Below are 57,671 nucleotides of genomic sequence, written 5' to 3' on the forward strand. Positions count from 1 at the left end.
GGGCGTATATATCTGCGGGTACATAAACGCCGGCCAAATGACCAATATGTATTGGACCATTTGTGTATGGCAACGCTGCAGTAATCGTATATCTAGAGGGTGTTTTAATATCGGACATCAAAATAAATTAAGCTACAAAAATACTGAATTTGAAGGGAGAATTACTAATTACTTAAGATAGTAGTAAGCTACTAGATGAAAATTTTAACCGATTCTAACTATGTCGTTCATGGATATTTTATACTAAAAACATTTAGAATCTGTTATAATGTAAGAAAATACCTATTTATTAACTAAAACATAGATGTTATGGCTGTTGGTAATTCAAGAAAGTTAAAGCTTGATGAAAGCTTAGAACAATTTAATACAGGAATAAAAGATGCACAAACAAGTAAAGATGATGTTGTGCGGCTTTATAAAGACAAAAACCATAGAGTTAAAAAAGAACTAAGATTTGAGTCCAAAATGAACAACTCGAAATTGACATAAATAAAAAGCCCTATTCAAGTATTTTGAATAGGGCTTTTTACATTTGGGAAACAGATTAAGCTACCATCACTGATTTACTCATTTTTTTGTTTTGTACACTTATACGATAAATGTACTTACCTGTTGATAGCTGTTCGGGCATGCGCTCTCGTATATTTATTTCGGCAGAACCTTCGAACATCATTTCGTTAAAAACGGTGCCGACTTTCTGACCAAGAATATTAAAAAGTTCAATATCTACATGTGCCGAAAATGGCATTTCTAAATAGATATGTGGTGTACTATCCGTTGGATAAAAAGGTTTGTGTACAACGGCATTTATTAAGTCTGGGTTAAACGGAGTCTCTGCTTGTTCATCAGGGTAAACAGGTGGTGTAACTTCACCATCGCTATACGCAATATCAGGAAAAACTTCTCCGCTACAGCTAAAGCCTAAGTCTACTGGTACATATGGTTTGTAGTTCAATAAATGTGCTTCTACCAATGGTACGTCTACACAAAGCCATTCTGCAAGAACTGTGGCGTAAAGATCTCTAAAATCCATCGTATATTCCAGGTTTCCTCGTCCATCTGGATCGTCTAGAGTTGGGTGGTCGCCAACAAATGCACTACCATTTAAACCTGATCCAAAAAATAAGGTCGGTGTTGCTTTACCGTGATCGGTACCATTAGAACCATTTTCAAAAATTCGTCGTCCAAATTCAGAGAAGGTCATGCTTAATACTTTATCGTCTTGCTGGGTAAAAGCTATGTCTTCATAGAAGTTGTTTACCGCAACAGATAAATTAGTCATTAAATTGGCATGTGCCTGTGGTTGATTACCATGGGTGTCAAAACCGCCCATTGAAATCATATACACCTTTGTGCCAAGGTTACCTTTTATTAATCTTGCTATAAGTGCCAATTGGCGTGCAAAACTATTGTCTTGATATTCTACTTGATTTTGCCCACGTGTGTAAGCATCATGTATAATACCAGAATATTCATAAGTTGTATTGGCTACTCCTCTCAAAAATTTCAACTGATCACCGTACATACAGTCATTGAATAAGGTATCATCTAAACCATAGACAACGCCAGATTCTGCAATTTCCTCTAGTTGATCAACATTAGAAGTTACAAATGCATAATTGGTTTCATCTCCTTGAAATACCAAACTACCAAACTGTCCAATTTGTATGGCAGCTGGTGCCGCTGGGGGATTAACTAAATAATCTGGGTACATGTTTTCAAAATGCCTACCCATCCATCCGGTATTTAAACCACTGAACCCTGTAGTTTCTATGTCTGTATTCGCAAAAATATCTGAACCTGTAAAGTGAGATAAACTTTGTCCTTCATAACCTACACCATGCACTGCTTTAAACTGACCTTCTTCCCACATTGGAGCCAAAGAACTCATGTACGATGGTACACCAAATTCATCGGTCAATTTTAAAACCTTACTTTCTGGTATATAGATATTAGGTCTTGCATTGGCATAACTATCGTATTGTTCTATAGGTATGACCGTGCTTAATCCATCATTACCACCAGACAGGCGAATAAGTATTAAGATATTATCTGTTTCTGCAGCTGATATGCCCGCCGATAATGGCGATGGGGCAGATGCCGATAACATATTTGCACCTAGCATCATTGAGCCTGAGCCCGCAATGCCCATTGCTTGTAAAAAAGAGCGTCTGCTCCATGTTTTATGTTCTTCATCATGACCTTCGTGTTGAAGACCTTTAAATGGGGAGTGGTGTGTGTTGCACATAAGAGTAGGTGTTATTTTAATTGAAACTCAGGTTGTCTAGCTAAATACTGAAAAAGGAGGTATACTTGAAACGGACCTTGTTGCCAAGTAGCCAGCGTCCATGATTCTTGATTACCACCATTGTAGTAAACATCTTCTACATCACTTCTGAATATGGCAAATGCTTTGGCATATTCTTCTTCGTTTAGAAGTCCCTTAGTTAAAACGAAATCTATAATTAGTCTAGCAACCTCGTCGGGGTTTGAGCTTGTTAAACCTGTATTTCCTGATATTTCGAGTCCAAATGTTCTAAATTGCTCATTGTCGGCCATATAGAATTCTTCTAATATGCTTTCAATGGTAAGCCAACGCCCAATCATAAAATTGGTGTTGATCCAAGACCTGTCTCTTTGCCAACCGGCAACATCAAAAGGTTCAAATATTTTTTGACTTAATAAGGCACTGTAATTGACCATTTCGGCAACATTCGTGTCTGTATAACTAAAGCCCGATTCGTTTAGGGCGTTAAAATAAAAATCTACCGGACTCTTTATAATTACTCCAATAGCTTCATCGTCGAAAAAGTGCTGACTTTTAAATAATAGTCTTAACACCGGTGCCAATTCAAAGTCATTGGTTACAAATGTGGCAGCCATGCCGTCAATAATCATTTGTGCGTTGTTGGCATCATCTTTAGAATCTGGGTGTACAAAAAATTCATATAATTTACGGCAGATGAATTCAGCTATTTCGGGAGCTCTTTGTTCAAAGAGGATGTTGATAACATCATCATATCCCCAATTACCAGTTTGTCCTAATATGGTTTTGGAATTTTCATCATGCTTAGTAGCATCAAAGGCTACAGCTGAGCAACCAACTTCGCCGCGTTCTACATAACCACTTAAGGCTTTTGCTGTTTCAATAATATCTTCTTCAGTATACCCGTTGCCTTCACCCAAAGTAAATAGCTCATATAATTCACGAGCATAATTTTCATTTGGGTTGTTACCATTATTATACACGCCGTCTAAGTAGTATAACATGGCATTGGTTAACCCAATTTCGCTAGTAAAAGTTTTAAAATTACCTAAAGAGTTGCGTTGAAGACAGTCTATATATTGATATAAAAAAGAATTACAGTTGTAAACATCTAATTCAGTAACAAAATGATTGCTCCAGAAAAAGCTTAACCGATCTCTTAAATTGTTGTTCAAAAGACCATTGGCATAAGCCAATTGAAATTCAGATTTTTGATCTCTCTTTAGTTGATTACTTGCATCACTATCTGCAGGGTAGTTGTCGTTGTTCCAATTTGCCCAAGTAGGTGTCGCTATTTGAGTCATATTCAAAGCTTCATCTACTAAACTATCTACCAATGCACCGGCAGATTGACCCGTTGCTTGGTTAATAGTTGCCACAGAGGCACTAAAACCTAATCGGCGGTATAAATGAGCTGCTCTTAGCTGATCTAAATTAGCTGTATACGGAGCAAGAGTAGAAGTATTACAATTAATGAAATATTCCATATTCTTAAATTGGCATTTGTATTACGTTCGTAGAGTTGGGGCTTCTATGCTAAACGTTTCGAAATTTGGTATAGTATTTAAAACCATCTATTTTCGATAATAAGATTTCAAATAACGAGATTTATTGACAAAAAGGCGATGAAATTCCTGTTTTTTCGATGAATTACACAATTTACGAACTACACCATGGGAAAACACAATGAATTTGGTAAAGAAGGAGAGCAGATAGCGGTAGATTATCTTAAAAAAAATGGGTATGCCATTAAGTATAAAAATTATAGATACCTAAAAGCTGAGATTGATATTATAGCTAAAAAAGGAGATGTTTTGGCAATTGTAGAAGTGCGTTCAAGAAGTTCAGATTTTATTCAAAATATTGCTGAGACGGTTACACCTAAAAAAATTAAGCTATTAGTTATGGCGACCGACCATTATGTTACCGATAATAACTTAGACGTTGAGGTACGTTTTGATATCATAACCATTCTTAAAAATAAGAGCCAATTTGAGCTAGAACATTTAGAATCTGCCTTTTACCATTTCTGAGTAATCTACTAAAATAGTAGATTTATTAAAAAACATTTTGTTTTATTTATAACAAGTTGTTATATTTGCACAACAACCATACAGTAAAATGAAAACAATATCATCAGTCGTTGAAGAGTACATTAAGAAAAAGCCATTTTTACAAAGTGCTCTAGCACAGGGCATCATCAATCTTACATCGCTATCTAGAATAGTGAAACCAGAGATTGAGCATGAATTAGGTAAAGACATTCGTAATGGCGCAATTGTAATGGCATTGAAACGCCTGTCTGATGATTTGGAATTTAGGGCAACCCATAAAATTCTAAAAGTATTGAAGAATATTGGTGAAATCACCGTAAGATCTTCGCTTACCGATTATACTTTTTTAGCTTCAGATAAAATATTGGTACATCAAGCTAAGTTGCTTGAAGAGATCAACAATAATCAAGATGTTTTCTATACCTCTAGCCGTGGTGTAAACGAAATCAACATAGTAATTAGCAATGTAATGGATAAAACAGTTGAGAAACTGTTTAAAGATGAAAAGTGTACTCAAAAAGCGGAGGAACTTTCATCGATTACGGTAAAATTACCTGCTGAGAATGTTTCGGTACCTGGTATTTACTACTTTATTTTTCAGAGGTTAGCTTGGGAAGGCATTGTCCTTTACGAAGTAATCTCAACAACCAATGAATTTACGATTCTAGTAAACGATGATCAAGTAGATATTGCCTTTAAAACAATAAAGGATTTAAAAGCGCTTTAGTTTTCTAAAAACTCTACAACTTCTTTGTCAGACTCTGGTTTTGCCAAAAATCGTTTTTCACTATCCAATATAAAATAGGTAGGTGTGCTTTGTATACCAAAAGTATGTGCATAGTCGCTTTCCCATCGACCTAATGCTATAGCATGATTAAAATTTGGTAATGTTGCAGAAACCTCTTTCCAGTTTACATCATCATCTTCTAAACCGATAGCAACAATTTTAAGGTTATCGAAATCTTTTAATTCTTTATGTAAAGCCGGTAGTTCTTTTAAACAGTGAGAACATGTGCTGCTCCAAAAAACAAGCAAGTAATTCTCGGCTTTTTCCATGGTTAATAGCGAGTGTTTTTTGCCTTTCGCTACCCAAGTAATATCAGGGGAAATTGCTCCGATTCTTAGGCGAGATGCCATTTCAATTTCATCGACCAATTTTTGATTGTTATTAGTCTGTGCCAATTTTTTTAAATAATTTTTAAATATGTAATCTTGTACCGTGCCCATTTCATTGGCATCTGCAATTTTCCATAATTGGTGCAGTGCCTTTTCTTGAAAGCCAATTGGTGTTTTAGCAATATATTCAGCAGTAGTCTTAACGTTTTTAGTTACTTCACTTTCTAATATGTCTTTAGTAGAAATATCAGCAGGAAGTGCTGAGAAAACATAAGAAGCGAATTTGTCAGTCAAAAAATTAGAGCCTTGTAAAATAGGATCAGTACTATTTAAGTTGTCGAAATGATGCTGCTTTTTATGCTTTAAGAAAGTTTCTAGGTTTTCGAATTCAGCAGGAATATAGCTTCTGTTCGCTTTAATGAATCTATGGGCAATAGTAGTCGCATGTTTTTCTTCAAAAGATGCTTGTATGGTATTTATCTCTTTAATAATACCAGTGTATTCTTTGTTTGGTTCATTTTGGGTTTCATAAAATTCTATCAGCTTGTCCTGCGCAGCAGTAACTTTAGAAAAATATTCATGGTACCATTTATTTTCCTCAGAATTGGTAATTGTTAATCCGTTTTCAAGATCAAAATTAAATTTTACATCCTCTTTTTTATCATAAATAACATCGATATAAAATTCATCTTGCGGTACTGCATAAACTAAGCGGTAAATACCTGCTTGGGCAGTAGCTGGCATTTCTAATGTAAAAGAACCATCTTTTACAGCGGTATCGACACTATAACGTTCACCATTTGGTGTCAATTCGTAGGCGATTAACCATTTGAAATCTTTTGGAGGTGAAAAATTACCAGAAATAGAACCTTGTGCCTGTATACTTAGGCAAATAAAAAGAAGAAAAAAACTAATGAGAACTTTCATGATTTTATAAAGACAATTATCGGACCACTATGTATAGCAACATACTAAAAATGTAATTATTCTATTTATGATAATCCTTTATTGATTATTTAATAAGCGAAGAATACCTTGTTTAAAGAATAAAAGTAATAATCAATCGGCAATTGTGAGGTGTAATTTTAAAAAGCTTATGAAAATTCCCTTTCAATTTTCATGTGACCAAGGGCTTCAGCTATTTTTTGTAGTTCCTTTTCATGAACAAATCCATCAGAAATTGCCACTTCTTCTAAAAGATTAGATAATACTTTCTTTTTGTCTAAAGACATCAGGTTTAGAATTTTGTAGGCTTTTGCTTTGTCTAGATTTCGAGCTTGCCCAACAAAGAAACTATCAAAAGAAAAGCGTTCCATTAATTCTGTTAGGTATCGCATTTCGGCAGGGTCAACTTTACTATCAGCTAGAATAACATAGTCTACCATTTTTACAACGGCTAATTTTTCTTCTTGTGTAAATTCTATTATACTAGCCATTACTCTGTTTCCTCTCCTAATCCAATATTAATAAAAGTGTCAATAATAAGGTCCATTTCTTTTTTATGAATGGCACCATCGGCAATGGCAACTTCTTCAAGAATGTCGGCAAGTGCTTTCTTTTGATCGTGTGGTAAATTATAAAGTGTAACTATTGCATTGTCATAATCTAACAAATTTGCACGCTCTAAAAATGCGTCGTTAAAACCAATGACGCTTTTTAGTTTGTTCAAAGTTTCTAGTTCGGCCGGGTGTATTTTACCATCTGCCTCTATTACTTCATAAATCATTTTTACAAAGGCTGCTTTTACAAACTCTTCAAACTCCATTATCTTTATTTTGGAGTTGAAAGATAAGGAAAACGGTGATACTTTTTAATATAGTTGTGCAAGTAGTTTTACAACCTTATTAAAAGTTACTAGTAGTAGCTGATAACATGTGCGAGGCGAAGATAATTGCCCTTGTTAATTTGATACTTACTATGCTTTTTTAGAGAGCCCTATTTCAGAGAAGACATGTCGTATAACATCACTTTCTTTTTCATGAATATATCCGTCAGATATAGCTACTTCTTTTAATATTTGGGCCAGTTTACTTTTCTTATCCTCAGGCATTTGTTTTAAGATATGTACACTTTGCTCTAAATCGATGTTACGTGCCTGAATTAAAAAATTACTATCAAAATCGATGATGGACATTAATTTCGCCAAAGCATTGATTTCGCCATTATGCACTTCACCATCGGCTACAATAACCGAATCGATTAAATGTACCATAGCCAACTTTTCTGAAATATCAAACTCCATATTATGCAATTGTTTTTTCTTTTATTTCAAATGGCTTTAATGCCAAATAGGCCCTGTCGGTAGATCTTATGTTTTCGAAAACTAGTAATAATCGTAATCCGTTTCGGGTCTTTTTTTCTTTTATTTTACACTGTTGGGCGTGAGATTGTACATATTGTAAAACTCTTGTAAATGTCGAAGTTTGATAAAATTCAGATTGTTGATCACTTATAAAGTATCCGATCATTTTACCTTGCTTCATTACAATTTTCTCTAAACCGATGCTATTTGCAATCCATTTTATACGGACCGAGTTAAGTAAATCTGCAGCCTGATCTGGCAATTCACCGAAACGATCTACTAATTGTGCTTCAAATTTTTGAAGCGCAGCTTCGTCTTTTACCTGGTTCAGGTCTGTATATAACGTTAACCTTTCGGTAATATTATTAATATAATCGTCAGGAAAAAGTAATTCAAAGTCAGAATCTATCTGTGTTTCTTTAACGAACACCTTCTCATGTTTGCCTTCAACCTCTTCATAAAGGTCTTTAAATTCGTTTTCTTTTAATTCATCTATCGCTTCAGCTAATATTTTCTGATATGTTTCAAAACCGATTTCATTAATGAATCCGCTTTGTTCACCACCTAGCAAATCGCCAGCACCACGAATCTCTAAATCTTTCATGGCAATATTAAAGCCGCTGCCTAATTCGGTAAACTGCGCCAAAGCTTCAATACGTTTACGTGCGTCATTGGTCATTGATTCGTAAGGCGGAGTAATGAAATAACAGAATGCCTTTTTATTACCACGACCTACACGACCACGCATTTGATGCAAATCGCTCAAGCCAAAATTATTGGCGTTATTAATAAAAATTGTATTGGCATTTGTAACATCTAGACCACTTTCTACAATAGTGGTCGATACCAAAACATCGAACTCACTATTCATGAAACCAAGCATTAAAGCTTCTAGTTTTTTACCCTCCATTTGACCGTGACCAACTGCTACTTTAGCATCGGGCACTAATCTCTGGATCATACCGGCAACTTCTTTTATATTTTCAATACGATTGTGAATAAAGAATACCTGACCGCCACGTTCAATTTCATAACTAACGGCATCTCGTATAATTTCTTCATTGAAACGTACAACCTGACTTTCAATAGGGTATCTGTTTGGTGGTGCCGTTGTAATCGTAGAAAGATCACGAGCAGCCATCAAACTAAATTGAAGTGTTCTTGGTATCGGTGTTGCTGTTAATGTAAGAACATCTACATTTTCTTTGATGGACTTTAATTTGTCTTTTACGGCAACCCCAAATTTTTGTTCCTCATCAACAATTAATAACCCGAGATCTTTAAACTGAACATTTTTATTCACCAGTTGATGGGTGCCAATAATGATATCGACCTTGCCTTCGCCCAATCGCTGTATCGTATCTTTTTTCTCTTTTGCTGTTCTAAATCTGTTCAGATAATCTACTGTAACAGGCATATCTTTTAACCGTTCAGAAAAGGTTCGGTGGTGCTGAAATGCCAATATGGTGGTTGGTACTAAAACGGCTACTTGCTTACCATTATCTACTGCTTTGAATGCAGCACGAATTGCAATCTCTGTTTTACCAAAACCTACATCGCCACATATTAAGCGATCCATAGGGCGCTCACTTTCCATGTCTCTCTTTACATCTTCGGTAGCGGTACTTTGATCGGGAGTATCTTCATAAATAAACGAAGCCTCTAGTTCATTCTGCAAATAACTATCTGGGTTATATTGAAATCCCTTTTCTAGCCTTCGCTTCGCATATATTTTAATAAGGTTAAACGCAATTTTCTTAACACGCGATTTGGTCTTTTCCTTGATTTTTTTCCACGCACCAGAACCTAATTTGTAAATTTTTGGTGGTGCACCATCCTTACCATTGAACTTTGAAATTTTGTGGAGAGAATGTATGCTAACGTATAAAATATCACGTTCACCATACATCAATTTTATGGCTTCTTGCTTTTTGCCTTCAACATCAATTTTTTGTAATCCGCCGAACTTACCTATACCGTGGTCAATATGGGTAACGTAATCACCGATTTCAAGTTTGTTCAGTTCTTTTAAAGTAATTGCCTGCTTTTTCGCATAACCGTTCTTTAAATGGAATTTGTGGTAACGTTCAAAAATCTGATGATCGGTATAACAAACCAATTTTTGATCATCATCTATAAAACCTTGAAATAACGGAGATACAATTATTTGATAATGAACATGTTCGTTGACTTCTTCAAAAATGTCATGAAAACGTTTGGCTTGTTGCTCACTGGCACAAAAGATGTAGTTGGTATAGCCTTGGTCTTTGTATCCATTTAAATTCTCAATTAATAAATCGAACTTTTTATTAAATGAAGGTTGTGGTTTTGAGTGGAATTCAACAACCTCAACGGCATCTCTTTTTGCATCTTGCGTTAAAAGTGTAAAGCCAGAAAGTTGTTCTCTAAATTCAGCACCGCCCATAAATAACTCTTCGGGTTCGGCATGCTTAATGTCTTTTGATAATTTTGTAAACGCTTCTTTTGCCTTTTCGAAAAAATCATCTAAACGGTCATAAAGAAAATCGGTATTCTTGGCAAATAGTAAGGTTTTGGATGATACATAGGTCAAAAAACTCTGCCTTTTCTCTATCAAAAACTTGTCGGCCATGTTGGGCACAATCGTAATTGATTTTACCTTTTCTTTCGAAAGTTGTGTTTCTACATCGAATGTTCTAATACTATCAATTTCATCGCCAAAAAACTCAATTCTGTAGGGTTCGTCATGCGAGAATGAAAAAACATCTACAATACCACCACGAACCGAAAATTCGCCAGGTTCAGTAATAAAATCTACCCGCTTAAATTTATATTCGAATAAAATTTCGTTTAAAAAATCTAGCGAAAGTGTATCGCCCAATTTCATCTTCAGGGTATTCTTGTCTAGCTCTTTTCTGGTAACTACTTTTTCGAAAAGTGCATCGGGATAGGTAACTATTACCGCTGGCTTTTTTCTAGAATTAATTCTATTTAAAACCTCTGCACGTAAAAGCACATTGGCATTATCCGTTTCTTCGATTTGATAAGGTCTTCGGTAACTACCTGGGTAAAAAAGCACATTATCTTCGCCAATAAGGCTTTCTAGATCATTTAAATAATAGGCAGCTTCTTCTTTATCATTGAAAATCGCCAAGAACGGACGGTCTTCTGTTTTGAAGATGGAAGAAAGTACGAAAGAAAGTGATGATCCTACGAGACCTTTTAATTGAATGTTTTTGGTTCCTGAATTTTCAGAAACGGCAATAGTATTTTGCAGTTTCCCTATCTGGGGAGACTGATTATACCGTTGTTGGATAGAAGAATGACTCAACAGTTTATAATTTTTACAAATATAAGCATACCTAAGAAATGGATACGATTCATTATTATCGAATATGGGTTACAGATTGACCCTAAAAAGTTGCAATTTCGAGTATCGCAGAAAAAGTAAAGAGATATGGAAGATAATGAGTTTGATGTTTTTGTAATAGGAAGTGGAATTGCCGGACAAACAGTTGCTAAAGCTTGTATTGGTAAGGGATTAAAAGTTGCCATTACCGATAATCGTGAATTTGGCGGTACATGTGCAAATAGAGGTTGTGATCCTAAAAAAATATTACTCAGTGCCATAGAAGCTTTTGAGTTAAGCGAAAATTTGAAGGGTAAAGGTATAAGCAAAGCGGCAAAAATTGATTGGAAGCAATTGCAAAAGTTCAAACGAAATTTCACCGCTAATATCCCTGCATCTACAGAACATAATTTGGTAGAACTGGGTATTACTTTGTTCCATCAATCTCCCGCGTTTTTAGACGAGAATACCTTATTGGTTGAAGGAAAGAAAGTCGTTGCCAAGAAAATTGTCATTGCAACGGGCTTGGTGCCTAGAACTTTAACCATGCCTGGTGCAAAATACTTTAAGGAGAGCGATGATTTTTTAAATTTAAAAAAGCTACCAAGGAAAATAGTTTTTGTTGGTGGAGGATATATTGGGATGGAGTTTGCTCATATGGCAGTAAGAGCTGGTGCCGAGGTTACAGTAATCGATACAGGTAATAGACCTTTGCATGCTTTTGATGCAGATTTGGTTGATGAGCTTAGAAAGTACTCTGAATCTTTAGGGATAAATTTCATTTTTGAGGCTACACCTAGGCAATTGAAAAAGAAACGAAAAAAACTCATTCTAACTTATGAGTTAGAAGGGAAGGTGCACACTATTGAAGCAGAAGCATTTTTTAATACCGCAGGTCGTGTACCCGCATTGGTAGGTTTAGATTTAGAAAAGGGAAAAGTTCAATTTGGAGATAAAGGTGTAGAAACAAATACATATTTGCAGAGTACTAGTAACCCAGATATTTATGCTTGCGGAGATGTGTCTGATAAGAGTTTACCGTTGACTCCCTTGTAGGGTAGACAAGGTTATGTGGTTGCCGAGAACATTATAAATGGAAATGATAAAGTGTTAGAGGTTCCTGTAATTCCATCTGTGGTATTCACTTCTCCGAACTTGGCAACAGTAGGGTATTCTGAAGAAGAAGCGCGTAGTCGTTATAAAAATATAAGAGTGAATTTTGAGGTTGCGACCGACTGGTTCAATGCAAAACGAATAAATGCACCATTGTACGCGTACAAAGTGATTATAAATGATCGAACCGGAGAGATTGTGGGTGCGCACCTATTAGGGCCTGATGCTGGTGAAACCATTAATATATTTACAATGGCAATCACTAATAAAATGACTGATCGCGATATAAAATCTTCTATATTTTCTTATCCGTCTTGGGGTAATGATATAAAAAGTATGGTTTAAGATCGTTCTTGTAGTTTTTTAACCGGACTAGTTTCTCGGTTTTTGAATGCATGAATAGCAATGGCAATAAAGAGAATCAGAGTTCCTGTCATTGCTGAGTAAGCAATGTAAATATTTGATTCATTATGTCGTACATAGATGGCGAACAATGCCCAAACACCAACAAGGGCAAATTCGCGCATATTTCTTTTCCATATCATTAGCAAATTAATTACGGTGGCTGCTACAATCATATTTATCGTCCATGCTTGTTCAGATAGTACTCCGCCGTTCCAATCCAGTTTGCTTAAATATGCAGAAATATTTGCGATGGTAGCAACAGATATCCATCCGCTGTAAAAGCAAATGGGCCACCAAACAAATGCGATGACCGATATTGGGGCATCCCAACGCTCCATATTGGTATTTAGAATAATCTTAATCAATGAAAGCAATATTCCAAACATAATAATCACTGAGAGTCCGGTGTAATTGTACATAAAAGCAATAACCCAACAACAGTTTAAAATATTCGCTAAAGCAAACCAATAACCAGTTTGTTCAATAAATTCGCTTGGTTTATCACTGAAAAATGCTCTTTTCACTTGAAAAATACCATAAGCCAACAATCCTAAAAAGATTACGCCCCAAATGGCAAAAGCGTATGCCGCAGGGGTAAATAAGTTTGCATACTGTGCGCTCATTTCGCCAATGGTAGTGTCGTTTAGCGAAAATGCTTGCGAAATGTAATTGACTACAATGACTAAAATTACAGAAGCTAAATTGAGTACTGCTAGTTTCTTTTTCATACGTGTAAAACTATAATGGATATCTTATAAAGTTATGCTCTTTAGAACATTAAACGAACTATTTTCGGTAATTACGTTTCTTTTTAACCTCTTTTATAGGAACGGGCAGCACGGCATCGCCTAAAAGGGCATATACTTCACAACCATCGCAAGGTTCTAAGGTATATGTTCCTGTAAATTCACCAAATGCCGGTACTATCATTTGATGTTCTGTTTTGTAAAAACAAGGTAGCCGTACAGATTGTCTTCCTAATCCGCTAAGTTTAATTGCAGGATGTATATGTCCTGAAAAGTTGAATAAACCACCTCGTTCTTCTGGGTGATGGGTGAGTAGAAAAGAATCTACTATCATTTCGGGAATCACTTTTATATGTAATTCTTCATATTTCAGCGGAGAAATAATATCATGATTACCGCTTACTAAAATTATTTCTTGTGGAGTAGCCTGCACCCATTGTTCAAAAAGAAGCCATTCTGTGTTTAAGGCGGAGTGAAATAAATCTCCTAAAAAAATTATCGATTCTGGTTTAAAATGAGTCACTACCGAGCTTAATGCATCGAAATTTTGCTGCACTGCCTGTTGCGGAACTGCTGCACCGTATTTTCTAAAATGCGATACTTTACCCAAATGAACATCACTGATTAATAGCATTGATTTCTCTACCCAAAAAAGAGCGCCAGAAAAGTGCATTTCAAAAGTTTGTTCGTGAAGGGTAATCGAATGGGTCATCGATGCAAAATTACCTATTTCTTCATCAATAGTGCAGCCATTTTTTTAATTCGGTCAGCCAATTTTTCGCTTGATAATTTTTCGCGCCCCACACGTTCCGTAATCAAAGGGAAAGAAAATGGTGTGGGTTGCTCACACGCTTTCCAAACAATTTCTTGTGTGGCAATTCGCTCTAATGAAAGTCGCAAACGCCCCTCTTCCAATTGGTGTTCAAAAGTCTCGGTAAAGGCTTGTTGAAATAATAGATTGTCTGGTTCGTAATCTCTAAAAACATCGAATAGCAATTGAGAACTGCTTTGTAGATGCTTCATTTTAATCCCTTTTTTTGGGTATCCGGTAAATACCATTCCGCTAATAATAGCCACATCTCTAAATCTACGTCGCGCCATTTCGGTAGCATTTAAACTCTTTTGCAAATCATCCAGCATAAAATCTGTGGTGAACAAATCGTTATCCAGCACTTGTTGAATATCTATGGGTTGATCTGATAGTAGCTCAAAACCGTAATCGTTAAATGCCAATGAAAATGTAATAGGGGAGAGCAAGCTAATGCGATACCCTAGCAAGCTGCCCATTGCCTCATGTACAAAACGACCTTCAAAAGGGTAAAAAAGATGATGAAAGCCATCGCGTGTTTTAAAGGTTTCAATTAGAAATTCTGATGGTTTGGGTACAATACTATCTCGTCGTTGTCTGTCAAAAAGAGGTTTCAATGCCCGTATTTCTGCAGATTGATTTTTAATTGGCTCGCTAGAACTATACAGTTCATTTCTTAATAATTCAGACATTTGAGCAGATAGGGTAAGGCGGCTTCCCATCCAACTAGAAATTTTATTGGTTTTTTTGTTCGAGTTTTTCACCTGAACCGTCATTTCTTTTATCCGAATGAATTCTAAATTTCTACCAGCAAATGTAAATACGTCGCCTCTATTCAATTTCGATATAAAAAACTCTTCAATAGAACCTATATACCCGCCTTTTTGGTATTTAACGGCTAAATTAACATCGCCTACTATGGTGCCAATTTGAAAACGGTGGCGCATTGCCACACCACGATTGTTCACTTTAAATTTACCGTCTTCTTCAACTTCTACTTTTTTATATTCGTCATAACTTTGTAAGCTTTGACTACCCATAACCAAAAAGTTCAATAACCATTGCCATTTATCTTCGGTAAGGGCTTGATAACAAAAAGTCTGTTTTACTTCTTGGTAAATTTCATTAGGGTAGAATCCGTCAGAGATTGCCAAGGTGGTTAAGTATTGTAAAAGCACATCATAACTATTTAGATATGGCATACGATCTTCGACCGCATTCGTTTTTACCGCTTTTTGTAACGCCGAAGCTTCAATAAGTTCAATAGCATGGGTCGGTAGAAAATAGATTACACTTTCTTCGCCTGGTCGGTGACCGCTACGCCCTGCGCGTTGTAAAAACCGGGCAACACCTTTTGGTCCGCCAATTTGAATAACGGTTTCCACTGGGGCAAAATCAACCCCCAAATCTAAACTTGAGGTACAAACAACTGCTTTTAATTGTTCATTGCGAATGGCATTTTCTACCCAAACTCGTGTTTCTTTATTTATACTACCATGGTGCATTGCCATTTCACCGGCATACTCAGGGTGTTTTTCAAGAATTTTCTGAAACCAAATTTCGCATTGACTACGGGTATTGGTGAACAGTAATGTGGTTTTACTGTTGTTGATAATAGGTACAACTTCTTCTAATAAATGAAGCCCTAAATGACCGCGCCAGGGGAAGGTTTCCATCTTTTTTGGGATAATACTCTTTACGGTAATCTTCTTATTGATATTGGCTTTGATGAGAACGGAGTTTTCTAGAGCTTTAGACTCAATACCCAATAACACATCTCTGGCTTGTTCTAAGTTACCTATGGTTGCAGATATGCCCCAAATTCTTAATTGCGGCGATACATTTTTTAAGCGAGATAATGCAAGTTCCATTTGCACGCCTCGTTTGGTGCCCAAAATTTCATGCCATTCATCAACAATTATAGCTGAACAATCTTTGAAAATTTTTTCGTACCCTTTTGTAGCCAATAATAATTGTAGACTTTCTGGAGTGGTAATTAGCAAATCGGGCATTTGCTTTTTTTGTTGCGCGCGCTCTTTGGTAGTGGTGTCTCCAGAGCGAATACCAACGGTCATTTGTGTGCCTAAATCTAAAGTAATACGTTCGGCAGATTGTTTTATTTCTTGGGATAATGCACGTAGCGGAGTAATCCAAATTGCCTTTAATCCTTTTTTATGCTTGGCTTTATAATCAGGATTGTTTTTTATGTAATTCAACACAATAGGAAACCACAATGCATAGGTTTTGCCACTACCGGTAGGAGCGTTTAAGAGTCCGTTTTTACCCTGTAGAAAAGCCTTCCAAGTATCCTTTTGGAATTTAAATGGTTTCCAATCTTGTTCTTGAAACCAATTTTCGGCGATATCGTAAAGTTCTTGTCTTTTTACCATTGCGAGCAAAGCGAAGCAATCTGTTTAATTTCTTGAATTTTATTTTTTGTTCCGAAGTTGAAAATTATCGTCTAACCAATTAATGGATAGATTGCCTCATTCAGGATTTATTGAGTTTATTAATTCTTCCTTTTTTTTCCGATTGCCAGCTTTTAATTTCAATTCTCCTTTAGATGCATCTTCCACATTTTCAAATTTCTTAAAATAAACTAGAATATCGCAATTGTATTTCTTGGTGAAAGCATTTGGATATATTCAGTTTTTATGTTCATTCATTCTTCTTTTAATGTCACCTGTAGCTCCAACATAAATAACTGTTTTATTTTTATTGGTTGTTATGTAGACATATCCTTTCATTTTATTTAGGCTAGTGAAATCAACAGATGTAAATTAACTATTAGTTTTTTATTCAACATGTTCCTTCGCTTCGCTCGGAATTAAGTTCTTCAAATCCTCAAGCGTATTCGCTTCATGAATATTCTTGTCTTTTCGCCATCGTAACATTCTTGGAAAACGAGTGGCAATTCCACTTTTATGACGCTTTGATAATGCTATACCTTCAAAAGCGATTTCGAAAACGTGATGAGGTGTAACACTTCGTACGGGTCCGAACCTCTCCAAGGTATTTTTCTTTATCCATGCATCAAGCTTTCTGAATTCTGCATCTGTTAATCCGGAATAAGCTTTAGCGAACGTAACCAGTTCCTTTTCTCCTTCTTCATTATCCTTCCAAAGGGCAAATGTATAATCTGTAAAAAGATTGCTTCGTCTTCCATGTCCGCGCATAGCATAAGTAAGAACCGCATCTATAGTTAATGGGTCTACTTTCCATTTCCACCAATCGCCCTTTTTTCTTCCAACTAAATAAGGAGAATCCTTTCTTTTAAGCATGAGTCCCTCACTATGCATTTCGCGAGAACGGTCTCTTTCTTGAGCCAATTCATTCCAAGAATTAAAGTGCATTGTTTCAGAAAGGTAAAGAGGGATATCACTTTGGCTAAGCTCATTGACCTCACTTCGGCTCCGCTCAGTGACCTTACCCAATTCTTGGTTAGTAGATACATCTTGAAACATGTTTTCTAATATACGTCTACGCTCAATAAAAGGTGTTTGGCGAATATCTTTTCCTTCCCACTCTAGAATATCATAAGCTTTTAATATAACCGGGACTTTTTTTAATAATGCTGCGGATATATTTTTGCGACCAATTCGAGTCTGTAAATCATTGAAAGTACCAATAGTTCCATTAGGATAGGGTAGAATTTCTCCGTCTATAACTGTGCCGTTTGGTATAACGCCAACGAACTTTTTAAATTCGGGATATTTATCGGTCACTAATTCTTCACCACGACTCCACACAAATAGTTCATCATTTCTTAGAATAACCTGCGAACGAATACCATCCCATTTATGTTCTGCTGACCATTCATTAATATCGCCTAAATCTGAAACCTCACCTTCTAAAGCATAGGCTAAATAGAACGGATATGGTTTCGATAAATAATCGCTTTCATTTTCTTCAAGTATTAGTTGCTGAAAAGAAATATTGTTCGGGTCCCAATTACCCATTAATTTATAGGCTAAAATGTCTTCATCTATTTCAGTTGCTTTTGCCAATGCACGAGTCATTAGTTTTTGACTAACGCCGATTCTGAATCCGCCAGTAATGAGTTTTGTAAAAACAAAGCGTTCATAATAGTTAAGCACTTTCCAGTTTTCATATAGATATGCCTTTTTATCATCATCTGTCTTCTTTTTTAGGGCTATCATTTCCTCAAGAAAAACAGTCAAACTCTTTTCTGATGATTGATTTGCTGCTGGTATCACCAAAGCGATAGTTTCGGCTAAATCACCAACGATATGGTAACTCTCTTCAAATAACCAAAGTGGAATATTAGCTAATTCTGATGCCCAGGTTCTAAGCAAGGTAGTGTTCACCGGCCTTGGTGGTCTACGATGCGAGAGTATGGCAATGGTCCATACTTTGTCCTCGTCACTGGCTTTTAGAAAGTAGTCTGTTAAAGCCTGTACTTTTATAGTTGTCTTATTGGTACTATCTAGTGTTTTTATAAGGAGTGCGAAGTTTTTCATGCTGATATAGATGATTTTGAAGCTACGGCAGCTTCTATATCTTCCTCTCCATATTGTGTTGCTTCGGTGCAGGCATCATAGCCTTGTTCACGAAGGTATTTTGAAAATATATCTGTATATCCGTGCGTGCAAATGATTTTTTCTGCACCGGTAGCTTCGATGCTTTCTAGAAGTCCCGACCAATCGCAATGGTCACTTAATACAAAACCTTTATCAATTGCCCTGCGTCTTCGGGCTCCTCTAAAGGTCATCCATCCGCTGGCAGATGCAGTTACGTAAGGCACCATTTTTCTTATCCATGTACTGCCATGTGCACTTGGTGGTGCTAATACAATATTACCCAACAATTGCTCTTTCTTCGTTTCTCTAGTAATAAGAGTTGTTTTTGGAAAATCTACTAAAGGTCGCAGCACCTCTGTCATATTTTCAATGGCGCCATGGGTGTATATTTCACCAATGTCTGTATTCAGATATTTTAGCAATCGCTGAGCCTTGCCTAAACTATACCCAAAAAGAATTGATGTTTTGCCTTCGGCTCTATTCTCTGCCCACCAGTTATTTATGTTTTCGAAAACCTCTACTTGTGGCGTCCATTTAAATGCAGGTAGCCCAAAAGTACATTCGGTTATAAAGGTGTTACATTTTATTGGTTCGTACGGAGTGGAAATACCATCGTTTTCAGTTTTATAATCTCCCGTAAATACCCAAACCTCCCCTTTATGCTCAACTCGTATTTGTGATGAGCCAATAATATGACCTGCTGGGTGAAGACTAAATTTTACATTATTGATAACAAAAGACTCTCCCCATTCTTTTCCTTCAACATTAATTTCGCCTAATCGATGCAGAATAATTGGAACGTTTCTATGATGGGTAATATATTTTTTATGACCGTATCTACTATGGTCGGCATGTCCATGTGATATGATGGCATGGTCTACAGGTTTCCATGGGTCAAGGTAAACTTTAGCCTTTTCGCAATAAATGCCATTGTTTGTAAATTGTAATAGAGGTGTTTTCATAGCGACATCAAGTTACAAATTTTGCATGCAAACAAAGTTGCTGACAAACTAAACTATGACCTCTAAAAAATTTATATTTGCTCAATAATTAAAATTTAAGATATGTCTTTTGCAGATTTATATAGTAGTGGTGAGCATAGAAGAAACTTAGCTCACTTTGCAGCTTTGGCCACTTTGGCGTCTATTGATGGTGAAATTAGCGTTGAAGAAAAAAAATTGTTAGATCGTTTCGCTAGTAAATTAGATATCACCGAGTCTGAATATCAAGAGGTATTAAAGAAAGAGAATAAATACCCAATCGATTCTACGCCAGATTCTGAGAGGAGATTAGAGCGTTTATACGATTTGTTCAAGATTGTATACTCTGATCATGAAATTGATGATGAAGAAAGAGTGCTGATTAAAAAGTATGCAATCGGTCTTGGCTTTACTGATGAAAAAGCAGATAAAGTTATTGAACGTTCAATTGCTATTTTTGGTGGTAAAATAGATTTTGATGATTATTTATACTTAGTAAAACACTAAGCTTTAAAAAATTGGAATAAAAAAGGGAGCAATTTGCTCCCTTTTTTATTAATGATATTTATCTAAGAATTCTTGCAGTTTTTCTACCATTTTTCTGCTGCCACAAAAGAACGGAACACGTTGATGTAGTTCAGTTGGCACAATGTCCATAATACGCGTTCTACCGCCTACTGCTAGACCGTTTGCTTGTTCGGCTAAAAATGCCATTGGGTTACATTCGTATAATAATCGCAGTTTACCGCTTTCGGTAACACTACTTTTCGGGTACATATATATACCACCTTTAATCATATTTCTATGAAAGTCAGAAACTAAAGATCCAATGTACCTTGAGGTATATGGTCTATCATCTTCTTCCATTTGGCAATATTTAATATAATCTTTTACCCCTTGGTGAAAATGAACATAATTACCTTCATTTACAGAATAGATTCTGCCGTTTTCAGGAAATTTCATATTCGGGTGAGATAGATAAAAAGTCCCCAAGGCAGGGTTTAATGTAAAACCGTTTACACCATCACCAGTAGTATATACTAACATGGTAGATGTACCGTAAACTACATAACCTGCTGCAACCTGTTGATTACCTGGCTGTAAAAAATCTTCCATAGTAACTGGTGTCCCTACAGGCGTTATACGTCTATAAATAGAGAATATGGTACCTACCGAAACATTGACATCAATGTTAGATGACCCGTCTAGGGGATCAATTAAAACAACATATTTGTTCTGATGGTTATCATCATTACTGTTAATGCTTATGTAGCTATCTTCTTCTTCTGAAGCGATACCGCAAACAATTTCTCTATTTTTTAAAGTTTGAATGAATTTTTCATTAGCGAATAAATCTAATTTCTGTTGATCTTCACCTTGTATGTTGGTTTCACCAACACCGCCTAAAATATCGATTAGACCAGCTTTGCTCACTTCGTGGTTAACAACTTTTGCGGCTAATCTAATGGCATTGATAAGCTTTGATAATTCACCTGAGGAATATTGAAATGAATCTTGATTTTCAATAATAAACTCCCCTAAGGTCTGATTTCTTTTTGGAGACATCTTTTAGTTTATGGTTTATACAAATATCGTGTATTTTGTTAAACGTTCAATTTTCGTTTTAATTACATTTTTTAAATTTATAACTTTGTGTTTTATTTGTAACAATTATGAAGTATACAATCAGGGTTGCCAAAAGAGAAGATATGAAGCAAGTGCTTCACTTAATTCAAGAATTAGCCACTTTTGAGAAAGAAGATGATGCTGTTGAAGTAAGCGTGCAGAATTTAGAAGAAGATGGTTTTGGGGCACAGCAATTATTTCACTGTTTTGTTGCAGAAAAGAACAATAAAATTGTAGGTATGGCACTTGTTTATCCTCGATATTCTACATGGAAAGGACCAGTTATTCATTTAGAAGATTTAATAGTCACAAAAGAGATGCGTGGTAGCGGTTTAGGTACGGCACTATTAAATGAGGTTGTAAAATATGGTGATCAATTAGGGGTAAAAAGAATAAGCTGGGAAGTTATCGATTGGAACGAACCTGCAATAGGTTTTTACGAGAGTAAGGGGGCCAAAGTAATGAGAGATTGGGATGTAGTGCAATTAGATGAAACAGGAATAAAAGAGTATTTAAGCGCAATAGCTTAATTGAAAAGAAAGATAAAATTTAGAGAGCAATAGCATATGAGAGTTTTTAAATTTGGAGGAGCATCGGTTAAAGATGCAAATGCGGTTAAAAATGTAGTAAAGGTTTTGAAAGAAGTAGGGTATGAGAATACACTACTGGTAGTTTCGGCAATGGGCAAAACCACCAATGCCATGGAAGATATTATTAATGCTTATTTCGATGATAAAAAAGAGATACCTTCTAAGGTAGCCGAAATGGTTGATTATCATTTAGATATCGTATCTGAATTATTTCCGAATGCACAACATGCCATTTATAAAGAGATTAAAGTGCTTGTCGATGAAATTAACGGCTTTTTGGTATGGAATAAATCGCCCAACTATAACTTTGTTTATGATCAAATAGTCGGTTACGGAGAATTAATTTCTACCACTATCATAAGTGCATATTTTAAAGAAATAGGTATCGCCAATAACTGGTTAGATGTTAGAAATTTCATTAAAACAGATAGTAATTACAGAGACACTACAGTAGACTGGGAACGTACCCAAAAGAACGTAACCACAATAGATAAAAAGGTACTGAATATTACACAGGGTTTTTTAGGTAGCGATGATAATAACTTTACCACTACTTTGGGAAGAGAGGGATCCGATTATTCTGCGGCAATTTTAGCATATTGTTTAAATGCTGATTCTGTGACTATCTGGAAAGATGTACCGGGAGTGCTAAACGCAGATCCTAGATATTTTAAAGAAACACAATTGCTGAATAACATATCATATAGAGAGGCTATTGAGTTAGCATTTTATGGCGCTTCTGTAATTCACCCAAAAACATTACAACCTTTGCAGCGTAAAGAAATTCCGTTGCACGTAAAATCATTCATAAACCCATTAGGTAAGGGTACCACTGTAGGTAAGGGTGTTGGTATAGAACCAAAAGTACCTTGCTTTATAGTCAAGAAGAATCAGGTTTTAATGAAGTTGTCTTCGCTTGACTTTTCTTTCATCGTTGAAGATAGTATTAGCGAACTTTTTAAACTGTTTCATCTGCATAAAATAAAGGTAGATTTAATTCAAAACTCTGCCATTAGTTTCTCGGTTTGTATCGATAATAAGTTTGGCGGACTAGAAGCGCTTCTGCAACAATTAAAGAGCAAGTTTAAAGTGGTACATCATGAGAATGTATCGTTATATACTATTAGACATTTTAATGCTAAAGCTTTAGAATCATTGCAGAACGGTCATGAGCTATTGTTAGAACAACGTGGTGCCGAAACTGTACAGCTAGTGGTGAAGTAATTTCTTTATATTTCATGTTTTGTAAAAGCAACTCTACTAGTGCTATTTTCCTATATTTACAGTCTAATCGATGAGGACATATGGGTTTAGTTACCGCTAAAGAAATTGCCACGGCTACCAAGCTATCTAAATACGGAGTGTTTGGTACTTTTATTGGTTGGATGCTGTTGAAGGTTACTAGATTGTCTCGTATAAATAGAGATTACGACAGCATTGCCCATTTAGAAGGAGAAGATTATGCTAATGCCATTCTAGAGCTATACGAAATTGACTATGAAATTCCAGAAGAAGACTTTAGACGTTTACCGAAAGAAGGTCCGTATGTAACCATCAGTAATCATCCATTGGGTGCTATTGACGGTATTTTGTTGTTTAAATTAATGATTAAGCAACGACCAGATTATAAGATAATGGCTAATTTTTTATTGCAAAGAATGGTTCCATTAGAACCTTATGTTTTGCCTGTAAATCCGTTTACCGAACATAAAGATGCCAGAAGTAATTTAGCCGGATTCAAAAAAACTTTAGAACATTTAAAAGACGGTCATGTGTTAGGGGTTTTTCCTGCAGGTGAAGTTTCTACACATAAAGATGGTAAGTTATTGGTTGATAAACCTTGGGAAGAGGCTGCCATAAAATTAATCAGAAAAGCAGGTGTACCTGTAGTTCCTATTTACTTTCATGCCAAAAATAGTTCGTTGTTTTATAGAATTTCTAAACTTGGCGACTCGTTAAGAACAGCAATGATTCCCTCTCAAGTTTTTTCGCAAAGAAACAGGCCTATTAAAGTTAGAATTGGGCAACCTATTTCTGTAGCTACACAAAATGAACAAGGTAGTTTAGAAGAATATACAGACCTTCTACGCCGTAAAACATATATGCTGTCTAACGCTTATGAAAAAGAGCGTTTAATAGATCAAATACCAACAAGCCTTAAAATACCTAAGCAACCCAAAAAAATTGCAGATGCAGTTCGTAAAGAGGTTATGGAGGGTGAAATTGAAAAACTTAGAGAGAAAGATTGTCGTTTACTGCAAAGTAAAAATTATGAAGTCTTTTTGGCCAAGGAAAAAGACATGCCTTTTATTTTAAAGGAAATAGGAAGACAACGAGAAGTTACATTTAGAGCCATTGGTGAGGGTACTAATAAAGCCATTGATTTAGATAATTTCGATAGCTACTATCACCATCTTTTTCTATGGGACGATGAGGCAAAATGCATTGTTGGTGCTTATAGAATGGGTATGGGTTCTGAAATTTTTCCTGAGCATGGCATTGATGGTTTTTATTTGCAAGATCTTTTTAGGGTTGAACCAGAATTATATGATATGATGGAGCACTCAATTGAAATGGGTCGTGCCTATATCATTAAAGAATACCAACAAAAACCAATGCCCTTATTTTTACTTTGGAAGGGAATTGTGCATACTACATTGCGGTTTCCAGAGCACAAATACTTAATAGGTGGGGTAAGTATCAGTAACCAATTTTCAAACTTCTCTAAATCGTTGATGATCGAATTTATGAAGTCGAATTATTGGGATCCATATGTAGCACAATACATACGACCTAAGAAGGAGTTCAAGGTTAAACTAAAAGATGCCGACAAGGAATTTGTTTTTGATGAAACCCAAGCCGACTTGAATAAGTTTGATCGTTTAATAGATGAGGTTGAGCCAGGTAACTTACGTTTGCCGGTTTTGATAAAGAAGTATATTAAACAAAATGCAAAAGTGGTGGCGTTTAATGTAGATCCCCTTTTTAATAATTCTGTGGATGGATTGATGTACATTAAAATTGCAGATTTACCGGAGAGCACCGTGAAACCTGTTATGGAAGAATTTCAAGCAGAACTGGAGCGTAAGTTTGTGGATTCTACTCAGAGTATTTCGTAAGAAATTACTACATTTATATCAAACACCTTTCAATGAAACATTCACTTATTATTGTTGTATTCTTATGTTTTCAGTCGTTGTTTTCTCAAGCAATTTCAGGAAAGGTTTATGATGTAAAAACAGGAAATGTTATTGAGGGAGCCTCCGTTTATTTTGATAGAAGCTCAATAGGTAAGATAACTGATGAACAAGGATATTTCTCTATCGCACCACAGTTGAATTCCAACACACCTTTGGTCATTAGCCATATTGGTTATGAAACTTTGGTGATCGAGTATCCAAAACTCGGTGAAAACCTTGAGATAGGAATGACAGAAGAATTCTTTAAATTATCTGAAGTGGTCTTGTTGTCAGACCCATTTACTAGAAAACAAAAATTAGAAGTCTTTAGAAAAGAATTTTTGGGAGAGTCTGTAGGGGGTGAAAATAGTGCTATTTTGAATGAAGATGCTCTGACGCTATCTTTCAATTCTTCAACTAATACGCTTAGTGCCTATACCAGTGAACCTTTGGTAATAATAAATGATTATCTGGGCTATAATATCAGGTTTGATTTATTGGACTTTAATATTAATTTTAAAACAAAAAGCCTTAAACGTATTGATAATATTAGATTAACCTATATATATGGTCATACTTTTTTTACTGATTTGTCCATAAAAGAGGAAAGGTTTACAAGCAGAAGAAACAGGGTATTTAAGGGTTCGGTACAACACTTTATGCAGACCATTTGGAACCAATCTTGGCTAGAAGAATCATTTGAATTACGTAGTTATGACCTAAAGCAAATTGAAATTTCCGATGCATTCGAAGTATCCGTGGGTTCTAATTTTTTTTCTAAAAAAGTGAACTTTAAATTGAATAAATTTAAGATTACGTATAAAAGAGGAATTTTTAAAAACTGGTCTTCATTAACTTTAATTTCAGGTAATTCTATTATTATCGATAAATATGGAAGTTATAGTCCTTATCAACTATTAGAATTTGGGGGAGAAATGGCAGACCATAGAATAGGCGATGTGTTACCTTTAGATTTTGAGGTAAATCAAATATTCAATTGAGTTAAAGCGTACTGTTTTTAAATTCCAACTATCGTGCTCCTTCGTTCAAAAAGCACATTATCTACCCATTTGCCATGTAATTTTCCAATGCGTTCGCGTTTGCCAATCATTCTAAACCCTGTTGCTTCATGGACTTTTATACTGCTATGGTTTGTGGGGAATATACCTGATTGTAGCGTCCAAACACCTTCTTTTTCGCTTGCTGTAATTACATGTTCTAATAATAATTTACCCAAGCCTTTTCCTCTATTATTTTTAGAGATATAAACACTTATTTCTGCGACGCCACCATATACACATCTACTTGAAACAGGGGAGAGCGCAACCCACCCCATAATTTCAGTGGTGCTTTCAACAACAAAACGACAGGTGCTCATATGTGCTTTGTCCCAAGCTTCATAGGTGGGTGCATTGGTTTCAAAAGTAGCAATCCCTGTAGCAATGCCTTCTTTGTAAATATTAGCAACGAATTCCCAATCGGTCGCCAGCATTGTTCTAATTTTAATATCATTCATATTGAAGCTTATTAACAACAGTTGTTTTTAGTAGTGTCAAAGAAAGAATTCAGTAAAGTTTGTATCTCGGTCCATTTTGGTAGATTTATGCAATAGCATACTTTTTTACCTTCTATTTCACCTCTAATTAAATCTATACTTTTTAGTTCTTTTAGGTGCTGCGAAATAGTTGGCTGAGCTAAACCAATTTCATCAACGATGTTATTACATATACATGCATCTTGGCGACTTATATATTGTAGAATGGCAATACGTGCAGGGTTGGACAATACCTTAAATATAATCGCCAACTGATTCTGCTCTACATTAAATATTTGTGTTTTAGTAACGCCCATTTCATATTTATATATTGCTATATTACGATAATAAAAATAATAAAAAAAAGCCAGATGATATTTAACCTGGCTTAAGGCAATTTATTTAGAACCAAGGTTTTCTGCCTACTTGGTAGGTGTTGTAAAACTCTTCGTCTGATTTTGTTAGGTAGATGATACCTTCGATTAACCCTATTACTCCAGGAATCCATACTATTAATAACCCAAGTCCAAATGCACACATTAGTACATAAGATGCTATGGTTATTCCTAATAGTATTATACCTTCTTTTTGATATCCTAATATGAATTTATGAACTCCTAAAGAGCCAAAAATAATTGCTAGGATTCCAGCCAATACTTTTTTGTTTTCACCGCCTGCACTACTAAAAGCTTCTCTGGCTCCAGCACTAAATTCATCGGCTGTTTTTTTAGCATTATCACTAAATTCTTTTGCAGATTCTTTTGCATCCTCTGAAAATTCTTTAGCAGATTCTTTTGCTTTGTCAAAGGCGTCTTCGGCCTTGTCTCCAAAATCTTTATTCTCGTCTGACATTTTATTTGTTGTTTGGTGGTTATTATAAGTGATAAATGTAGTAATTATTTCAACATCATAGAAATGCTTTATCAATTGGTTCCCAAAGCTCTAGCTTATTTCCGTCGGGGTCTAAAATCCAACCAAATTTTCCATATTCAAATTCTTGAATTTCACCAACTATGGTAACCCCTTCTTCCTTTAAAACTTCTAATAATTCTACAAGATTTTCAACCCTAAAATTCATCATAAAGCTAGATTGGCTGGGGTTGAAATAATCGGTATCGGCATTCATAGGGCTCCATTGTGTTGAGCAATCATTACCTTCTTTATCTTTCCACCAAAATGTACAACCATATTGGTCAGTGTTAAGTCCCAAATGTTTGTTATACCAATTTTTAGATTGATCAGGATCTTTCGTTTTGAAAAAGAATCCGCCTAAACCTGTTACTCTTTTTTTCATATCGATTTATTTTTTAATATTCTTCTCGTATAAATTAATCCATTCTTGGGGCGTCATTTTGGTACATAGTTCTGCAATGAGCTCGTAAGGAATATCATCCATACTTTTAAAACGAATACAACTCTTGCCCATATCTAACTTAAGTTTACAATGGTTTGGAAATTCATTAGTAAACCAATTCAATAAAGTATTATCTGCATATATACCAGAGTGGTACAACGCAATAAAATTTTTTTGAGAAGCCAAATTAATAAAGGGTAACGGTAGTTCTGGTTTCACGTGATAACCTGCTGGATATAAAGAATGTGGTACAACATAACCTAACATACCATAGCTTAGTTGCTCTTGAAAACCTGCAGGTAAATTTTGTAAAATAATACCTCTAAGTTTTTCAATTACCTTTTTATCTTCTGTGGGTAATTGAGCAATATATTCATCTGGTGTGCTGGCTTTATACTTCATATTAACTCTCGAATTTAGCTTTGATCTTATCTACTATAGTCTGTGCTAATTTTATTTTACTCTCTACCGTCCAGCCAGCTACATGCGGTGTTAGTATTACTTGGTCAGAGCTAATTAGATATTGAAATGCCTCTGGTAAATTACCATCGGTGAACATATTTTCGAAAGATGTCTTTTCATACTCTAAAACATCTAAACCGGCACCAAGTACTTTACCCGATTTTAAAGCGTCTACTAAATCTGTGGTAATAACACATTTGCCTCTGGCAGTATTAATAATCCAAATAGGGTTTTCAAATTTCTCTAGAAACTCTTTGTTGACCATACCTATTGTCAATTCTGTTTGAGGTACATGCAAGCTAATAACATCGACCCTATTTTGAAATTCCATAATACCTACTTGACGGGCATTATCGTCTTCAACGCCACCTTGAATGTCATAGCAGATAACTTCTTCTACGTCGAAACCTTTTAATTTTTTAGCAAAGGCTTTTCCCATATTGCCATAACCAATAATACCTACCACTTTGCCTTCTAATTCTACGCCTCTGTTACCTTCGCGATCCCATTTGCCGCTTCTAACTTCTTTATCTGCTGAGTTCAGTTTATTAAAAAGGGATAGAAGCATACCTAGTGCATGTTCGCCAACAGCATTGCGATTACCTTCTGGTGCTGCAGCAAGAAAAATACCTAGCGACTTGGCATATCTGGTGTCAATATTTTCTAATCCGGCACCTAATCTGCCGATGAATTTTAAGTTTTTTGCCTTATCTAAAAAATCAGCGTCAATTGAAAATCTACTGCGAATTATGAGTCCGTCATAATCTGCGATTTTGGCTTCAATCTGTTTTTTGGTAGAGGTGTAGTCTTCATCGTTCTGAAAACCTAATTCAGAAAATTGCTCGATTATTAAAGGGTGATTGATGTCTACGTGTAATACTTTCATGTAATCTAAATTATATTTTGGGGTACTCTGTTTGTGTCTTTTCGTCTTGGATTGTACCTGTATGAGCAGTACTTAATTTTTCAAACAACAAAATGTGCACTTCTTCATCATTTTTTGTCATTGGGCAGTGTTCAATACCTTTAGGCACAATGATAATCTCGCCTTGCTCTACGACCTCGGTACGATCTCTATATTGCATATAAAGGGTGCCTTTTATAACTTGAAAAAGTTCATCTTCTTTGTCATGCGAATGCCATACAAATTCACCTTTTATTTTCGCCAGTAAAACCTGCATATCATCAACAACACCTATTTGGTGCGGATGCCAATAAGCAGTTACTTGCTTAAATTTTTCTTTTAAGGTAATACTGTTCATTAGTGCTGTTTATTTTATCCTATTCAGGATAAATAAGGATTGATTTCTTTTAAGAATTTGAATACAGTAAGATACGCAAAGCGACAGTATTCTAAAAAGAAGATCGGCTGTTTATTAAATACCTAAAATCATCTTTGCAATAGAGAAGTATATTAAAATACCAAAAATATCATTGCCAGTGGTGATAAACGGACCAGTAGCTACCGCTGGATCAACGCCCCTTTTATCTAAAAATACAGGAATAAAAGTACCGATAAGTGCCGCAATAATAATTACAGAGATCAGAGCTACGCAAAGAGTGATGGAGACCAAATAGCTTGTTTTAAAGAAGAAATGACTAATGATCAATACAATGATAGCAATGGCAATACCGTTAATTAAAGCCAATGTAAATTCTTTAAATAATCTATTTAATATTTCGCCCTTTACAGTGTTGTTAGCAAGACCTTGTACCATAATTGCCGAGGATTGTACACCAACATTACCTGCCGTTGCTTGTATTAAAGGCACAAAAATTAGAAGTATCGGAAACGTATTCATTACTTCTTGAAAACTATTGATAATACTTGCTGCACCAATACCGCCGAACATACCAATAATCAACCATGGTAAACGTGCTTTGGTAAGTTCCCAAATGCTATCATCTGCCTCTACACCCCTAGAAATACCTGCGGCCATTTGGTAGTCGCGCTCGGCTTCTTCTTTTATTACATCTACGATATCATCAATGGTAATACGCCCAACCAACCTACCTATTTCGTCAACTACAGGTATGGCTTCTAGGTCATATTTAGTCATGATCCTTGCCACTTCTTCTGGATCTTCATTAACGTTGACGGCATCAACATTTTTTATGAATACATCTTTAATGTGCGTTTTGGTAGAAGTGGTCAATAAATCTTTTAACGACAGTCTCCCTTTTAATTTATCTTCATCATCTACCACATAAATAGAATGTACTCTAGTAACATTCTCAGCTTGTGCCCGCATTTCTTTTACACAAGTAAGTACATTCCAATTTTCATTGACTTTTACAAGCTCTTTTGCCATAAGGCCGCCAGCGGAATCTTCAGCATATCTTAATAGATCGACGATATCTTTAGCGTGTTCTCTATCTTCGATTTTAGAGATAACGTCTTGTATCTGTTCTTTTGGAAGTTCGCCAATAATATCTGCAGCATCATCGGTGTCTAGCTCATCTAGCTCACTGGCAATTTCTTGAGATGACAAATTACCTAAAATGGCTTCACGAATGTCTTCATCTAACTCGGTTAGAACATCAGAGGTTTTATCACTACCAAGTAACTTAATTAAATAGGTCGCCTTGGCTTCATCTAATTCATTAATGATTTCGGCAACATCGGCATAATGCACGGCCTCTAACATAGAATTTAGTTCAGCATCATTGTTTTGTTCAATGAGCTGTTCTATTTCTACTACAAATTCTTCTGTTAGTTTAAAGGGTGTCATCTGCTATTTTCTTCGTCAAGGCAATAAAATCGTCAACCGCCAATTGTTCTGGCCTTAGGTCAAATATAGTATCTTCTCTTAAATTATCTGATAATGTAAATGTTTTTAAACTGTTACGTAATGTCTTTCTACGTTGATTAAATGCTGCTTTTACTACACGGTATAAAAGTTGTTCGTCGCAAGAAAGCTCAAATTTTGGTTTTCTTGTTAATCGCAATACCCCCGATTGTACTTTTGGTGGTGGGTCGAAAACAATTGGATCTACCGTAAATAGATATTCGGCATCATAAAATACTTGAACTAAAACAGAAAGAATACCATATGCCTTACTACCTTCTGATGAGCAAATACGTTGCGCGACCTCTTTTTGAAACATCCCCGAAAATTCAGGAACATGGTTTCTAAGTTCTAGCATTTTAAAAACAATCTGGGTAGATATATTGTAAGGAAAGTTACCAGTTATGCCAAATTGCTCGTCGCCGAATAAGGTAGAAATATCGTAATTCAAAAAATCTGCCTCAATAACCTTAAAAGTACCATCGCCCTCAAATGCTTTAGGGTGTTCTAACGGAAATTTTTCATTTAGGTAGGTAATTGATTCGCTATCCAAATCCATAGCCACTAAATTACTATCTCTTAAAAGAAGGTATTTGGTTAGTACTCCCGTACCGGGACCTATTTCTATTACGTTCTTATAATCTTTTTGTAGTAAGGTTTCGGCAATTTGCTTTGCAATACCTTCATCTTTTAAGAAATGCTGACCTAAGTACTTTTTCGCTTTTACAGGACTTTTTTCATTATGCTTTTTATGAGTATATTTATCGTCTTTGTTCTTCTTCCTTTTCGTTCCCATAACTAATATTTTGCACTATCTTATTTTGCGATATAAGCCCATGCGTTTTTTCCAGAAGCTAGCTGAATCTGAATTCTTTCGTAAGCATCACCCTCGTAATTATCTGCTTTTTCTAATTCTTGATGAGATAGCGTATACACTTGACCTTTAATAACATCTTCTTTAACGCCCGTATGTTTTAGGGTCGGGTAAAGGTCGGCTACTTTGTCATCAGATATAATATATAATGGTAATTCATCTTCAAACCCGTTTAATGGTCTAGAGAAAACACCTAATTGTACTTCTCTTTCTTGTAAGGTGCCATAGGTAAATAAATAGTGTGTAGCCGCAGCCCTTTGTACAAAGTACTCATCTACTATTTCTAATTCTGTTTTAAAAGAAACCAATTGCCCCGCAAATTTACGCTGAATACTTTCTATTAATGCAGGAGCGTTTTCTTTGTAATACCGTTCTAAAGTAGCTTTGTCTTGTACGGTATATTGTACCGAATAAGTGAAGCCGCCCATATCTTCTTCAACTAATACTTTTGAGAATTTTGCGCTTAAGAATTTGCCTGTTGAAAGTACTTGTGGAATATGAATTTCTTTCATCCATTGTACCCAAGTATCATGAGCAGTTTCTTCTACATTAGTGGTAACGTTATATATATACATGCGTTAGTTCAAGTTCAAATTGATATGCAAAGTTAGTTTAACTAGCGCTTAAAACGAATTAGATGAAGCCTGATTTTAATTTATGGAATCTCCCCTTAAAATTCTAAAGTTCTTTCGTGCTTCAGGAAAGTAGTAGCTATCTTGATAATTGTAGATAATTTTCTCGTACTGTTCTTTGGCTTTGATGGGGTCGTTCAATATTTTTCTATATAATTCGCCCAAGGCATAATAAGCATCATCGGCAAGAATGCCATTACCATAGAATGTGATGATTTTTTGATAGTTTAGTTCGGCATCTTCATACTTTTTCTGTTTTTCGAACAACTGTGCTTGCTTCAATAGTGCCTCATCTTCAATTTTTTCTCCCTTGTGATTTTCTAAAATATCGCCCAATGCAGTAATTGCTTCATCGGTTTTATTTTGGTAGGCTAAAAAATCGGCTCTTGCATATTTTTTAAGTGCGGTTTGAGTAGAATCTTCGAGTGAATTATCAGATATCAATAAGCTTAATTGCATGGCATCGTTCGCAATAAGTTGAGACGTAGAACTACGCAATACCTTAAGTTGTGTCAATGCCCAATCGAAATCTCCCTTATAAAAACTTGTTTGTGCCACTTTATAACGGGCATCTTGCCCAAGCACATCGTTCTTTAATTTTTGTTGAATCTGTGAGAAGTAGATAAGGGCTTCGTTAAATTTTTTATCATAGACCAAAATATCACCCAAGGCTAATTTCAAATATGCCGTACCTCTATCGCTTAAAGGAAGATCAAGACTATTTTTCAGTAATTTTTCTGCAGGTGCCGGATCATTCTTTTTAAAGGTTAGAAAATTGGCATAGGCAACTTGAAGTTGTAGCGATTGTGTTTTATAACCGTACTCATCTATTAGCGCATCATATTTTTTTTGAATTGCTTCTAATTGATTTGTAGTTGGGTTCAGTAATTCAATATCAATGAGGTATAATTCTGAGTCTAATTTTGTTATGTTATTACTGGTATTTTCAATGATGTAGCTGAAAATATCTTTTGCAACCTCATTTTCATCATTCTCTAGAGCATCTTTCCCTAGATTTTCTAAACGCGTTGTAGAACTACCGTTCATGCGTTTATAAATAGCTTTTTCTTGTCTAAATGCACTACCATATTGTTTTTGCTGTACGAAAAGCCAGCTTAAAAGTTCGTTCCAAAGCACATCAGGATTTTTTTGTGCCCGTTCTAACAATACTTTTTTTAACAGGATGTTGTTTTTATCTTCCGCATCTTCAGAAACAAAATCATCGATGCTTCTTAGAATATTAGATTTAGATGTTTTACCATCGATTACCAGATTTAAGTACGAGTTGTACATCGCTTCAACATTACCCTGTTCGCCATAAATTCTTGCCATTTGAAAGTTAAAGTCTAAAGCAGGGTTCAAATTCATTGATTGTTGAAAAGCTTTAATGGCTAAATCTAAAAGGCTATATTTTTGAAACTGAAGACCTAAGGCATAACCGTAATTCGGATTTTTTGATATGATGTCTAAAGCCTTGTCATAATTAATCTGTGCCATATCTTCTTTTTCTTGAAGGGCATAGTTGTAACCTAAATCTATTAAGAGTGTAGGGTAGGGGTTGTGGTCTTTTAAGCGTTCTTTCAAAAAATCTTCAGCTTCCACATATCGTTCTAGTTGCTGATAGCAGGCGACTAAATCTTGAACATACTCTGTTCTTCTTGGGTTTTTTTCTACTAATTTTTCATAAAAAACAACTGCTTTTTCAAAATCGCCATCAGCAAAATATTGCTTTGCCAAGAAATCATCTTGGGCAAAGCTGAATGTTGACAGAGCTGTATATGTTATAATGAAAAAGATAAAGCGCATAACCAAAGATACATAGAATGCGGTAAGTTGTTGTTAAGGAGATGGTAACAAGCGCTTGAAATTATGCATTAAGTAACCTGTAATTGTTTATGAGAACCATCGCAGTTCGGCATTCTTTTAGATAAACCACAAACACAGTCATTTAAACCTTTACCGTTGAAGATTCTTTTGGTATTCTTTTCGATTCTTGCTACCCGCGTAGCACTTTGTTTCGCCTGATTAAAATGAAGCAAGTATCCTTTTTGGCGACCGGGAGTTAGATTTGTGAATGCAATTTTAAACTCCGGATTATCCATAAATATTTGTTTTAATTCAAAAGGAACGGCAAAATCGGATACCTTTTTCATCGGAATTTGTTTCCCCGATTTTTCATGAGCTATTGCTTCTTGAATATATTCTTTAATCACCACCGATAGCTCATTAATTTCTTCAATATTCTGAAATCTAATTTGCCGGCCAGCCTGTACATTTTCGGTTTGCTGAATTAATATGTTTTTGTGGTCTTTTAATACAGCTCCTTTGTAAAAAAGTACCGCACAATACTCTTTAAAGCCGTGTATTAAGACAATATTTTTACCATTATTGGTGTAGCAAGGGTGTTTCCATTTAAAATCTTCTACAACATCACATTCTAAAATTAGCTCACAAAGGCGAATAAGTTCCACTTGCCACTGTGAAAGTTCGGTTAAAAAAGTATCCACTTTTTTATTCATAAGAGTGCGTTGTTTTTAAGTGTTTCTAATGTGAAACTACTTTAAGACCAATGATTGAACCTATTAATGTTGTAATAAAAAGAATGCGTAAAAAAGTCGCTGGTTCTTTAAATACAAATATCCCTACTAATACAGTGCCTACTGCTCCAATACCTGTCCAGACTGCATAAGCGGTGCCAATCGGCAATGTTTGTGTCGCTTTTACCAAAAGAATCATGCTTATGGCAAGTGCGACTAAAAAACCAACATACCATAAGTACATTTCGTTACCTGTGGTTTCTTTTGCTTTGCCTAAACAAAAGGCGAAAGCTACTTCAAATAGACCGGCGATTATTAATAGTACCCAATTCATAATGAACAGTTTTTGTAGTAGTAAAGGTCGATAATCCCTTTAATTTATTCATTGTAATGAAGGTACTTTTTTAGTGTGGTGTCTTCACAGATAAATGAAAGATCTTTGTTATAAATATCTTGGTAATCAGCGTAAACTTGGTTGCAGTTGCTTTCGTAATAATGTATTACAATAACAAGTTTTTTGTCATCTAAAAAACTCTGTGCCCCAGAAGTATCCCACCAATTTTTCTCATTGTTGTATGATTCGTAGGTGACTCCATCAAAATCTTCCGCATTTTCAACAAAGTTTTTGGCCATACATTTCATACCTTTTTCATGTACATAATTACAGAGCTCTTGAAAATATGCGATGCCTTGTTCTTTAGATACTTGAATGCCATATGTTTCTCGTGTGTCATCATATAGTGCCCAGTCCATATTATCAAACTCTACCCAATCAAAACCTAAATCGGCAATTTTATCAATTCGAGCTTTCATGACCTCGATAATTCCGGTTGTAGTAGTGTTTACGAAATATTCACCTGGCCACTCTGTCCATTGTTCGGTAGTTAAAAAAGGCTGTAAAGCTGAAAAATCATCTCTCCAATCTTCGCCTGTACCAATACTGATATAGGCTGCTAATTGATTGCCATTTGCTTTTATTTCAGCAATTGATTCTGCAATGTCATCTTCAAACGGATCAACTAATACATATGCATTTGTTGCATTTAAAGCAATGTAGGCTACTTGGTCTACTTCATAATTTTCAATATATGCGTGGTTATAGACTGGTATGGCGCTGAAATTTTCATTTTCTTCCGTTACCTCTTCGGTATTTGTATTGTCATCTTGGTTACTGCAAGCAAGAAAGACCGATAACATTAAAAGTAGAATGAATTTTTTCATAATAAGTATTTAAGGTGTAAATTTTATGGGGAATAAAAGACTGTCTGTTTATATACGCCTTAGAATAAGAATTAGCCTATTCGAACCTTAATATGAAAGTTGATGCTATTTTAAATCGGGTGATTTTCTGTGTTTGTTGCCCTGTTCATAAGAATAGGTAAGTCCTATTAAAATAGGCTCGTCATACATTCTGCCCAGAAACTGGAGTCCTGCAGGTAGATTATTACTTGTAAAACCCATAGGAACGGTAAAAGCTGGCTGCCCCGTATGCGGACTAATAATTTGACTATTGTCTCCCTTGTATTCTTCTTGAAATTGATCAATAGGTGCTGGTGGATTGTTCCATGATGGATATACAATAGCATCTAGTTGTAAAGAATCCATCATATTTTCAATAGCTTCTCTAAAAGCAACTCTGCGTATATCTGTATAAGCATCTAAACAGGGTATTTCTGAATCTTCCCATCTTCCAGTGTGGGCGGCATTTCTTACTAACCTTTCTCTTGCAAAATCAGACTTGCTTCCTACTTCAATAATATCTTCAATGGTTTTTAGTGAATCATTTTTAACATAATCAGATAAAAAAGTCTCGACATCTTCGCGAAAAGTGGCACACCATTGGTTTTGTTTTAAGTTTTGAAAATCAGGTATGATAACCGAATCGATTACCGAAGCTCCTAAAGAGTCTAATTGGAGAAGTGCATTATTAAATAATTGATTTATTTCAGGATGCGGACTGTCATCACTTAAGGTTCTCAGAACACCTATTCTAGAACCGTTAAGGGCATCTTTTTTAAGAAATTGTGTATAACCTGCTGGTGTCTTCCCTTCTGAATATGCTGTTAGTGGGTCTTTAGGGTCTATGCCTGCAATAACTTCTAAAACTTTAGTTGCATCTTCAACAGTTCTGCACATAGGACCAACTACATCATTTCTCAAATAAAGCGGAACAATTGCACTTCTACTTACTAAGCCTAAAGTAGTTCTAAAACCTACCAGAGCATTATGAGATGATGGACCTCTGATTGAATTTCCAGTATCTGTGCCAAGACCTATTGTTCCAAAATTGGCGGCAATCGAAGCACCTGTACCACCACTGGATCCCGCAGGTACATAGTTGGTATTATACGGATTTCTAGTGGTGCCGGCTGTTGAACTTTCGCTATGCATAGGGCTAAAAGCCCATTCTGCCATATTAGATTTTGCTATGATTATTGCACCGGCTTCTACAAGTTTCTTGATAATAAATGCATCTTCTTCTGGAACATAGTTTTGTAGTGCCAGAGAACCTGCAGTAGTAGGTAGGTCTGCTGTATTAATATTATCTTTTACAATTAACGGTATACCATGTAAAGGGCGTAAAGTGCCAGTTCGTTTATATTCTTCATCAAGTTCTTTCGCTATTTCTAAAGCTCTGGGGTTAATTACCGTAATTGCGTTCAAAGAATTATCAAAATTTTCAATTCTTTCAAGATATGCTTTTACCAACTGTTCACTGGTAAAGGTCTTATTCTTATAGGATTTATGAATATCTGAAATGGTTAGTTCTTCAATGTCTAGCTCTTTTTCATTTGTAGATTTGTTATCAGCGCAGCCTAGAAAAATCATACTCATAATTAACAGGTAGCAATTGAATTTGAAATTCATAATGAAGAAAGTTTTAAGATTTTACTAGTTCATATTTGAAAATGAAGGTTTTACTAAATTAATGAATATAGATGAGGTAGTGTGGCTGAGTTGCATTTGAAAAAATGTTTTTATCAAGTCGATATTATTAGGCATGTGTTTTAAAGCAAAACGCCGTATAACCAATGCTATACGGCGTTTTATTGAATATATGTTAAAATTTAAACCTCAGAATAAAATCTGAATGTTTTAGTGATTACTCTATCATATCAAAACCACAATAAGGTACTAATACATCTGGAATTTTAATTCCGTCTGCAGTTTGGTAGTTTTCTAGAATGCCAGCTAAAACACGAGGTAATGCTAAAGAGCTACCATTTAGTGTATGAGCTAGTTGATTCTTTCCGTTTTCATCCTTAAAACGTAGTTTTAGTCTATTAGCCTGGTATGTTTCAAAATTTGAAACAGAGCTAATTTCTAACCATCTGTCTTGTGCAGTTGAGAACACTTCAAAGTCAAACGTAAGTGCAGCTGTAAAACCTAAATCACCACCACAAAGTCTTAGAATTCGGTATGGTAATTTTAATTCTTGTAGAATATTTTTTATATGCTCAACCATACCATCTAAGGCCTCATATGATTTTGAAGGATGCTCTACACGTACAATTTCAACTTTATCGAATTGATGTAAACGGTTTAGGCCACGTACATGTGCGCCATAACTACCTGCTTCTCTTCTAAAACACGGAGTATACCCCGTATATGTAATTGGGAAATCACTTTCGTTTACAATAACATCTCTAAAAATATTTGTAACCGGAACTTCTGCAGTTGGTATTAAATAAAGATCATCTGCCGTTACATGGTACATTTGACCTTCCTTGTCTGGCAATTGACCTGTTCCATAACCTGAAAGTTCGTTTACCAAATGCGGAACTTGAATTTCAGTATAACCAGCTTCGGTATTTTTATCTAAGAAATAGGCAATTAAAGCACGTTGTAAGCGAGCACCTTTTCCTTTATAAACAGGAAAACCAGCACCGGCTATTTTAACGCCTAGTTCAAAATCTATGATATCATATTTCTTTGCAAGCTCCCAATGTGGTTGTGCATTATCATAAAGTTTTGGTACATCACCTTCACTGAATATTTCTTCGTTATCTTCTTCAGAAGAACCTTTTTTTACAGAACTATGAGGTGCGTTCGGTAACTGATATAAAAGTATTTGCAGCTCTTCTTCGGCAGTAGCAAGGTCATCACTAAATAGCTTCGATTCTTCTTTTAGTTTTACTGTTTGCTCTTTAAGTACATTTGCCTCTTGTGCCTTACCAGTTTTGTACAATTCACCAATTTCTTTAGAAAGCTTGTTCGATTCGGCTAAAAGATTGTCCAAACTGGTTTGGGCAGCACGTCTATTCTCATCTAATTGAAGCACTTTTTCAACTAAAGGTTGTGCGTCAATATTTCTTTTTCCAAGGGCAAGGATAATTTCTTCCTTATTATCTCTTATGGTCTGTATTTGTAACATTATTGAATTGTATTTGGCTGTAAATTTACGTTAATCTTATTGTTTGCAAAGGGTACTTTCAATGACTAAATTGTAATTAACTAATTTTTAATTTTATTTTTAGAAGGTAGAATCCAAGTATGGTGTTTTGTTTGGTACCACGGTTCTGCAGCTAAATCTATTTCGGGGTCAATAAACGGAGTGTAATTTTTTCTATTAATGCTAATTAAAGAATTCTCTAAATAGATTTCAACTTCCATATTTTTTTCTTCAAAATCTTTCTTTAGGTACTGTGCGAACTGCCAAGCAAAATCTGGGTAAGCGAAAATTTTACGCTCTTGACTTGCGGTGACGTAATCTTTCGGATTTATATAGGTCACCTCTTCGGTCTTTTTGTCGACTACTTTAAAGGTACCCTTACCTTGTCTGCTTCGTAACATCATTCTCCAGCTCATTCGGTGACCTTCTTCCGTCCAAAGTACATCTCCATCAATAGCGTGATGTCGAATGGGGAGTAGTAATTGAATCATAAAGTATACAGAAAAGCCTAATAGAAGAGTGTTTTTGTATGTTGGAATAATGAATTTTGAAGCGGTATATGGTTTCTTAGATTTAAAAAATATACTGCGAATGGTTTCTGTTTCAAAAAAGAAAACACTGAAAGCGATCGATAAATAGGGGAAAATTCCGATTTGAAAAATAATGGAATTGAACAAATGAAAAAATAATGAAAGAAAGAAAGCGATTTTTCTTGTTGGTTTCCAAAGTAGTGCCGGTACTATTAATAGGTCGAATAGAATGCCTACCCAGCCGATAATTACATGTACCCATGGTTGCTGTAATAGATTGCCAATTAACCAATAGTCTTTTTTTGAATTCATTAATGTAGCAATGGTGCTAAAATCGAGCCAATCGCCATACATTTTAGCTATTGACGCGTATACATAAACAATAAATAATTGTAACACCACTATCCATTTTACGTAGGCATACATTGAATTGGTTTCTAATTCAGCATTCATTTTAACATCGTACGACCGACTTCTTTCCGCAGGGAAAAAGCACATTAATAATGATATTAATATGAGCAGGTAGTAATGGTTGTTATATGCTGTTTTTTGCATCAAATACGTTGCCGTCCATAATATGGTAAATGAAATGATACTTGCTCTGTATTTGAAACCTATAGCTATAAATAGGCCCAGTAAGCCCATGGTGCAGAAGTAAAAGTACATGCCATAACCAGGTAATGGTTGTAGAAACTCAAAATCTATGAAAGGAAAAGTGTATTGTGGTATAATGAGATTGCGCTTTACCCACCCTGTAACGATAGCACCAAAACATTCTAAGGCGACTAGAATACCAAAAAAAATACGGAAGATGATTAATTGGCTATTATCTATGCATTGAAATAACAACCTATTGAGCATAATTATTTTTTAATATAATGTAGCGATTTTTCTTTATCCTTGGCTAATTGATTCTTTAAAGCCTCAACAGATTCAAATTTATGCTCATCTCTTAAGCGAACCAAAATATTAACTTGAATTTTTTGATCATATAAATCGGTATTAAAATCGAAAAAATTAATCTCTATCGATTTTTCGGTACCATTAACGGTTGGGTTATAGCCTATATTCATCATCCCGTATACAACCGCTCCATCTAAAATACTGTTTATAACGTAAGCACCATTTTTAGGTATCAGTTTATAATCTTCGGCTATTGATAGGTTAGCTGTTGGGTAGCCTAATTGTTTACCGATTCCTTTTCCCTTAATAATTGTTCCTGTAAGCATGTATTCATAGCCCAGGTAACTATTAGCGGTTTCAATATCGCCGTCTTCTAATGCTTTTCTAATTTTTGTAGAACTCACAGATACATCGTCGATTTCTTGAGCGGGTATTTCTTCAACCGAAAAATCATAGGTATTTCCGAATGTAATTAAATCAGTGATATTCGCATTTCTATTTCGACCGAACCTATGGTCATATCCAATAATGACCTTTTTTATATGTAGGGTATTTACAAGCATGTCACGTACAAACTCAACAGCCGTAAGACGAGAGAATTCTTTGGTGAAAGGATGGATGATGAGTACGTCAAGACCAAGATTTTCTAAAATAGTAATCTTTTCTTCTATCGTATTCAACAGTTTTATATTGGCATCTTTTTGTAAAACCATTCTCGGATGCGGAAAAAAGGTAAGCACAGAAGATTTTAATTCTGTACTCTTGGCATGATTTATGATTTTGCTAAGTATTTTAAGGTGACCTATATGTACACCGTCAAAGGTACCTATGGTAATGACCGTAGGATATTCTTCTTTGTATTTAGAAATGTTGCGGACTGTAATCACCTATGATAGAAAATAAAAAGACTTATATTTGATTTTGAGTTAAAAGCCTCTTAATGATTGCAAAATTACGCCTAGTTTTCTCAATTACCATAGTATTTCTTTCCTTTTCCGGTCTGGCTCAGACTACCTATTGGAAAAATACTGAATTAAATGCTACCGCTAAACAGTTTTCAAAGCAGCGTTTATTGGTGAATAAAGGCTTGGCTTTCACACTAAACCAAGAAGCATTTCTCTCTGCACTTGCCGGTAATGCACCTGCTAATATTATCTATTTCCCCAATGAAAACGGTTCTTTAATTCCTTTTTCGGTAGAAGATGCTCATCTTTTTTCAGAAGGACTTGCTGCAAAATATCCCTCAATTAAATCATACAAAGGTATTGCGTTGCACGATCCAACAATGCAAATTCGTTTTAGCGTTTCACCAAAAGGTATTCAAAGTACGATGAGTATTTCGGGCGATAACGGTGCTGTTTTTATGCAAAAATCAGCTGACAATACCTATATTTTATATCGTAGAACCGAACAAGATACGCGAGATATTGATTTTGTTTGTAAAACGATACCTGAGGTTAAAGAATATTCACAAAATCTAACTGCTAAATTGGTCGATGATCAAACGCTTAGAAAGTTTAGGGTGGCCATTTCTGCTTCTGGTGAATATACCGAATTTCATGGTGGCACTAAGGCAGATGCACTTGCTGCTATAAATGCTACTTTAACTAGAATTAATGCCGTATTTGAACGCGATTTAGCAATAACTTTAGAGTTAATAGCAAATACAGACCTCGTAATTTATACAAATTCTGAAACAGATCCTTATACCGGCAGTTTAAGTTCTCAGGTTCAAAATACATTGACCAGTGTAATTGGTGAAGCAAATTATGATATTGGGCATTTGTTCAATCAACAAGATAATACGCTAGATGGTAACTCAGGCTTTATCGGTGCTGTTTGTACCGATAGTAGAAAGGGTAGTGGCTATACAACTTTATCATCGCCAGTGGGTGATGCTTTTGATATTGATTTGGTCGCTCATGAAATGGGGCACCAGTTCGGGGCAAATCACTCTTTTTCTCATATTTCTGAAGGTACCACGGTACAGGTCGAGCCAGCTAGTGGTACTACCATTATGGGGTATGCAGGTATCACAGGTGTTAATAATGTTGCTTCTAATAGCGATGATTACTTTCATTATGTAAGCATAGTTCAAATACGAGATTATTTAGAAACTGTTTCATGTGGTGTAACAGAAGTGCTTACGAATAGTCCGCCTACGATTTCACCTTTACTAAACTATAGTATACCAAAAGGCACTCCTTTTGTACTTACGGGCGAAGCTACAGATGCTGACGCAGCAAATGTACTGAGTTATACTTGGGAACAGATTGATAACGGCATTGTTACACAGGCTACATTTGGACCTGATAACCCTGCTGGGGCAAACTTTAGGTCACTGCCTCCTAAATTGACCCCAGAGCGCTATTTTCCAAGTTTGAATAGAATTTTAATAGGAGAACTCACTCAGACAGTACCTACTTCTGGTTCTGCCTGGGAAACCCTTTCTAATGTTGGTCGTGAGATGAACTTTTCATTGATTGTGCGCGACAATGCGCTAAATGGAGGGCAATCAGATTCTGATGAGATGACCGTTTCGGTTATTAATGAAGCCGGACCTTTTTTAATAAGTTCTCAAACAATAGAAGAATCTTTCGAAGCCGGTTCTGTACAAACCATTACTTGGGATGTTGCAAATACCAATATAGCACCTATAAATACTACTACAGTTTCCATATTTTTATCGACAGATGGGGGAGTTACATTTCCCATACCATTGGTAGAAAATACGTTGAATGACGGCACCCAGAATATCATTATTCCGAATATTGCAACCAGTACCGGTCGAATAATAATACAAGCAGATAACAATATTTACTTTGCAGTAAATGATATTGATTTTTCTATAACACCTTCAGAAATTGTATTGAATTTTGATGAGGTAGTTTTTGATGTTTGTAAGCCCGATGATCTAAGTATTCCTTTTACCTATGAAACTGACTTGGGTTTTGATGAAGAAAGTACTTTTAGTATTGTAAATATGCCAACGGGTTTGACAGCAACATTTACTCCTATTTCGGCAGATACTACAGATACTCTGGTAACTATTGATTTTGTAGGCATAGCAACACTAGATGTTGGTGTGTATCCGATAACAGTGCAGGCAACTGCGGCAACCGTAACCAAAGAAATTACACTACAATTAAGAGTATACGATGATAGTTTTGAAGATGTTATTTTAGTGTCTCCGGTTGATGGTTTTGAAAATGCATCAACAGATGTGCTTCTCGAATGGGGAACTGCAGTTGGCAATACGCAGTATAAAATTGAGATTTCTGATGATAGCGCCTTTGCAAATATAGTAGAGTCGACTACTGTAAACGGTAATTCATATTCACCAACACTTTTAGAGAATAACGGATTGTATTTTTGGCGTGTAAAACCAAAAAATGACTGCGGTGAAGGCAATTTTGGAACTCCATTCAGTTTTTCTACAGTACAGTTTAATTGTGCGACTAAGACTGCAACAGTTGTTCCAATAGCAATATCTAGCAGCGGTACACCGGTAATTACTTCTAAAATTGTTTTTTTCGAAGACTTGCCAGTAGCAGATGTAAATGTGCAATTGAATATTGAACACACCTTTTTGGCAGATCTAGTGGTAACGTTAACATCACCAACCGGTACTACAGTTACTTTGGTGTCAAATTCTTGTGGCGACTCAAGAAACATAAATGCAACTTTTGATGATGATAGTCCGGCTTTTTCCTGTTCTGTAGAACCTGGCATCAGCGGTTCGGTCAGACCTTTAGGTAGTTTAAGCTCATTTAACGGGGAGTCTATTCTTGGTGAATGGACTTTAGAGGTTAAAGATAATGCACCATCTGATGGTGGTAGTTTAAAATCTTTTGCTCTTGAACTTTGTGTTGAAGGTGATTTTAGACCTGACGCCGATAATGACGGAGTGTTCGATGATGGTGATGATCTTTGTTTAGGCACGCCTGCGGGTCAAGAAGTCGATGCTTCTGGTTGTGCCGTATATCGTTTTCCGCCAGAGAATTTTATTGTTAGTTTAAAGAGTGAAACTTGTCGAGATAATAATGACGGGTCATTATCTATAGTTCCTAAATTGGCATTAGATTATCAAGTATCTGTTTCTGGTAACGGGGTCAACCTAAGTCAAAATTTCTCTAACGCTTTTAACTTGGCGAATTTAGGTTCAGGAACGTATACCTTATGTATTACAGGTACAGATGGTACCATAACTTATCAAGAGTATTGCGTTGAGGTGCAGATTACAGAGCCTTTGCCATTAAGCGTTACTTCTAAAATAGCTTTAGACGGTTCTCAGGTTACGCTTGAAATGAGCGGGTCTACATTTTATACCATAGTATTGAACGGTGTAGCGCTGCAGACAGATAAATCAACCATATCTATAGATTTAGAAAAAGGATTAAATACTTTAAAGGTGTATACCGATATACCTTGCCAAGGCGTTTATGAAGAACAAATCGGCTTTTATATTCAACCAGTAGTATATCCAAATCCGGTGCAAGATGTGGTGAGGGTATATTTAGGTGCAGAACGAGAAGAGGTTGTTGTAAGCGTTTTTAGTGCCGATGGCAGAAATATTTTAAGAATAACGACCTTGCCAGTAGATGGGACAATCTCATTAGATTTAAGCTCTCTTGCTACAGGTATTTATTATGTAAATTATGAGGGCCGAACAATAAAAGGAACTTCTAAAGTTATTAAAGAATGATGCGCTTTTTAGTACTTATGGCATGTTTGTTTATGGCGGTTACTAGCTGTAAGAAGAAAAGTGCCGCAAATCCACCAGAAGCTGTGCAATTGGCTTTTCCAGAAGAAAACTCTGAATGCACGACTGGGGTAAGTTTAGGTGAGGAGATTAGCCAAGTTGAGTTTCGATGGGGTTTGGCAGATAATACCGAAACTTATGAGTTACGTGTTACGAATATTAGCACTGGTACTGTTCAAACTATTGTTTCGGCATCAAACTCCGCAAAATTACCAATAGCAAAGGGAACGCAGTTTTCCTGGTTTGTGCGTTCTAGAAATAGTGAGGTAGAGCAAACAGTGTCAAGCGAAGAGTGGTATTTTTATAATTCGGGATCTAGAACAACTTTTGCTCCTTTTCCTGCAACGATTGAAAGTCCTGCATCATCAGACAACGTTTTTAAAGATATTAATAACGAAGTTGAGCTATCGTGGTCAGCATCTGACTTAGATGGTGATATCGATAGGTATGAAGTTTATTTTTCTGTAGAAACACCGCCTGTAGATTTAATCAGAGAACTATCATCTACAGTAACGAATGTAAAGGTTTCGGTAACTTCAGATACAGTTTATTACTGGAGGGTCGTTGTTATCGATGAAGAAGGTAACAAGTCAGATACCGGTGTTTATAATTTCAAGGTACTTTAAGAATTGTTGAATTGATTCATGGTTCTGGCAATACCAGCTAGTACAAACGAGTTAATTATTTCTGTAGATTTTTTTAATCGTTCTGGCATTAACTTCTTTTCTTCATCGTTCCACTGTCCCAATACATATTCTACCTGTCTGCCTTGCCCAAAGTCTGCACCAACTCCAAAACGATATCTGTTATATAAAATGGTTTGTAGAAACAGCTCTACATCTTTTAAGCCGTTGTGCCCACCATTGCTTCCTTTTGTTTTAATACGAATAGTGCCAAAAGGTAAATTAATATCGTCGGTTATGACGAGAATATTGCTTTGTGGTATATTCTCTTTATCCATCCAATACTTTAAAGCCTTTCCACTTCGATTCATATATGTAGAAGGTTTTAAGCAAATTACCGTTCTTCCTTTTATTTTGTAAGAGCCTATATCGCCAAGTTTAACGGTTTCGAATGTAAAGTCATTTACTTGAGCTACCTCATCTAATACTTTGAAGCCAATATTATGGCGAGTTTCGGCATATTCATCACCTATGTTACCTAGGCCAACGATTAAAAATTTCTTCATGGGGTCTTTCTCTTCAGTAATTATGTTCTGTTTTGTAAAAAGTGTTTTAAAAAAACCGAACATTTGTCATTGGATTTATGGTGTAAAAATACAAAAGCATCCTGATACAAGTACCAGGATGCTCTATTGTAAAATTTGAATTATAAAGACTATTCTTCAGTAGCTCCTTCAGAACCACCTTCGGCTCCTTCTTCTCCTTCTTCATCTTCATCATCAGTAACAACAGCTGTACGAGCAGTTTTCACCTGAACAACAACCTGACTTTCTGGATGTAAAATTGTGAAATCATCACTTAGTAATGACCCTACAGAAATAAGTTGACCGATTTTCAATTTTGAAATATCGATATCAAAGAAATCTGGTAATTTAGAAGGTAATGCTTTGATAGAAAGTTTACGTTTTCTAAATAGTAAACGACCACCATTACGAACACCTGGAGAATTTCCTTCTAATCTAACAGGAATATCCATAGTTACCATTTTATCATCGAACAATTGATAGAAATCAATGTGAATGATTTTGTCCGTTACCGGGTGAAACTGAATATCTTGCATAACTGCTTTAAGAGAAGCTCCACCATCTAATTCAATTGCAACTGTGTGTGCATTTGCAGTGTAAACCAAGTCTCTGAACGCAAGTTCATCTGCTGAAAAGTGAAATGGTTTATCCCCTCCGTATACTACGCAAGGAACCTTTCCAGCATTACGTAGGGCCTTCGTTGCCTTTTTGCCCACGCTTTCTCTTTCTGATCCTTTAATTGTAATTGACTTCATTATATGTATTAAAAATTAATATTCTTGTTTTGGCTTCTAACTTACATTAAGAACTTAGAAGAAATAGAGTTATTGTTGTGTACCTTATCCATTACATCAGCAAATAGATTGGCACAACTTAATACTCTTACTTTATCACTCTTGATTTCTATTGGAATAGAATCGGTAATAATCAATTCTGTTAATTTCGACTTCTCGATTTTCTCGTATGCATCACCCGATAAAAGACCATGTGTAGTAATTGCCCTAACACTTAATGCACCACGCTCCATCATTAAATCGGCGGCTTTTGTTAATGTACCGGCAGTATCTACCATATCATCAACAAGAACAACATTTTTGCCTTGTACATCACCAATAAGCTCCATATGAGATATGATGTTCGCTTTCGCTCTTTGCTTATAACATACAACAACGTCGCAGTCTAATGCTTTTGAATAGGCATAAGCTCTTTTTGAACCGCCCATATCTGGCGATGCAATGGTAAGGTCCTGTAAGCCTAAGTTTTTTAAGTATGGTAAAAATAAAGTAGATGCAAAAAGATGATCAACAGGTTTTTCAAAAAATCCTTGAATTTGATCGGCATGCAGATCCATAGTTATTATTCTAGTTGCACCTGCTGTTTCTAGCATTTTGGCAACTAGCTTTGCTGCTATTGGTACTCTAGGTTTATCTTTTCTATCTTGTCTTGCCCAACCGAAATAAGGCATTACCGCTGTTATATGACGTGCCGATGCTCTTTTTGCAGCATCGATCATCAATAACATTTCCATCAAGTTCTCAGGACCAGGGTGCGTAGAACCGATAATAAATATTCGTGTTCCACGAATAGATTCTTCGAAAGATGGCTGAAACTCCCCATCACTATAACGTGAAAAAGATATCTTGCCCAGTTCCATACCATATGCTTTAGCGATTTTCTCGCCTAAGATTTTACTTTGTGTGCAAGCAAATATTTTCGGTTGTGGAACTTGGTATGGCATGTCTTTCTTATTGTTTTCCAAACAGTTGCTTCTATAAAATATTGAAACCCTTGTTTTTAAGGAGGTGCAAATTTAAAAATTAAATTTGGTTGCTAACGTATAAATCTTGATATTTTTGGTGATAGAAAGAAAATAATTATTTAGTTTTGCAGTCTTGTTTTCACGGGATGTCGTTTTTAAATGACAAATTTGCTCGAGTGGCGGAACTGGTAGACGCGCTGGATTCAAAATCCAGATTTGAAATTTAATGCCTCGGTGGCGGAACTGGTAGACGCGCCGGATTCAAAATCCGGTTCTAACGAGTGCGGGTTCGATTCCCGCCCGAGGTACAAGAAAAAAGCTTAGATGAAAATCTAGGCTTTTTTTATGTTCTAAAACAGCACTTTTTGACCTCGGGTACAACATAGGTACAACATTTGAGTATTTTTTTAAACTAAATCTATTTTAGCACTAAATACTATTATTTCGATTCAGTATAAATGAATTAAACCAATTAAAACCAATTTATATGATGAACATAAATTAAAAAAGGCTTACAAATTATATGATTAGCAAGGCTTTGGTCTCGGATGGTCTCCGATTAAGTGACCTGGCTGGGGTTTGAACCTAATGTTATCAGCCCAGTGAGAGTCGATGCTTTGCTAATTATCACTCATCTTGTTGACGATTTGTGAACTTATATGATTTAATTATGCCAAAATAACTTTCGTGTTACGAATATAAGGCTTTTGAAATTTTAATCATATGATAATACTACAAGTGGAGTGTCTACCTTTGATGTGACAATTTCTTAGGATTTAGCTTTCAGCCGATAAGGTTTAAATTGAAAAAGGGCGGAAGATTCCTTCAGTTTGATTGTAAAATGAGCAGAAAGTCCAAAATTCGAATCACGGGAGAACTCCGTAAACTTGCTTTCCATAACAAAACTCAACGTGGAATACAGGATTTAGCAAATCTGCTGAACCCTAAGATTCGTGGTTGGATTCAGTATTATGGAAAGATAAGTCGTAGGAGCCTACAACCTGTGTTCTATTACCTACATAATCGTATGACCAGGTGGATACTGAACAAGTATAAACGCTTCAAAGGAAGCAAAATCAAAGCCGTAAAGTGGCTTAGGTTTATTACAAAGTCATATCCAAATATGTTCTATCATTGGGAACTGGGATACAAACTAGTCTAAATCATTTAGGCTTTACCGATTGTATAACAAGAGCCGTATGAATTGAGAGGTTCACGTACGGTTCTGTGAGAGGTTTAGGGGTGAAATCCCCTTTACCTACTCGACTGGCAACAGTTTTGCTGCGCTATGATTCAGATTTCTACTTTTATTCAAACTTTATCCATTCCGTTTTTCCGTCAGAGTAAATTCCATCTGCACACAGTTTTTAAATTCCGTTTGGAACATTGTAAATTATTCGAATTAGCTTCAATTTATATTTCTTTTTTAACTGAGTACCGAAGCTACAGGTAGTACATTTATATTTTAGTAATAAATTTCTATCACATTGTTGTTTTCAACTGCCTTTATTTCAGTTGTTTATAATTAGATTCTTGCTGTTATTTGTCAATATTGGAAGTATCTCCTTTAATTGTAAATATTCTTTTACAGACGGTTTAATTTGGATTTCTATTTCTCCATTTTTAAGCTTTAGTTCAAAACTATTTTTTGATAAAGCCATTTCATAATCAGTTAGTTTACCAGCAAAATTTTCATCTTGAGTTTCATAGTAAATATAATCATTGTCAAAATCATCCTCCGCATATGAGCGCTGTAATAATAAATATCTGCCAATAGATTCTATTATTTCGTCAACGGACATATTTTCAGATTCTGCTCCTAAATCTTCTTTTTCAGAAAATGTCACTTCGGAACAAAATTCATTAGCGTTTATGCTTATTTTAATGCAATTAAGTTTCATAATTAATTAAAATTTCTCACTTGTAGATTAAAGTACTCATTTTCATATCGTTTAAGATATTAATTATTTGTAATTTTTTTCGATTTTACCATTTTTTAAATTGTTGCCAACGGGAGTTTGCGCAGCAACTCCATTTCGAATAAAAATAAATGATTTGTTTTGATTTATAGGACCCTAAGCGAAGGTTTTATAGCCGGTTCTTTTGTGGTAAACTAAATTTCCAAGAAAAGGAAAGTCGCCCAAAATGGCTGAAATGGCTCCGAATAGGGCAAAAAATATGTCGACAAGCCTTTTGAGCCTGTCCTTCAACACTTTTGGGTCAAGAATGGACACAAGTCTGCTAAGGTTGTAGCATATCATGATCAGGTTTACCTCGGAGAGCACGTTCTGTTTTCCTTTCATCAATGTATGGGTGAAGCCCCATTGTCTTTTGATGGTCCCGAACTGGTGCTCGGTGATCTGTTGCCTGAGCCTATAATATTCCGGATTTTCCTCCACTCTTTTCTGGTTTTCCTCCAAGGCCTCCTGATAAATGGAGCGCTCTATGAAGCGTCCGTTCTTGTTCGTGGTACAAAGGTGCCTTACGGGGCAGACCTTGCAGGCCTGTCGGTTCTTGTAATGCTTGACCTTGTGGCCCGCCTTATTGTAAACGGTTCCATTGGTCACCAATATCTGTCCGTCGGGACAGGTATAGGTATCCATTTCCCTGTCGTATTTAAAATCGACCATGGGATAAAGGCCGTTGTGTTGGGAAGAATGCTCCTTTGGGGATGAGTAAGTTGTTATCCCGTTCTTGGTGCAGATGTCCAGGTGTTTGCCCGTGGTGTACCCTTTATCGGTAAGTGTCCTCATTTTTTCCACGCCCAAAAGTTGCTTTGCATCGAGTGCCATGGGCGAAAGTGCGTGTGTATCGTTTACGGTGCCCGTGTCGTTGTTGACGAAGAGTTTGTATTTTGCATCACACCCTGCCTGCACGTTATAGCCCACATTGATTATGTTGCGGTGCAGTACTACCGATCTGGCATCGGGATCGGTAAGGCTGATCTGTCGTTCCCCACTGGTGCGCAGCTCTTCCCCGATGTTGCGGTATCTTTCCTTCTTCGATTCCTGGTAGGCAATTTTGTCCTGTATTTTTTCGGTATCCGAATCTCCGTCCTCGGCATCAAGTTGTTGTTGGTATTCCAGTATCTTGTTGTCTATGTACTCGATATGGCGGTCGATCTTGTTCTGGTTGAAGTTGTTCTTCAGGGCGTTCTGGGCCCTTATCTTGAAGGAGTCGATGGCAATGGTCTCGCCTTCGATTAGTTCCCAATCCTTGAGCAGCACCACAAAATACCTGAATGCCCCTTTGAAGGCTTTTGGGTTACGCTTTCTGAAATAGGCTATTTTCCTTGCGGACGGCCTTAGTCCCTTCAGGAGCCATATGACCTCGAGGTTTACCTTGCAGGCATGTTCCAATTGGCGGGAGGAGCGCAGTTTGTTCTTGTAGCCGTAGAGATAGAGTTTGAGCATGTCCGAGGAACGATATGGTGGCCTGCCCTCGTTGTTCAGCACGTCCCTGAACCCCAGGTCGCCCATTGGGAGGATATCCACGAACATATCGACGATCCTTGCCCACGAATCGGGACCCAGGCAGGATTCGAAATCCATCATTACGAGTTGGTCCCTGTCAAAACCTGTTATAAAATCCATACCATTAAGATAATCAATATCAATACGATATGGTATTGGCCGTGCTAAAGGAAATCAACAAAGTTATTAAGAAAGGGTAGGTTTTTGCGCAGTCTGACGGCTCGTATATGAAAAGTAGCGCTGTTAATAAGCGATAATTTTTCGGATGATACACAAGCCAAATTTTTAAATTTTACTAATTATTTTATTTTTGGCAATTCGTCAAATTTAAAAATTTGGCGACTTTCCAAAAATGCCCAAGCCTTCGTATTAGCAATCACTTGCGCTATTTTTTATATACAACTTTGTTATCTGCTTTTATTCCGCTGAAATCTTTTTAAATCCTTTCAATAAAATCCAAAATGCTAGTATTAATTCGACAATTCCAATAGGTGCAAACAAGAAAAAACCTCCAAAATTTAAGTTGAATAAATGATTAATAATATTTGTAAAAGCCAATAGCGTTGCGATTAATCCACCAATAGAAATAATTTTTGGTACTAAATTCGATTTAAAAAGCAAGTAGTAGAATATTACACAATGTATTACAAATACTAACATATATATAATACCAATCCATTCCAACTCTTGAAGCATTGAATCAGCCAATAATTGTGAGAGTGGTAACTCCTCGAATTTAATATTTTTAACGAGTTGACTGTACTCGAAGAGACTCAACTGTTTTGTGATACTGAAAACAATAATTCCAAATTCAACAAACCTTAATCCTAAATAACCTAGCGATAACTTATTTCCGAATTCCCTTAAAATCGAGAACATATGGACTGCAAAAGCAATCATTGCAGTAATACTTATAAATTGCAATAATACCGCTATTCCGATTCTAGTTCTGTTGGAACTCAGTACTTCAAGATAATTTGGAACGTAAAAAAGTCCATCTAATATTACCATTTGTGCTATTACGTATGGTATCAAATTGACTAGAAATAGTAGTCCTGCAATTTTTCCTAAATCTTTATACGATTTCATTTTTTCAGATATAACAATATATAATCATAGACGCAAATTTTTTATAAATGGTTGCCTAGTCCATTAATTTTTTTAGGGTTTTTCATAATTGCAGATAACGTGATTGTATATGGTTTGTTGCGTGTTTTAAGCACCTAATTTAGCAAATAAAAACCGAATAGAAAATCCGCGAGGATTTTCATAAGTAGGCTAGAACTAGCAATAAATTATATACGGCTTAAGTTTGATTCTCAGTAAATTGTTTATATAATTAGAAAGAACAAAAGAGAGAATTAAGGTTACTATATACGGTGAAGCTTCAGACTTCGACAACATTGATAATCCTCTCTCTTTTACTACTTAAATCACGTTCAGTTCTGTGAGACTTTAGATCTCGTTTTCAAGTTGTTGTGAGCAGAAGTAGCCGGTTCTTTCATAAAACATTTCTTATGAATAAATATAAAGAAACTTTTGGAGTTGACATTAGTAAAGATGTCTTTGATGTACATGGTAGTAACAAAGGTCACGACCAGTATAAGAACGATGAAACGGGGTTCAAGAAATACCTTAAGGAATTACCCAAAGGTTCATTGGTCGTTATGGAAGCTACCGGTTATTATCATTACAGACTTGCACAGTTTCTTTACAAAAATGGAGTAATAGTTTCAGTAGTAAACCCATTATCTATAAAGCGGTTCATTCAAATGAAACTTGCCAAGGTAAAAACGGACAAGAGCGATGCCAAGGCTATATGTGAATATGCCCTTATCAACGAGGTTCCTATTTACAATGCTTTGACGGATACCCAGAGTGAGTGTCTACAGTTGTTCCGGTTATTGGATACCTATTTAAAGCAACGAACGGCAACCAAAAACAAGATACATGGTGAAGCAGTTTTAGGTATACCCTCAAAGTTTGTTTATCGTTCCTTGATACGTAACAAGAAACAGCTCAATAAAGAGGTAGCCGCTATCGAATCAAAGATTTTGTCATTGGTGAAAGAGGATCAACAAGAACAATTGACCTTATTGATGTCAATACCAGGTATAGGGCAGAAGACCGCCTTGTTCCTGATAGTTGTAACGGATGGTTTTAGCAAATTCGAAACAGCATCACAGCTTTGTAGTTACGTTGGTATTACCCCAACGATACGAGAGTCGGGGAGCAGTGTAAGAGGTCGTGCGCGAATAAGTAAGGTCGGTAATAGAAAGCTTCGCAATCTATTGTTTCTATGTTCTTTTAATGCGTGTAAACACAACAAGGCTTGCAAAGAGGTATATGAGCGAATCGTGAACAAAGGAAAGAGTAAGAAACTAGCATTGATAGCAGTTGCTAACAAACTACTCAAACAGTCTTTTGCTATTGCAAAATCTGGTAGACCATATGATGAAACTTACGTTTCCATACTGCCAAGATAAATAGAAGATAGATTGAATAAAAAAAGCTCAAAGAATCTGTTTTTTGAATCTATGAGCGTGGAATAATAATGTCTCAAATTAAGGAAGAATTTGTTTGTTTTTTACCTCAGTTCTTTGTTAGCCACAGTTTTTATTCCTGTTTTATTATTTCAATTAGTTTGTTCAGTTGATAATCTTCTTTCAAGAATATCTGGTCTAAATTCCGTTCAATTATTATATCTGGTTTTGTTCCAATACCATCTAAAATTTGACCGTCTTTTTGGAAAGAAACCATTGTGCTTATTTTGCCACGAAATTCTGTATTTGATAATTCAAAACGTTCGCTATTACCGCTCGAACCATCCGTATTTACTCCCACAATTTTAATGTTTGGTAAATCTTTAAATACAGAAACGAAAACAGATGCAGCACTAAAACTTCTTTCATTGGTTAAAATATAAATAGGCTTGTCATAATGGTATTTGTTTTTTGCGAGTTTTTGCCCATTTAATATGTAATAATGATAATCGCTGAACTTATTGTCGTCTAAATTATACATTGGATTAAAAGAATTCATAAAACTGTCAACTGCTTTCTGTTCTCTTATATCTAACTCGTTTCTTGAATACAAAAAACGATAATGTAAATATTCTTTTAATTCTTCATTGAGAGGTAATTTTCCTCTTTGTCTTGTAGCGTTAACGACATATACCGAATTAGGGTTTATAAAGTATCCAGCTAATTCTTGTATTAAATCACGAGTTCCACCTCCATTATCTCGCACATCTATAATCAAAGCGTCGGTTTGCTTTGCACTTTTCATAAAATCATTTAGAAATTCAAAGAATACAGGACTATCTTCTTTGTCTAACATATCGACAAGTTGTATATATCCAATATTATCTTTTATGCTAAAAAAACCTTTTATGATTTCCTTGTCGTTAGACTGTCCATCTTGCAAAAAGAAGTTCTCTTTATAAAATCGTTCATCCCATAATTTCGCTTTGTTTTTACTATCTACCAGCTCGACAATTACTTCTTTATCCATTCCTTTATCATTTGTAAGAGTTATTGGCAATGGATTTGGTAACTCAAAGTTCAAAGCTTTGAAAATTATTTCTATATCTCTTAACTCTCTAACTGCTCGAAGTTCATAAGATTTTTTTGGGGCGAGAATATCTGCGGGAAGGACTTGCGATAATATTTTTTCGATGGGTATATTATTAATGGACTTGAGATAAGGGAAATCTTTATTCCAATAAGCGTATTTTTCCGTGTCGTTATTAAAATCGACTACTAAAACTTTATCGTTTAATGGCGCAAACGCAATTGGGAAATACAACGAATTTCTCAAACGCTCTCCTTCAATATATGAATGTCTATCGCCAATTTTTCCAATAACTTTCGATAAAAACAGTTCAAAATCATATTTTGTAACTGATTGCTCTTTAAAATTTGCAGAAAAATTATCAAATTCCTTTTTGTATTCAAATCCGTTTATTCCTTGATATGAAGATGTATTTTGAAGAATTTCATCAAGTTGCGACAAATCGTTTTCAATTTGGTTTTTAGTTAAATATTCAGTTTCATTTTGTGCGTTTAAATTGAAGCATATAAACGCAATTATTCCAAGAAGTTTTATTTTTTTCATTTTCTGATTAAATTTGATTGATGAATTTATATATCTGACTTTAATGTTCAATTTGTGTTACGATTTTTTTTAAATTGTTGCCAACGGGAGTTTGCGCAGCAACTCCATTTCGAATAAAAATAAATGATTTGTTTTGATTTATAGGACCCTAAGCGAAGGTTTTATAGCCGGTTCTTTTGTGGTAAACTAAATTTCCAAGAAAAGCAAAGTCGCCCAAAATGGCTGAAATGGCTCCGAATAGGGCAAAAAATATGTCGACAAGCCTTTTGAGCCTGTCCTTCAACACTTTTGGGTCAAGAATGGACACAAGTCTGCTAAGGTTGTAGCATATCATGATCAGGTTTACCTCGGAGAGCACGTTCTGTTTTCCTTTCATCAATGTATGGGTGAAGCCCCATTGTCTTTTGATGGTCCCGAACTGGTGCTCGGTGATCTGTTGCCTGAGCCTATAATATTCCGGATTTTCCTCCACTCTTTTCTGGTTTTCCTCCAAGGCCTCCTGATAAATGGAGCGCTCTATGAAGCGTCCGTTCTTGTTCGTGGTACAAAGGTGCCTTACGGGGCAGACCTTGCAGGCCTGTCGGTTCTTGTAATGCTTGACCTTGTGGCCCGCCTTATTGTAAACGGTTCCATTGGTCACCAATATCTGTCCGTCGGGACAGGTATAGGTATCCATTTCCCTGTCGTATTTAAAATCGACCATGGGATAAAGGCCGTTGTGTTGGGAAGAATGCTCCTTTGGGGATGAGTAAGTTGTTATCCCGTTCTTGGTGCAGATGTCCAGGTGTTTGCCCGTGGTGTACCCTTTATCGGTAAGTGTCCTCATTTTTTCCACGCCCAAAAGTTGCTTTGCATCGAGTGCCATGGGCGAAAGTGCGTGTGTATCGTTTACGGTGCCCGTGTCGTTGTTGACGAAGAGTTTGTATTTTGCATCACACCCTGCCTGCACGTTATAGCCCACATTGATTATGTTGCGGTGCAGTACTACCGATCTGGCATCGGGATCGGTAAGGCTGATCTGTCGTTCCCCACTGGTGCGCAGCTCTTCCCCGATGTTGCGGTATCTTTCCTTCTTCGATTCCTGGTAGGCAATTTTGTCCTGTATTTTTTCGGTATCCGAATCTCCGTCCTCGGCATCAAGTTGTTGTTGGTATTCCAGTATCTTGTTGTCTATGTACTCGATATGGCGGTCGATCTTGTTCTGGTTGAAGTTGTTCTTCAGGGCGTTCTGGGCCCTTATCTTGAAGGAGTCGATGGCAATGGTCTCGCCTTCGATTAGTTCCCAATCCTTG

Annotated in this window: 55 protein-coding genes and 1 tRNA gene (2 of these 56 cut by a window edge); 15 read left to right on the forward strand and 41 right to left on the reverse strand. The window is 35.9% G+C overall.

What is annotated here, in order from left to right; translation table 11 throughout:
• Window positions 1-118, reverse strand: the 5' portion of a protein-coding gene (gene metG / locus ACPF9A_RS11465) for a methionine--tRNA ligase (RefSeq protein ID WP_423996998.1). It extends 1,985 nt beyond the left edge of the window; 118 of the gene's 2,103 nt are visible here — the first part of the coding sequence; its start codon is at window positions 116-118; the stop codon falls past the left edge of the window.
• A gap of 191 nt (window positions 119-309) precedes the next feature.
• On the opposite strand from metG, the gene ACPF9A_RS11470 reads away from it, so the two are divergent.
• Window positions 310-489 carry a hypothetical protein gene (locus ACPF9A_RS11470; protein WP_423997000.1) on the forward strand — a complete coding sequence of 60 codons (180 nt, stop codon included), beginning with the start codon at window positions 310-312 and terminating at the stop codon, window positions 487-489.
• 55 nt (window positions 490-544) lie between these two features.
• On the opposite strand, the gene ACPF9A_RS11475 is transcribed toward ACPF9A_RS11470, so the two are convergent.
• Together ACPF9A_RS11475 and ACPF9A_RS11480 are read right to left on the reverse strand one after the other, a co-directional pair.
• A complete protein-coding gene (locus ACPF9A_RS11475; protein WP_423997002.1) occupies window positions 545-2,248 on the reverse strand; it encodes a DUF1501 domain-containing protein in 1,704 nt (567 codons plus the stop codon).
• Between the two features lie 11 nt (window positions 2,249-2,259).
• Complete coding sequence (locus tag ACPF9A_RS11480; RefSeq protein ID WP_423997004.1) at window positions 2,260-3,753, reverse strand: DUF1800 domain-containing protein; 1,494 nt, start codon at window positions 3,751-3,753, stop codon at window positions 2,260-2,262.
• 186 nt (window positions 3,754-3,939) lie between these two features.
• Here ACPF9A_RS11480 and ACPF9A_RS11485 point away from each other — a divergent pair, with 186 nt between their 5' ends.
• Window positions 3,940-4,299, forward strand: a complete 360-nt coding sequence (locus tag ACPF9A_RS11485; RefSeq protein ID WP_423997005.1) for a YraN family protein — start codon at window positions 3,940-3,942, stop codon at window positions 4,297-4,299.
• An 88-nt stretch (window positions 4,300-4,387) separates the two neighbouring features.
• A complete protein-coding gene (locus tag ACPF9A_RS11490) occupies window positions 4,388-5,047 on the forward strand; it encodes an aspartate kinase (protein ID WP_423997007.1) in 660 nt (219 codons plus the stop codon).
• On the opposite strand, the gene ACPF9A_RS11495 is transcribed toward ACPF9A_RS11490, so the two are convergent.
• The 5 genes from ACPF9A_RS11495 to mfd form a co-directional block, all read right to left on the reverse strand.
• Window positions 5,044-6,363, reverse strand: a complete 1,320-nt coding sequence (locus ACPF9A_RS11495) for a TlpA family protein disulfide reductase (protein WP_423997009.1) — start codon at window positions 6,361-6,363, stop codon at window positions 5,044-5,046. The two genes, ACPF9A_RS11490 and ACPF9A_RS11495, sit on opposite strands and share 4 nt — an antisense overlap.
• Window positions 6,364-6,530: 167 nt before the next feature.
• Entirely contained in the window at window positions 6,531-6,872 is a 342-nt protein-coding gene (locus ACPF9A_RS11500; RefSeq protein ID WP_423997011.1) for a hypothetical protein, read from the reverse strand.
• A complete protein-coding gene (locus ACPF9A_RS11505) occupies window positions 6,872-7,201 on the reverse strand; it encodes a hypothetical protein (protein WP_423997013.1) in 330 nt (109 codons plus the stop codon). Before ACPF9A_RS11505 ends, ACPF9A_RS11500 begins: the two co-directional genes overlap by 1 nt.
• Window positions 7,202-7,351: 150 nt before the next feature.
• Window positions 7,352-7,678: a TerB family tellurite resistance protein gene (locus ACPF9A_RS11510; protein WP_423997015.1), complete on the reverse strand. Its 327-nt coding sequence runs from the start codon at window positions 7,676-7,678 to the stop codon at window positions 7,352-7,354.
• A 1-nt stretch (window position 7,679) separates the two neighbouring features.
• Window positions 7,680-11,048 (reverse strand): transcription-repair coupling factor, encoded by a 3,369-nt coding sequence (gene mfd, locus ACPF9A_RS11515; RefSeq protein ID WP_423997017.1) that lies wholly within the window; start codon window positions 11,046-11,048, stop codon window positions 7,680-7,682.
• Between the two features lie 126 nt (window positions 11,049-11,174).
• Here mfd and ACPF9A_RS11520 point away from each other — a divergent pair, with 126 nt between their 5' ends.
• Window positions 11,175-12,122 carry a dihydrolipoyl dehydrogenase family protein gene (locus ACPF9A_RS11520; protein WP_423997019.1) on the forward strand — a complete coding sequence of 316 codons (948 nt, stop codon included), beginning with the start codon at window positions 11,175-11,177 and terminating at the stop codon, window positions 12,120-12,122.
• A gap of 15 nt (window positions 12,123-12,137) precedes the next feature.
• On the forward strand, window positions 12,138-12,524 hold the full coding sequence (locus ACPF9A_RS11525) for a hypothetical protein (RefSeq protein WP_423997021.1): 387 nt from the start codon (window positions 12,138-12,140) through the stop codon (window positions 12,522-12,524).
• Here the strand turns inward: ACPF9A_RS11525 and ACPF9A_RS11530 are convergent.
• The 6 genes from ACPF9A_RS11530 to ACPF9A_RS11555 form a co-directional block, all read right to left on the reverse strand.
• The gene (locus ACPF9A_RS11530) at window positions 12,521-13,312 is read right to left on the reverse strand and encodes a tryptophan-rich sensory protein (RefSeq protein ID WP_423997023.1); all 792 of its coding nucleotides are present in this window, start codon (window positions 13,310-13,312) and stop codon (window positions 12,521-12,523) included. The genes ACPF9A_RS11525 and ACPF9A_RS11530 overlap by 4 nt on opposite strands.
• A gap of 58 nt (window positions 13,313-13,370) precedes the next feature.
• The gene (gene pdeM, locus ACPF9A_RS11535; protein WP_423997025.1) at window positions 13,371-14,042 is read right to left on the reverse strand and encodes a ligase-associated DNA damage response endonuclease PdeM; all 672 of its coding nucleotides are present in this window, start codon (window positions 14,040-14,042) and stop codon (window positions 13,371-13,373) included.
• A gap of 14 nt (window positions 14,043-14,056) precedes the next feature.
• Window positions 14,057-16,528 (reverse strand): ligase-associated DNA damage response DEXH box helicase, encoded by a 2,472-nt coding sequence (locus ACPF9A_RS11540; protein WP_423997027.1) that lies wholly within the window; start codon window positions 16,526-16,528, stop codon window positions 14,057-14,059.
• Window positions 16,529-16,783: 255 nt separating this feature from the next.
• Window positions 16,784-16,885: a GIY-YIG nuclease family protein gene (locus ACPF9A_RS11545; protein WP_423997029.1), complete on the reverse strand. Its 102-nt coding sequence runs from the start codon at window positions 16,883-16,885 to the stop codon at window positions 16,784-16,786.
• Between the two features lie 48 nt (window positions 16,886-16,933).
• Window positions 16,934-18,619 carry an ATP-dependent DNA ligase gene (locus ACPF9A_RS11550; RefSeq protein WP_423997031.1) on the reverse strand — a complete coding sequence of 562 codons (1,686 nt, stop codon included), beginning with the start codon at window positions 18,617-18,619 and terminating at the stop codon, window positions 16,934-16,936.
• Complete coding sequence (locus tag ACPF9A_RS11555) at window positions 18,616-19,641, reverse strand: ligase-associated DNA damage response exonuclease (RefSeq protein WP_423997033.1); 1,026 nt, start codon at window positions 19,639-19,641, stop codon at window positions 18,616-18,618. The genes ACPF9A_RS11550 and ACPF9A_RS11555 overlap by 4 nt, the downstream gene beginning before the upstream one ends.
• Before the next feature lie 102 nt (window positions 19,642-19,743).
• On the opposite strand from ACPF9A_RS11555, the gene ACPF9A_RS11560 reads away from it, so the two are divergent.
• Complete coding sequence (locus ACPF9A_RS11560; protein ID WP_423997035.1) at window positions 19,744-20,166, forward strand: TerB family tellurite resistance protein; 423 nt, start codon at window positions 19,744-19,746, stop codon at window positions 20,164-20,166.
• A 48-nt stretch (window positions 20,167-20,214) separates the two neighbouring features.
• Here the strand turns inward: ACPF9A_RS11560 and fbp are convergent, their stop codons facing one another.
• On the reverse strand, window positions 20,215-21,225 hold the full coding sequence (fbp, locus tag ACPF9A_RS11565; protein WP_423997037.1) for a class 1 fructose-bisphosphatase: 1,011 nt from the start codon (window positions 21,223-21,225) through the stop codon (window positions 20,215-20,217).
• A gap of 107 nt (window positions 21,226-21,332) precedes the next feature.
• Between fbp and ACPF9A_RS11570 the strand changes: the two genes are divergently transcribed.
• The 4 genes from ACPF9A_RS11570 (at window position 21,333) to ACPF9A_RS11585 (ending at window position 26,055) form a co-directional block, all read left to right on the forward strand.
• Window positions 21,333-21,815: an N-acetyltransferase family protein gene (locus ACPF9A_RS11570; protein WP_423997039.1), complete on the forward strand. Its 483-nt coding sequence runs from the start codon at window positions 21,333-21,335 to the stop codon at window positions 21,813-21,815.
• Window positions 21,816-21,851: 36 nt separating this feature from the next.
• Window positions 21,852-23,099: an aspartate kinase gene (locus ACPF9A_RS11575; RefSeq protein WP_423997041.1), complete on the forward strand. Its 1,248-nt coding sequence runs from the start codon at window positions 21,852-21,854 to the stop codon at window positions 23,097-23,099.
• Window positions 23,100-23,179: 80 nt separating this feature from the next.
• Window positions 23,180-24,994 carry a GNAT family N-acyltransferase gene (locus ACPF9A_RS11580; RefSeq protein ID WP_423997042.1) on the forward strand — a complete coding sequence of 605 codons (1,815 nt, stop codon included), beginning with the start codon at window positions 23,180-23,182 and terminating at the stop codon, window positions 24,992-24,994.
• A 32-nt stretch (window positions 24,995-25,026) separates the two neighbouring features.
• Window positions 25,027-26,055 (forward strand): carboxypeptidase-like regulatory domain-containing protein, encoded by a 1,029-nt coding sequence (locus tag ACPF9A_RS11585; protein ID WP_423997044.1) that lies wholly within the window; start codon window positions 25,027-25,029, stop codon window positions 26,053-26,055.
• A 17-nt stretch (window positions 26,056-26,072) separates the two neighbouring features.
• Here the strand turns inward: ACPF9A_RS11585 and ACPF9A_RS11590 are convergent, their stop codons facing one another.
• The 18 genes from ACPF9A_RS11590 to ACPF9A_RS11675 all read right to left on the reverse strand — a co-directional run bounded on the left by ACPF9A_RS11590 (window position 26,073) and on the right by ACPF9A_RS11675 (window position 41,949).
• Window positions 26,073-26,570 carry an N-acetyltransferase family protein gene (locus tag ACPF9A_RS11590; protein ID WP_423997046.1) on the reverse strand — a complete coding sequence of 166 codons (498 nt, stop codon included), beginning with the start codon at window positions 26,568-26,570 and terminating at the stop codon, window positions 26,073-26,075.
• 11 nt (window positions 26,571-26,581) lie between these two features.
• A complete protein-coding gene (locus ACPF9A_RS11595; RefSeq protein ID WP_423997048.1) occupies window positions 26,582-26,905 on the reverse strand; it encodes an ArsR/SmtB family transcription factor in 324 nt (107 codons plus the stop codon).
• 85 nt (window positions 26,906-26,990) lie between these two features.
• Window positions 26,991-27,440, reverse strand: coding sequence for an NINE protein (locus ACPF9A_RS11600; protein WP_133686120.1), 450 nt, complete (start codon window positions 27,438-27,440; stop codon window positions 26,991-26,993).
• A gap of 55 nt (window positions 27,441-27,495) precedes the next feature.
• A complete protein-coding gene (locus ACPF9A_RS11605; RefSeq protein WP_423997050.1) occupies window positions 27,496-27,882 on the reverse strand; it encodes a VOC family protein in 387 nt (128 codons plus the stop codon).
• Window positions 27,883-27,888: 6 nt separating this feature from the next.
• Window positions 27,889-28,344 carry a DUF1801 domain-containing protein gene (locus tag ACPF9A_RS11610; RefSeq protein ID WP_423997052.1) on the reverse strand — a complete coding sequence of 152 codons (456 nt, stop codon included), beginning with the start codon at window positions 28,342-28,344 and terminating at the stop codon, window positions 27,889-27,891.
• Between the two features lies 1 nt (window position 28,345).
• A complete protein-coding gene (locus tag ACPF9A_RS11615; RefSeq protein ID WP_423997054.1) occupies window positions 28,346-29,290 on the reverse strand; it encodes a 2-hydroxyacid dehydrogenase in 945 nt (314 codons plus the stop codon).
• A 10-nt stretch (window positions 29,291-29,300) separates the two neighbouring features.
• Complete coding sequence (locus tag ACPF9A_RS11620; protein WP_423997056.1) at window positions 29,301-29,666, reverse strand: cupin domain-containing protein; 366 nt, start codon at window positions 29,664-29,666, stop codon at window positions 29,301-29,303.
• Between the two features lie 114 nt (window positions 29,667-29,780).
• Window positions 29,781-31,136 carry a magnesium transporter gene (gene mgtE, locus ACPF9A_RS11625; protein ID WP_423997058.1) on the reverse strand — a complete coding sequence of 452 codons (1,356 nt, stop codon included), beginning with the start codon at window positions 31,134-31,136 and terminating at the stop codon, window positions 29,781-29,783.
• Window positions 31,123-31,989 carry a 16S rRNA (adenine(1518)-N(6)/adenine(1519)-N(6))-dimethyltransferase RsmA gene (gene rsmA, locus ACPF9A_RS11630; protein ID WP_423997060.1) on the reverse strand — a complete coding sequence of 289 codons (867 nt, stop codon included), beginning with the start codon at window positions 31,987-31,989 and terminating at the stop codon, window positions 31,123-31,125. Before rsmA ends, mgtE begins: the two co-directional genes overlap by 14 nt.
• Window positions 31,990-32,009: 20 nt before the next feature.
• The gene (locus ACPF9A_RS11635) at window positions 32,010-32,642 is read right to left on the reverse strand and encodes a DUF4286 family protein (protein ID WP_423997062.1); all 633 of its coding nucleotides are present in this window, start codon (window positions 32,640-32,642) and stop codon (window positions 32,010-32,012) included.
• A gap of 75 nt (window positions 32,643-32,717) precedes the next feature.
• Complete coding sequence (locus ACPF9A_RS11640; protein WP_423997064.1) at window positions 32,718-34,505, reverse strand: tetratricopeptide repeat protein; 1,788 nt, start codon at window positions 34,503-34,505, stop codon at window positions 32,718-32,720.
• A gap of 68 nt (window positions 34,506-34,573) precedes the next feature.
• Entirely contained in the window at window positions 34,574-35,218 is a 645-nt protein-coding gene (locus ACPF9A_RS11645; protein ID WP_423997066.1) for a DUF1801 domain-containing protein, read from the reverse strand.
• A gap of 25 nt (window positions 35,219-35,243) precedes the next feature.
• Window positions 35,244-35,570, reverse strand: a complete 327-nt coding sequence (locus ACPF9A_RS11650; protein WP_423997067.1) for a DMT family transporter — start codon at window positions 35,568-35,570, stop codon at window positions 35,244-35,246.
• A gap of 44 nt (window positions 35,571-35,614) precedes the next feature.
• Entirely contained in the window at window positions 35,615-36,457 is an 843-nt protein-coding gene (locus tag ACPF9A_RS11655; RefSeq protein WP_423997069.1) for an endo alpha-1,4 polygalactosaminidase, read from the reverse strand.
• 105 nt (window positions 36,458-36,562) lie between these two features.
• The gene (locus ACPF9A_RS11660; RefSeq protein ID WP_423997071.1) at window positions 36,563-38,104 is read right to left on the reverse strand and encodes an amidase; all 1,542 of its coding nucleotides are present in this window, start codon (window positions 38,102-38,104) and stop codon (window positions 36,563-36,565) included.
• A 235-nt stretch (window positions 38,105-38,339) separates the two neighbouring features.
• Window positions 38,340-39,611 carry a serine--tRNA ligase gene (serS, locus tag ACPF9A_RS11665; RefSeq protein WP_423997073.1) on the reverse strand — a complete coding sequence of 424 codons (1,272 nt, stop codon included), beginning with the start codon at window positions 39,609-39,611 and terminating at the stop codon, window positions 38,340-38,342.
• Between the two features lie 80 nt (window positions 39,612-39,691).
• A complete protein-coding gene (locus ACPF9A_RS11670; protein ID WP_423997075.1) occupies window positions 39,692-41,020 on the reverse strand; it encodes an HTTM domain-containing protein in 1,329 nt (442 codons plus the stop codon).
• 2 nt (window positions 41,021-41,022) lie between these two features.
• A complete protein-coding gene (locus ACPF9A_RS11675) occupies window positions 41,023-41,949 on the reverse strand; it encodes a bifunctional riboflavin kinase/FAD synthetase (RefSeq protein ID WP_423997077.1) in 927 nt (308 codons plus the stop codon).
• A gap of 53 nt (window positions 41,950-42,002) precedes the next feature.
• Here ACPF9A_RS11675 and ACPF9A_RS11680 point away from each other — a divergent pair, with 53 nt between their 5' ends.
• Together ACPF9A_RS11680 and ACPF9A_RS11685 are read left to right on the forward strand one after the other, a co-directional pair.
• Window positions 42,003-45,767 carry a reprolysin-like metallopeptidase gene (locus ACPF9A_RS11680; protein WP_423997079.1) on the forward strand — a complete coding sequence of 1,255 codons (3,765 nt, stop codon included), beginning with the start codon at window positions 42,003-42,005 and terminating at the stop codon, window positions 45,765-45,767.
• Entirely contained in the window at window positions 45,764-46,450 is a 687-nt protein-coding gene (locus ACPF9A_RS11685) for a hypothetical protein (RefSeq protein ID WP_423997081.1), read from the forward strand. Before ACPF9A_RS11680 ends, ACPF9A_RS11685 begins: the two co-directional genes overlap by 4 nt.
• Here ACPF9A_RS11685 and pth read toward each other — a convergent pair.
• The 3 genes from pth to ACPF9A_RS11700 form a co-directional block, all read right to left on the reverse strand.
• The gene (gene pth / locus ACPF9A_RS11690; RefSeq protein ID WP_423997083.1) at window positions 46,447-47,076 is read right to left on the reverse strand and encodes an aminoacyl-tRNA hydrolase; all 630 of its coding nucleotides are present in this window, start codon (window positions 47,074-47,076) and stop codon (window positions 46,447-46,449) included. The genes ACPF9A_RS11685 and pth overlap by 4 nt on opposite strands.
• Window positions 47,077-47,162: 86 nt before the next feature.
• Window positions 47,163-47,786, reverse strand: a complete 624-nt coding sequence (locus tag ACPF9A_RS11695) for a 50S ribosomal protein L25/general stress protein Ctc (RefSeq protein WP_423997084.1) — start codon at window positions 47,784-47,786, stop codon at window positions 47,163-47,165.
• A gap of 41 nt (window positions 47,787-47,827) precedes the next feature.
• Complete coding sequence (locus ACPF9A_RS11700) at window positions 47,828-48,769, reverse strand: ribose-phosphate pyrophosphokinase (RefSeq protein ID WP_424004465.1); 942 nt, start codon at window positions 48,767-48,769, stop codon at window positions 47,828-47,830.
• A gap of 249 nt (window positions 48,770-49,018) precedes the next feature.
• Between ACPF9A_RS11700 and ACPF9A_RS11705 the strand changes: the two genes are divergently transcribed.
• Together ACPF9A_RS11705 and ACPF9A_RS11710 are read left to right on the forward strand one after the other, a co-directional pair.
• Window positions 49,019-49,098: transfer RNA gene (locus tag ACPF9A_RS11705), tRNA-Leu, on the forward strand.
• 533 nt (window positions 49,099-49,631) lie between these two features.
• Window positions 49,632-49,952 (forward strand): group II intron maturase-specific domain-containing protein, encoded by a 321-nt coding sequence (locus ACPF9A_RS11710; RefSeq protein WP_423997086.1) that lies wholly within the window; start codon window positions 49,632-49,634, stop codon window positions 49,950-49,952.
• 349 nt (window positions 49,953-50,301) lie between these two features.
• On the opposite strand, the gene ACPF9A_RS11715 is transcribed toward ACPF9A_RS11710, so the two are convergent.
• The 3 genes from ACPF9A_RS11715 to ACPF9A_RS11725 all read right to left on the reverse strand — a co-directional run bounded on the left by ACPF9A_RS11715 (window position 50,302) and on the right by ACPF9A_RS11725 (window position 53,352).
• Window positions 50,302-50,691 (reverse strand): hypothetical protein, encoded by a 390-nt coding sequence (locus tag ACPF9A_RS11715; RefSeq protein WP_423997088.1) that lies wholly within the window; start codon window positions 50,689-50,691, stop codon window positions 50,302-50,304.
• 174 nt (window positions 50,692-50,865) lie between these two features.
• Window positions 50,866-52,383 carry an IS1182 family transposase gene (locus ACPF9A_RS11720; protein WP_423997090.1) on the reverse strand — a complete coding sequence of 506 codons (1,518 nt, stop codon included), beginning with the start codon at window positions 52,381-52,383 and terminating at the stop codon, window positions 50,866-50,868.
• A gap of 297 nt (window positions 52,384-52,680) precedes the next feature.
• Window positions 52,681-53,352, reverse strand: a complete 672-nt coding sequence (locus ACPF9A_RS11725; RefSeq protein WP_423997092.1) for a DUF4386 domain-containing protein — start codon at window positions 53,350-53,352, stop codon at window positions 52,681-52,683.
• Window positions 53,353-53,780: 428 nt separating this feature from the next.
• Between ACPF9A_RS11725 and ACPF9A_RS11730 the strand changes: the two genes are divergently transcribed.
• Window positions 53,781-54,749 carry an IS110 family transposase gene (locus ACPF9A_RS11730; protein WP_423997094.1) on the forward strand — a complete coding sequence of 323 codons (969 nt, stop codon included), beginning with the start codon at window positions 53,781-53,783 and terminating at the stop codon, window positions 54,747-54,749.
• 130 nt (window positions 54,750-54,879) lie between these two features.
• On the opposite strand, the gene ACPF9A_RS11735 is transcribed toward ACPF9A_RS11730, so the two are convergent.
• Together ACPF9A_RS11735 and ACPF9A_RS11740 are read right to left on the reverse strand one after the other, a co-directional pair.
• Window positions 54,880-56,379 carry a S41 family peptidase gene (locus ACPF9A_RS11735; RefSeq protein WP_423997096.1) on the reverse strand — a complete coding sequence of 500 codons (1,500 nt, stop codon included), beginning with the start codon at window positions 56,377-56,379 and terminating at the stop codon, window positions 54,880-54,882.
• Between the two features lie 148 nt (window positions 56,380-56,527).
• A protein-coding gene (locus tag ACPF9A_RS11740; protein WP_423997098.1) for an IS1182 family transposase crosses the window boundary here: on the reverse strand, window positions 56,528-57,671 show its 3' portion. It continues 374 nt past the right edge of the window; the window shows 1,144 of its 1,518 coding nt (coding positions 375-1,518); its start codon lies off the right edge, out of view — the gene reads right to left on this strand; it ends in the stop codon at window positions 56,528-56,530.

Origin of the sequence: Maribacter sp. IgM3_T14_3, from assembly GCF_049603095.1 — a bacterium.
Classification (GTDB): domain Bacteria; phylum Bacteroidota; class Bacteroidia; order Flavobacteriales; family Flavobacteriaceae; genus Maribacter.

Excerpts from the sequence above, each read along its gene's own strand:
- ACPF9A_RS11470 (WP_423997000.1), top strand. The coding sequence starts at position 310 with ATGGCTGTTGGTAATTCAAGAAAGTTAAAGCTTGATGAAAGCTTAGAA.
- ACPF9A_RS11475 (WP_423997002.1), bottom strand. The coding sequence starts at position 2,248 with ATGTGCAACACACACCACTCCCCATTTAAAGGTCTTCAACACGAAGGT.
- ACPF9A_RS11480 (WP_423997004.1), bottom strand. The coding sequence starts at position 3,753 with ATGGAATATTTCATTAATTGTAATACTTCTACTCTTGCTCCGTATACA.
- ACPF9A_RS11485 (WP_423997005.1), top strand. The coding sequence starts at position 3,940 with ATGGGAAAACACAATGAATTTGGTAAAGAAGGAGAGCAGATAGCGGTA.
- ACPF9A_RS11490 (WP_423997007.1), top strand. The coding sequence starts at position 4,388 with ATGAAAACAATATCATCAGTCGTTGAAGAGTACATTAAGAAAAAGCCA.
- ACPF9A_RS11495 (WP_423997009.1), bottom strand. The coding sequence starts at position 6,363 with ATGAAAGTTCTCATTAGTTTTTTTCTTCTTTTTATTTGCCTAAGTATA.
- ACPF9A_RS11500 (WP_423997011.1), bottom strand. The coding sequence starts at position 6,872 with ATGGCTAGTATAATAGAATTTACACAAGAAGAAAAATTAGCCGTTGTA.
- ACPF9A_RS11505 (WP_423997013.1), bottom strand. The coding sequence starts at position 7,201 with ATGGAGTTTGAAGAGTTTGTAAAAGCAGCCTTTGTAAAAATGATTTAT.
- ACPF9A_RS11510 (WP_423997015.1), bottom strand. The coding sequence starts at position 7,678 with ATGGAGTTTGATATTTCAGAAAAGTTGGCTATGGTACATTTAATCGAT.
- ACPF9A_RS11520 (WP_423997019.1), top strand. The coding sequence starts at position 11,175 with ATGGAAGATAATGAGTTTGATGTTTTTGTAATAGGAAGTGGAATTGCC.
- ACPF9A_RS11530 (WP_423997023.1), bottom strand. The coding sequence starts at position 13,312 with ATGAAAAAGAAACTAGCAGTACTCAATTTAGCTTCTGTAATTTTAGTC.
- pdeM (WP_423997025.1), bottom strand. The coding sequence starts at position 14,042 with ATGACCCATTCGATTACCCTTCACGAACAAACTTTTGAAATGCACTTT.
- ACPF9A_RS11540 (WP_423997027.1), bottom strand. The coding sequence starts at position 16,528 with ATGGTAAAAAGACAAGAACTTTACGATATCGCCGAAAATTGGTTTCAA.
- ACPF9A_RS11545 (WP_423997029.1), bottom strand. The coding sequence starts at position 16,885 with ATGAAAGGATATGTCTACATAACAACCAATAAAAATAAAACAGTTATT.
- ACPF9A_RS11550 (WP_423997031.1), bottom strand. The coding sequence starts at position 18,619 with ATGAAAAACTTCGCACTCCTTATAAAAACACTAGATAGTACCAATAAG.
- ACPF9A_RS11555 (WP_423997033.1), bottom strand. The coding sequence starts at position 19,641 with ATGAAAACACCTCTATTACAATTTACAAACAATGGCATTTATTGCGAA.
- ACPF9A_RS11560 (WP_423997035.1), top strand. The coding sequence starts at position 19,744 with ATGTCTTTTGCAGATTTATATAGTAGTGGTGAGCATAGAAGAAACTTA.
- fbp (WP_423997037.1), bottom strand. The coding sequence starts at position 21,225 with ATGTCTCCAAAAAGAAATCAGACCTTAGGGGAGTTTATTATTGAAAAT.
- ACPF9A_RS11570 (WP_423997039.1), top strand. The coding sequence starts at position 21,333 with ATGAAGTATACAATCAGGGTTGCCAAAAGAGAAGATATGAAGCAAGTG.
- ACPF9A_RS11575 (WP_423997041.1), top strand. The coding sequence starts at position 21,852 with ATGAGAGTTTTTAAATTTGGAGGAGCATCGGTTAAAGATGCAAATGCG.
- ACPF9A_RS11580 (WP_423997042.1), top strand. The coding sequence starts at position 23,180 with ATGGGTTTAGTTACCGCTAAAGAAATTGCCACGGCTACCAAGCTATCT.
- ACPF9A_RS11585 (WP_423997044.1), top strand. The coding sequence starts at position 25,027 with ATGAAACATTCACTTATTATTGTTGTATTCTTATGTTTTCAGTCGTTG.
- ACPF9A_RS11590 (WP_423997046.1), bottom strand. The coding sequence starts at position 26,570 with ATGAATGATATTAAAATTAGAACAATGCTGGCGACCGATTGGGAATTC.
- ACPF9A_RS11595 (WP_423997048.1), bottom strand. The coding sequence starts at position 26,905 with ATGGGCGTTACTAAAACACAAATATTTAATGTAGAGCAGAATCAGTTG.
- ACPF9A_RS11600 (WP_133686120.1), bottom strand. The coding sequence starts at position 27,440 with ATGTCAGACGAGAATAAAGATTTTGGAGACAAGGCCGAAGACGCCTTT.
- ACPF9A_RS11605 (WP_423997050.1), bottom strand. The coding sequence starts at position 27,882 with ATGAAAAAAAGAGTAACAGGTTTAGGCGGATTCTTTTTCAAAACGAAA.
- ACPF9A_RS11610 (WP_423997052.1), bottom strand. The coding sequence starts at position 28,344 with ATGAAGTATAAAGCCAGCACACCAGATGAATATATTGCTCAATTACCC.
- ACPF9A_RS11615 (WP_423997054.1), bottom strand. The coding sequence starts at position 29,290 with ATGAAAGTATTACACGTAGACATCAATCACCCTTTAATAATCGAGCAA.
- ACPF9A_RS11620 (WP_423997056.1), bottom strand. The coding sequence starts at position 29,666 with ATGAACAGTATTACCTTAAAAGAAAAATTTAAGCAAGTAACTGCTTAT.
- mgtE (WP_423997058.1), bottom strand. The coding sequence starts at position 31,136 with ATGACACCCTTTAAACTAACAGAAGAATTTGTAGTAGAAATAGAACAG.
- rsmA (WP_423997060.1), bottom strand. The coding sequence starts at position 31,989 with ATGGGAACGAAAAGGAAGAAGAACAAAGACGATAAATATACTCATAAA.
- ACPF9A_RS11635 (WP_423997062.1), bottom strand. The coding sequence starts at position 32,642 with ATGTATATATATAACGTTACCACTAATGTAGAAGAAACTGCTCATGAT.
- ACPF9A_RS11640 (WP_423997064.1), bottom strand. The coding sequence starts at position 34,505 with ATGCGCTTTATCTTTTTCATTATAACATATACAGCTCTGTCAACATTC.
- ACPF9A_RS11645 (WP_423997066.1), bottom strand. The coding sequence starts at position 35,218 with ATGAATAAAAAAGTGGATACTTTTTTAACCGAACTTTCACAGTGGCAA.
- ACPF9A_RS11650 (WP_423997067.1), bottom strand. The coding sequence starts at position 35,570 with ATGAATTGGGTACTATTAATAATCGCCGGTCTATTTGAAGTAGCTTTC.
- ACPF9A_RS11655 (WP_423997069.1), bottom strand. The coding sequence starts at position 36,457 with ATGAAAAAATTCATTCTACTTTTAATGTTATCGGTCTTTCTTGCTTGC.
- ACPF9A_RS11660 (WP_423997071.1), bottom strand. The coding sequence starts at position 38,104 with ATGAATTTCAAATTCAATTGCTACCTGTTAATTATGAGTATGATTTTT.
- serS (WP_423997073.1), bottom strand. The coding sequence starts at position 39,611 with ATGTTACAAATACAGACCATAAGAGATAATAAGGAAGAAATTATCCTT.
- ACPF9A_RS11670 (WP_423997075.1), bottom strand. The coding sequence starts at position 41,020 with ATGCTCAATAGGTTGTTATTTCAATGCATAGATAATAGCCAATTAATC.
- ACPF9A_RS11680 (WP_423997079.1), top strand. The coding sequence starts at position 42,003 with ATGATTGCAAAATTACGCCTAGTTTTCTCAATTACCATAGTATTTCTT.
- ACPF9A_RS11685 (WP_423997081.1), top strand. The coding sequence starts at position 45,764 with ATGATGCGCTTTTTAGTACTTATGGCATGTTTGTTTATGGCGGTTACT.
- pth (WP_423997083.1), bottom strand. The coding sequence starts at position 47,076 with ATGTTCGGTTTTTTTAAAACACTTTTTACAAAACAGAACATAATTACT.
- ACPF9A_RS11695 (WP_423997084.1), bottom strand. The coding sequence starts at position 47,786 with ATGAAGTCAATTACAATTAAAGGATCAGAAAGAGAAAGCGTGGGCAAA.
- ACPF9A_RS11700 (WP_424004465.1), bottom strand. The coding sequence starts at position 48,769 with ATGCCATACCAAGTTCCACAACCGAAAATATTTGCTTGCACACAAAGT.
- ACPF9A_RS11710 (WP_423997086.1), top strand. The coding sequence starts at position 49,632 with ATGAGCAGAAAGTCCAAAATTCGAATCACGGGAGAACTCCGTAAACTT.
- ACPF9A_RS11715 (WP_423997088.1), bottom strand. The coding sequence starts at position 50,691 with ATGAAACTTAATTGCATTAAAATAAGCATAAACGCTAATGAATTTTGT.
- ACPF9A_RS11720 (WP_423997090.1), bottom strand. The coding sequence starts at position 52,383 with ATGGATTTTATAACAGGTTTTGACAGGGACCAACTCGTAATGATGGAT.
- ACPF9A_RS11725 (WP_423997092.1), bottom strand. The coding sequence starts at position 53,352 with ATGAAATCGTATAAAGATTTAGGAAAAATTGCAGGACTACTATTTCTA.
- ACPF9A_RS11730 (WP_423997094.1), top strand. The coding sequence starts at position 53,781 with ATGAATAAATATAAAGAAACTTTTGGAGTTGACATTAGTAAAGATGTC.
- ACPF9A_RS11735 (WP_423997096.1), bottom strand. The coding sequence starts at position 56,379 with ATGAAAAAAATAAAACTTCTTGGAATAATTGCGTTTATATGCTTCAAT.